The following is a 57,671-nucleotide window of genomic DNA, read 5'->3' as shown; positions in this document are numbered from 1 at the left end:
CCGGCGCCGACGTGCGGGCCACGCAGCTGTTCGACGAGCTGCAGCACGTGCGGACGCCGGAGGAGGAGGTCGCCTACCGCGGCGGGAACCGCTTCACCGACCGCTTCGAGCACCTCTCGCCCGCCGAGTTCGAGGCTTCCGTCGCGACCCCCGTGCGGGTGTCGGACGGGACCACGTTCGCGCTGGGCGTGCCCGCCGAACCCGGGATCGACGAGCTGCGGTACGCGGAGGTGACGCTGCCCGCTCTCGGCCCGCACGACGTCGCCATCCAGCCGACGGTGACCGGCCTGAACTTCCGCGACATCATGCTGACCCTCGGCGTACTGTCGGAGGGCGCGGCCTCAGGCGGTTTCTACGAGAAGAACCTCGGTGTGGAATGCGCCGGTGTCGTCGTGGGGACCGGGGCCGAGGTCGAGGGGTGGGCACCGGGTGACCGCGTGGTCGCCTTCGCCCGCGGTTGCTTCGGCTCCCGTGTGGTCACCGGCGAGCAGCACGTGTATCCCGCACCCCGCGGGCTGTCCGACGCTGACGCCGCGACGCTGCCGATGGCGTATCTGACCGCGTGGTACGCGCTGGTGGACGTCGGCCGGCTGCGCGCGGGCGAGCGGGTGCTGGTGCATGCCGCCGCCGGCGGTGTGGGCCTGGCCGCGGTTCACATAGCGCACCTGCTGGGTGCGACGGTCGTCGCGACCGCCGGCGGCCAGGAGAAGCGGGAGTACCTGCGGTCCCTGGGTGTGGAAGACGTCTTCGACTCCCGCTCGCTGACGTTCGCCGACGAGATCCGCCGGCGCTACGACGGCGTCGATGTCGTGCTCAATTCCCTCCAGGGCGAGACCATCGCGAAGAGCCTCCAGCTGCTCCGCCCGCACGGCCGCTTCGTCGAGATCGGGAAGAAGGACATCTACGACAACTACCAGCTGGGGCTGAGGCCGTTCGGCAACAACCTGAGCTACTCGGCTGTCGACATCGACCGCATGCTGCGCGAGGTCCCGGACCGCTGCCGGGAGGCCATGACCACGGTCCTGCAGCACGTGGACGCGGGGGCGCTGCCGCCGCTGCCGCACACCGAATTCGGCGCCGCGGAGGTGGCCTCGGCGTTCCGGTTCATGGCGGGCGCCAAACAGATCGGCAAGGTCGTCGTCGGATTCGACGCGGAGGCCGAGGTCCTGGTGTACCCGGGCGCGACCGGTGACGTGGCGATCGATCCCGAGGGCACCTACCTGATCACCGGCGGTTACACCGGGTTCGGTCTGCGGACCGCCGGCTGGCTCGCCGCCAAGGGGGCCCGGACCATCGTGCTGGTCGGACGCCGGGCACAGATCGACGCCGAGAACGAGCAGCCGATCGCGGCGCTGCGCGCGAAGGGCGTGGACGTCGTCCTGGAGCGTGCCGACGTCTCGGTCGAGGCGGAAGTCCGGAGTCTGATCGAGCGCATCTCGGCGCTGCCCCCGCTGCGCGGCGTCTACCACGCCGCCATGGTCATCGCGGATGGCCCGCTCGCCGCGATGACCGAGGAGCAATTCCTGCGAGCGGTGCGGCCGAAGGTGGACGGCGCCTGGCACCTGCACCACCACACTCGCGGACTCGACCTGGACGCGTTCGTGATGTTCTCGTCGATGAGCTGGAACGTCGGCACTCCCGGCCAGTCCAACTATGCGGCGGCGAACGGGTTCCTGGAGGCGCTGGCCCTGCATCGCCGGCAGACCGGCCTGCCCGCGCTGACGGTCAACTGGGGTGCCATCGCCGAGGTCGGGTTCGTCGCGCGCAACAAGCTCGACACCCTGTCCTGGCTCGGCTGGACGCCGATCTCGCCCGATCACGCACTCGACTTCATAGGCCGCTGCCTGGTCCAGGGTGTCAGCAGCGCCAGCGTCTTCGGCGTCAACTGGCCGAAGATGAATCAGGTCATGCCGATCATCCGGAGCTCGCCGCGGCTCGCCCACCTCGCGGCGCAGGACGCGGCTCACCCCGCGGCCGGGTTCGGCACCGAGGGTCTGCGGGCAGAACTCCTCGAACTGCCGGATGACGAGCGGATGCCGCGGCTGGCGAGCGCGCTGTCACAGCAGATATCACGGATCTTCGACATGCCGGTCGATCGGCTCCCCCAGGACGTCGGCCTGACCGACCTCGGAATGGATTCGCTGATGGCGGGCCAGATCCGGAACATCCTGGCGAAGCATCTGGAGATCGACTTCCCGACCATGGGCCTGATGCGGGGCCCGTCGATCACCGAACTCGCCGGTGAGGTGCTCGCTCAGGTCGTCGGTGAGTCCACCGGCGCGGCGCCGGTGCTGCCCGTCACCGGTCCGGAGCGCTGGATTCGCACGGTGATCGGCCGCTCCAACACCGCCTCGATGCGGTTGTTCGCGCTGCCGTTCGTCGGCGGCGGCGCCTCGGTCTTCACGCCGTGGGCCGATCAGCTGTCCGACTCCATCGAGGTGGTGGGCATCCAGCTCCCGGGCCGTGAGGAGCGGCTCGACGACATTCCGGTGGACAAGATGCCGGAGATGGTGGCGGAGCTGGCCGAGGCGATGCTGCCGCATCTCGACCGGACCTTCGTGGTCTACGGGCACAGTATGGGCGGGCTCCTCGCCTACGAGCTCACCAAGCACCTCGAACAGTACTACAACGAGGTGCCGATGAAACTCATCATCGGCGGCTGGCCCGCGCCGACGCTGGTCGAGGACTACGTGCGCAACCTCACGCACATCCGCGACGGCTTCGACCTGGACCGGGAACCCGACAGCAGGGTGTTCGCCGTGCTGCGGGACAACCACCTGCTCGACATCCCCGTCGAGGAGGAAGCCTCGATCCTGCACTGGATGCCGTCGATCCGGGCGGACCTGAAGATGCTCGGCGACTACCGCTTCGAGAGCGGCACCCCGCTGCGGGCTCCGATCTCCGTACTGCGCGGCGCCGCCGACCCGGTGTTCACGCTGGACCAGATGCGCGGGTGGGAAGCGCTGACCAGCGGCACCTTCTCCCTGACGACCGTGCCCGGCGGTCATCTGTTCATCCAGGGCGCGGACCCGGGAGTCATGCGGACGATCGCCCAGGAACTGTCCGCGGAGGACGCCTTCCCGAGTTTCACGAGCCTTGTGGACGGCCACTGAACCGGCCGCCGCGCACGGGCGATCCGAAGGAGAAGACTGATGAAACCGGCACATCGGTACGACGTCGTGATCTGCGGTGGCGGCCTCGCGGGGCTGACGCTGTCCAGGCAGCTCAAGCGGGCCATGCCCGATCTCACGGTGCTCGTGCTGGAACGCAGCGGGCGAGAGTTCCCCGACGGCGCCTACAAGGTGGGTGAGGCGACGGTCGAGGGTGGCGCGCACTACTTCAGTGAACAGCTGGGCCTCACCGGGTACATGAACCGACGGCACCTGCACAAGCTCGGCCTGCGGATGTTCTTCGGCGACTCGCAGGGGCCGCTCGAAGCGCGGCCCGAGCTGGGCGCGCGACGGTTCCCACGGGTGACGTCGTATCAGATCGACCGCGGCAGGTTCGAGCGGGACCTGCGCGAGGGGGTGGGCGAGCTCGGGGTCGATCTCGTCGAGCAGGCACAGGTGGTGGACATCGACCTGTCGACGGCCGATGACGACCACGTGGTGCACTTCGAGACCCCTGAGGGCGGTGCACAGAGGGCACTGGCGCGTTTCGTCGTCGACGCCTCCGGGCGCCGCCGGCTGCTGCAGCGCAAGCTGCGCCTCGGGGCCCCGAGCCCGCACAAGATCAACGCCGCGTGGTGGCGGTTCCGCGGCGAGTACGACGTCGAGAGGATGACGGATACCGCGGGCCCGACGTGGCGGCCGAAAACCCAGGAGCGTCGCTGGTTCTCGACCAACCACCTCATGGGCACCGGGTACTGGGTGTGGATGATCCCGCTGTCCTCGGGGAACACCAGCATCGGCATCGTCACCGACGACGCCATCCACCCGTTCCAGTCGTACTCCACGCAGGAGAGGGCGCGGGAGTGGATCAGCGAGCACGAGCCGACGCTGGCGTCGTTCATCGAGCGCGCGGAGCCGATCGACTTCCTGCGGGTGCGGAACGCCAGTTATGCTTCCGAGCAGATCTTCTCCCACCATCGGTGGGCCTGCGTCGGTGAGGCCGGCATCTTCCTGGACGCCTTCTACAGCCCGGGGTCGGACTACATCGCCTACACGAACACCATCGCCACGCGTCTTGTCGAACTGGACCGCAAGGGCCGCCTCACGGCGGAGGCCGCGCAGACCTACAACCGGCTGATGCTGGAGGACATGTGGCCGAACTATCTGGAGATGTACCACCAGAACTACGCGATCTTCGGAAGCGCGCCGGCCATGTTCACCAAGGTGATGTGGGACACGTCCTTCTACTGGGCGCTTCCCTCCCAACTGCTCTTCCGGGGCCTGATCGCGAACGAGGAAGCGGCAGCCGAGTTCCATCCGATCGCGACGAGGTTCAAGAGCATCCAGTCGCGGATGCAGGCGAATCTGCGTGCTTTCGGCGCCCAAGCGACGCAACCGGACAAGTACCTGTTCGTGGAGTACAGCAAGGTGCCCATCTGCGCACAGCTGCACCTGGATCTGCTCACCGAGAAGACGCCGGACCGGACATTCCGCGAGATGCGGCACAACGTCGACCGGCTGGAGGCGTGGGCGGATTCGTTCGAGCAGGAAGTCGCCAAGAGGTACGACCTCCCCGACCGGGAGCCGGTCGGCGCGTGACGCCGGCCGGAGAGCGAGAGGAGCGAGTATGACAGGGTTCGAAGGGCGCGTAGCGATCATCACCGGCGGCAGCCGGGGCATCGGCAAGGCACTCGCCCTCGCCTTGGCCGGGCAGGGGGCCAGTATCGCCATCGGTGCCAAGACGATGGAATCAGGCGGGCGGCTCCCGGGCAGCGTCCCGGATACGGTCCGGGAGATCGAGGCGCTGGGCGCAAAGGCCCTGGGGCTGCGCTGTGATGTGCGCGACGAAGCGGATCTGAAGAATCTCGTCGACCGGACGGTGGAACGCTTCGGCCGCGTGGACATCCTGGTCAACAATGCCGGAGCGATGTGGTTGCAGTCGGTCGAAGGCACCACGCGCAAACGCTATGACCTGGTGATGGCCATCAACGCCCGAGCGCCCTTCCTGCTCGCGCACCACTGCATTCCGCACATGCGCCGCGGCGGATGGGGCCATATCGTCAACCTGAGTCCGCCGCTGGACCTTGAGGGGATCCAGCACATGGGCGGCAAGGTGGCGTACATGTCCTCGAAGCTCAACGCGACGCTGCTGACCCTTGGCCTGGGCAAGGAGGTCGCGGCAGACGGCATCGCGTGCAACACGATATGGACGCGCACGCTGATCGGGACGCTGGCGACGCAGAATCTCGGCATCGGTAACCCGCGGGACTGGCGCACGGAGGACATCGTCGTCGATGCCATCATGGCCGTGCTGGAGCAGAATCCGGCGAAGTTCACCGGGAACGCCCTGATCGACGACGAGGTCCTCGCGAGCCTCAAGGGAATCGAGGACCTGACCCGGTACCGCTTCGTGCCGGACCACGAACCGACCCCGATGACATGGGAGTTGTGGGACGCTGTCGCCGAGGTCGCACAGCAGATGTACTTCGCCGCCATGACGGCGGCCGACGGCGCACAACCGGCTTCGCCGCCGGCCGGCAGCTAGAGAGGACCCTCCATGGGCACAGAAAGCGACAGCGTGATCGAAGGCCACGACCAGATCGTGGCGCACGTGATCGCGGCGTTCGACGACCTTCCCGTCCCACCCGGCATGCCCCTGCAGCTGCCTCCGCCGTCGACCACGACGCTGGCCCTGCAATACGAGAAGTTCGTACCGGGCCGGTCGATCTCGGCGACGGTGGAGATACCTCCGCAGTACGGCAATGTCATGGGCATACTCCAAGGCGGCTTCATCGCGGCGATGTTCGACGACCTCATGGCGCCGCTCAGCTATCTGACAGCGAAGAACCCCACGACCAGCATGGACCTGACGACGCATTTCCTGCGTCCGGTGTTCGTCGGCGAACGCGTGACCCTGACCGCCACGGTCCAGAAGGCCGGCCGGACAGCCATCTACCTGGCCGCGGAGGCGCACAACGAGAAGAACAAGCTGGTGGCGACGGCGGTCTCCACGCTTCAGGTAGTGGGGCTGCCGCAAACCTGAGCCGCGCATCCATCCCTGATCGTGCGGGGTGCCCCCGGCCTCCGCCGGGGAGGGAATGCATCCTTGGCCCGGAGCCGCGAAGCCGCGGAATTGGCTGCCCCCGCGTTCACGCGGGGGCAGGAGCCACGGCCACAAGGACTTGATGATCACGGGGGAATCCGTGCACTACGCTGCTCATCTGGCATCCGCTACCACCGACAAGAACCTGCAACTCGTCCTCAAGGTCCTGCCCGCGATCGCGGTCATCCTGGCCGGTTCGGCACTGTGCGGGCGGCTGGCCATCTGGCTCAGACAGCCGCGCGTCCTGGGTGAAATGGTCGCCGGCGTCCTGCTCGGCCCCACTCTGTTCGGGGCGCTCTTCCCGGATGCCCAAAGAGCCGTCTTCGCGCCCGAGGTCAAGCCGATCCTGTACGTGCTGAGCACCATCGGCCTGACGCTGTTCATGTTCCTGGTCGGTGCCGGCCTCGACCATGGCCCGGGCAAGGGCATCAAGGACATGAGGAACGCGGGCGTGCTGGCCCTCTCCGGGATCCTGCCCTCCCTGCTGCTCGGCGCCGCAGCCGCCTGCGTCCTGTACGGCAAGCTCTCCCGCCCCGGCGTCAGCACCTTCGAGTTCGCGCTGTTCCTCGGCGGCGCGCTGTCCATCACCGCGTTCCCGATGCTGGCCCGCATTCTGTACGAACGGAATCTGCAGAACACCCAGATCGGCCGGATGACCCTGCTCGGCGCCTCCGTCGACGACGCAGCGGCCTGGTGCTTCCTTGCCGTGCTCTCTGCCATGCACACCGGCTCCGGTGCCCCGCAGGCCCTGCGCACCATCGGCCTGACCGCTGCGTTCGCCGCCGTCATGCTCCTGGTTGTCAAGCCGCTGCTGCGCCCACTGGGCGAGCGGGTGGAGCGCACCGGCACGTTCAGCTTCGACCACATGTACCTCGTCGTCGGCATCGTGCTGCTGTCCGGCCTGTTCACCGATTACATCGGCATCTACTCCGTGTTCGGTGGCTTCATCGCGGGCCTGGCCATGCCCCGCAACCCGGCGTTCCGCGAGGCCCTGCACGGCCGCATGATGGACATCGTCTGTGTGCTGCTCCTGCCGATCTTCTTCGCCTTCTCCGGCCTCAACACCGAACTGGGCGGCATCACCAGCTGGACCGCGTTCGCGATCATCCTGGTCGCCGGCTTCATCGGCAAGTACGCCGGCTGCGCCGCCGCCATGCGTACCGTCGGATTCACCTGGCGCGAGGCCTGGGCCGTCGGCGGCCTCATGAACGCCCGCGGCCTGATGATCCTCATCTTCATCAACATCGGCCTCGCTCAGGGCATGATCACACCTCAGGTGTTCGCCATGCTGGTCCTGGTCGCGGTGATCACCACCGCGGGCGCCGTGCCTTTGTACCGCTGGGCCCTGCCCGAGCGGCTGGAAGCGCGGATGCTGCCCACCCCGGGGGAGTCCGGCCCCGCTGGGGCCGCGGTGCCGCAGGGCGAACGCGCACCCGCGTAAGCCTTCCGTGCCGACCGGACCGCGACACCGTGCCTCCGGTCGGCGTCGGTGAGGCGGTTCCTGCCCTACCGTGTCGCCTCACAGGGCAGTTGACGTCTGTCCGCCCGCGCGGCCCTACGCCGAACAGCTCATAGTCGTGCGCAACACCTGAATCCACCAGTCGATCAGCCGATCGGCTGCGGTCCCGTCGAGGCCGACGCTGCGGCGGAACTCGTCTCCGAACAGGGGCTCCATCACCATGGCCTGGTGCATCGCGGCCACTGTCACTTGGATGTCCTCGCGTGACGGCGCCCTGCGCCCGCTGGTCGCGGACTGCCGCCGGGCCTCGGTGTACAGCCGGTCGACGACCTCGTTGAGCATTCCGCTGCCCGTATCGCGCCAACCGGACCGGTGCAGGGCGAGCGCGAGTTCCGCGTAGCCTTCGGCGTACATCCGGTGGAGCGAACGGACCAGGCCGGCCGGGTCCGCCGGGCCGTGGTTCCACGTCTCCAGGACGGCGCGCAGTTCGGCCCTCAGCTTGGCTCCGCCGAATCGCAGCAGCGCTTCCAGTAGTTGGTCACGGGTGCCGAAGTGGTGGTTGATCGCGGCGTCCGACACGCCGATCGCGGCGCCCACGGCCCGTACCTGCACGGCGGACGGGCCGCCGGCGGCGAGCAGCTCGCTCGCCGCTTCCAGGATCAAACGCTTGGCGACATCCGGGTCGCGCCGTACTCGCGTGGTCACCCGCCCAGATTACCTTGACGGGCCAAGGCGGCCTTCCTTACATTGGGCACTCAAGGTACAGAGGCGTGTACAGATCAACTCTGACCGGAGGAGCCCCCCGTGGCCGAAGCCGACCCGACAGTTCACCCCGATCGACGCCGGTGGGCTGTGCTGGCGGTGATGTCGTTCTGCATGTTCATCGTGGTGATGGACAACACCATTCTCGTGGTGGCGTTGAAGTCGATTCAGCAGTCTCTCTCCGCGACCAATGCGCAGTTGCAGTGGACGATGGACGCGTACACCCTGACGTACGCGGCGCTGATGTTCACCACCGGCGTGCTCGGCGACCGTCTCGGCCACCGCAATGTACTGGTCTTCGGGATGCTCTTCTTCACCGTCGTCTCCACGTTCGGCGCGTGGTCCGGCGACACCGCACAGCTGACGCTGTGGCGCGCGCTGATGGGTGTCGGCGCGGCCGTGGTCCCCGGCTGCACCATGGCGGTGATCACCAATGCCTTCCCTCCGGCCGAGCGGGCCAAGGCCATCGGGCTGTGGTCCGTGTCGAACGGGCTCGGTATCGCCTGCGGCCCGGTGATCGGCGGGGCGCTGGTCAGCGAGTTCTGGTGGGGGTCGGCCCTGCTGGTGAACGTGCCGCTGGCAGGGCTGGCCATGCTGGCCATCGTGCTACTGGTCCCCAACACCAAGGCCCCGCACCCCGGGCGCCTGGACATCGCGGGTGTGGCCCTGTCGGCCTCCGGGGTCGGGCTGATCGTTTACGGCGTCATCGCGGGCGGCGAACCCGCGGGGTGGTTGCGCGCTCCGGTGTTCGGGCCGATCGCTGCCGGCGGCGTCCTGCTGGGGACGTTGGTATGGCATTCCCGACGCGCGGCGAATCCGGCGCTGGACCTGCCGTTGCTGCGTACCAGGGAGTTCGCGGCCGGGGCCGCCACCATGTCGCTGACCTTCCTCTTGGTCAATGGCGCCAGTTTCGTCCTGGTGTTTTATGTGCAGATCCTGCGAGGTTTCTCGCCGTTGCAGTCAGGTCTGCTGATGCTGCCGGTGGCGGTGGGGGCAGTCCTCACGGGACAACGCAGCGATGCGCTGATGGACCGGTTCGGCTCCGCGGCGGTGGTCGCGGTGGGCGCCATCACGTTGTGCGCCGGGTGCACCGGGTTCGCGCTGCTCGATCTCCACACCGGCATCTGGGTCTTCATTGTGCTGCAGTTCGTCTCCGGCCTGGGGTTCGGTGCGACTCTGGCGCCCTCGATGACGGCAGCGCTGTCGGTGGTGCCGAAGGCGCGGTCCGGCGCCGGATCGGCCCTCGCCAACACGTTCCGGCAGTTGGGAACGGCGCTCGGCGTGGCCGTGCTCGGGTCGTTGTTGGGGACGATATACCGGAACCAGTTGGGCGACCGTATCGAAATCCTGCCCCAGCAGGCGCGCGGCGAGGCCGGCAACTCCATCGGATCGACGCTGCTTGCGGTGGAGCGCGCACGCGCCGGAGGCGACGGGTCCGGTCCCGCTGAACTATCCCGGTTCGCGCGCCGGGCCGCGGAACTGGTCACCGCGGCACAGGACTCCTTCCTCGTCGCGATGCGGGTGACGATGGTGGTCAGCGCCGGTGTGGCGTTGCTGGCAGCGGCGGCCGCGATGCTGTGGCTGCCGAAGCGGGAACCGCGGGAACCCTCATCGGCCCGGAAGGCCGATGTGCCCGTGGGGTCGCGGTAGCACCGCCCGTGGCCACCCGACAGTCGACCGAGCCCGCCGTCTCGCGGTCCCACGCGCCGTTGTTCGTCCGGAAGGCGGGGGCGGGCACGCCCGTCGTGCTCGTGCACGGCGGACTTCCCGCTCGCCACGCCTGGGCCCGCCAGCAGGAACTCGCAGCCCGGTGGTCGCTGATGATCCCGAGCCGCCGGGGCTTTTCACCGAGTCCCCCTGCGCCGCGACAGGATTTCCTCGTGGATGCCGAAGACATGGCGGCGCTCGTCGCCGGCATTCCTGGTGGCGCGCATTTCGTCGGGTTCTCTTACGGCGGATTGGGGATGTGTGTGGCAGCCGGTCTGCAGCCGTCCCGGGTCCGGTCCTTGACGTTGATCGAGGTGCCGTTGTGGAGCGCCGCCGGCGCGGACGAATCGGTGCGGAGGCTGGCGGAGGTCGCCGATCGATTTGCCGAGGGGCATCGTGACGCGCCGACCGAACGCGAGTTCCTGGCCGTGGCCGGCATCGATCGTCAGTGTCTCGATACCCGGGACGACGACATGCGTCAGGCGATCGAGCTGGCGCGCAATTTTCGCTCCCCGGGCGAGGCGAGCCCGCGGTTCGGAAGGATCGTCGAGGCCGGCATACCTGTGCTCGTCGTCTCGGGCGGCCACGCACCGGCGATCGAGGTCGTGTGCGATGCCGTCGCCGCCCGGACCGGCGCGCAGCGGATCTGCGTCACCGGAGCCGGCCACGCGGTCCAGCGCGCGCCCGGCTTCAATCCGATGCTGGAGGCGTTTCTGACCGCGGCGGAACACCGCGCGTCCCACCTGTGAGGCCGGGGCCGGGCCGTCCGGCGGACCCGCCATCCGCGGCGCTCCTCAGCTCACGGGTGAGTCGCCTCCGTCGGCGCGGGTATCCGCGCCGAGCAGGCTCAGCGCCTTCGCCTCGCTGCCCGGCGAATTCGATCAGCGATTCCCCGTGGACTGGAGATGTTCCCAGTGATCCGTCAGCACGAGGAGACGCTGGAGAAGCTCGCAGAAAGTCGTCAGGTCGAGGCCGTCTGCGTCTTCGGAGCCGACGCCGTGGTGGAGCATGTTCATCAGCAGCTGGAGCTGGTCACCGAACCACTGCTGGGCGGTTTCTCCGCAGGAGAACGGATGAGGGCGAGCCAGGGTATCGGTGGCGTCCTCGGGCAGCAGGACATCGCTCACGAGCTGGAGCTGGCTGATCTCGTGCCGGAAGAGACGGTGCAGTGCCCTGCTCCAGAGCGCCATGTCGGTTGTATTGCGGGACAGCCCTTGGGCGTACTCGCGCAGTAGGGTGTGGAAGGCGTAGCGGCCCGGGGCAGGTGAGCTCAGCATATTGACGTCCACCAACGTCTCCAGGTCCTGGCTGACCCTCGACGCCGAGTCGCCGAGAACGATTCCCGCGGTGGTCAGCGTGAAGTCGTCGACGTCCAGGTTGGACAGCAGCTTGAAGAGGGTTTGCTGGCTCTCGGAGAGCATTGCGTAGCGCACGTCGAAGCTGCTCCGGACTTCGAGGCCGCTCAGGTGCCACTGGTCGACATCGGCCCGGTCCCGCTGAAGGCTGCTGATGAGATCCACCAGGCGCCAATGAGGACGGGCGGCCAGCTTCGCAGCGACCGATTGCAGGGCCAGGGGCAGCCCACCGCAGAAATCGATCAGTGCCGCAGCGGCCTTCGGTTCGGCCAGGAGGCGATCACGCCCGATGCTCTTGGCCACCAGAGCCAGACTCTCATCGGGAGGCAGCATGGCGAGTTCGACGTTGTACGCGCCGGGGAGGGCAGTGAGCCGGCCCCAGCTGGCGATGAGCACGGCGTTTCCCGGTTCCGCAGGGATCAGGTCCCGGACATCCATCGTGTCGGCCGGGTTGTCGAGCACCACCAGGCAATGCCGGCCCGCGAACAGCGATCGGCAAAGACGTTTTTGCAACGCAGGGTGCACCGGCAATTCGAGTCCCGCGGGCGCCAATGCCTGAAGGAAGGATTTCAGAGCCGCGTGTGTCCTGGACGCAGCGCCGCCCAGGTCGGCGTACAGAACACCGTCCTTGAACTCCTGGCTCAGCCGGTGCGTCACATGGGCCACAAGAGTACTCGCGCCGGCCCCTGGCGGGCCGGACACCGTGACCAGGGGAACGCCATGGCGATTGTCGGTCAACCTGCCGACGATGTCCTCGATCTGTGACGCCTGGCCCGTGAAGTGGGGAGGAGCCGGCGGCAACGGGTTCGGCGTGAATTCTCCGGCCGACTGCGTGTCGCCGCTCATGGCGGTGACCTGAGGCGAGCCCGGTATCTGTGGTTCGTCGTCGGTGGGCGGCGAGCTTCCCGGTGTCAGAATCTGATGGTAGAGACGCTGCAGGGGCGGGCTGGGATCGGATCCCAACTCGTCGGCCAGTGTCTCCCTGAGTCGCTGGTAGGCGTGGAGCGCCTCTGCCGAGCGTCCCGTCTCTGCCAGCGCGTTCATCAGGTGTTTCCAGGACTGTTCCCGCAGCGGGTGTTCCTCCGTCAGCCTTTGCAGCTCGGCGACGGCAACCGCTCCCTTGCCGATCCGGATGCAGGATTCCGCCCACAGCTCGATCGTCTGCAGCCGGGCCTCCTGGAGGCGATGGCACTCGCTGTGCCGCAAGAATTCCGACGGCACATCGGCCAGGGCTTCACCTCGCCACAAGCGCAAGGCATTCGTGAGGGTGTCGGATGCGAGCTCCCAGTTCTCGTGAGCCGCTGCCTGACGGCCTGCGGCGCTGAGCGTGAGGAATCTTCGGAGGTCGATTTCGTCGTCGGCCGCCGAAATCAGGTAGCCGGTGGGCAGCGTCCGGATTCTCTTGGCCGAGTCCGGGCCGAGTTTCTTTCGCAGCCGCATGACGTAGCTCGACAGCGTGGCGCGGGCCTTGGCCGCGGGCCGGCCGTCCCACACGGTCTCCAGGAGGTCTGTCGCGGGGACCAAAGTGTTGTGCTTGAGGAGCAGGCTCGCAAGCAGTATGCGAAGTCGCGTGCTCGAAATGATCAGTTCCTCTCCCCGGTCGTCGCGAACGAGTAAAGGGCCGAGAATTCCGAACTCCATGATGGACTTCCCCCGTATTAATATGTGCTTGTGACTCCGATGGGATCAGCTTGGGTTGCATCGACGAGGTTGCCTGACGTTGGCCGTGACGCGCCGGATCTGCGCCGGAATCTCGCCGGCGGTCGCGGCTCAAGGGGAGGGGATGGCGTCGGTGTTCCACGAGTCGGTGCGGTCGCGCGGGGCGCGGCACCACATCGACTGCGTGGTCTGGATGCCGAAGCGGACCTCAGTCGGATTGAGCCAGGGCGAGTCGACGGGGTGCGGCGCACGTACGTGTCCTACGCCGACCATTCCTTCGCCTCCGGTGCGGTATGCGTGGACCAGTTTTCCCTTCACGTGAAGCCTGGCCGGTACGCGGCTTCATCGCCTTCTCCGGGAATGCCAAGGAGTTCGCCCTGTTCCGGTTTGGCTTACGTTGCCCGATCACTTCGCCGTTGCCGACGTTGACAGCGGCGCACAGGTTCGCGGTCCGAAGGGTGGTGCCGGGCCATACCTCTCGACTGCCCGCCACCTTGGTGATTCAGCCATCTTTTCAAGGAATCGATCTCCAGACCGGCGAGCCACACCGCAAAAGCTGACGTCAATGGGTCAGGACGTGCTAGAGCCCCGGTACGGCCAACGGCACGTCATGACATCGAATCTTCGACAAAGTAGCACGCGTGATCCGGGGCTTTCAACGGCGATGCGGACGGGCACATGACGGGCCGGCGGCTCTCGCCGGAGGGGATCTGAAGAACAAGCTGCCCTGGAGGCAAGAGTTTTTTTGGCCGTTTATGCGGCGCGGTGAGGTCGGATACCGAGCGGGAAACCACGGGCCCCACGAGCCGCTGTGCGCCGCAGGAAACCTCCCTCTCTCTCGTGTGGCGGTGAGCCAACGATCATTTTCCGCGGTCTTGCCGATCATCTGGTACTCCAGCTGTAGATCGCGATATCCGGCGCCATCGCGTTGAGCGGACGCCGCCGAAGTCTGACCGCAGGGCGGCTCGTGTTATCGAAGTTTGATTTCCGCTGGTCACAGCCGCTGCTGAGCGCCCGTTTGAGAGGATCGGGGCATGGTGGACTCATCTATGCAGATCAATGCCCTCATCGTTGATGCCACAGACCCCGAGCGGCTCGCTGCTTTCTGGTCCGAGCTGCTCGGGGGTCCCTTCGAGCCCGACGACGAGGGGCGCGCGAACTGAAGATCGCGATCTACAGCTGGAGTACTAACTTGATCTTCAACGTCCGACGTCGAATGGTGCGTCGAACTTGATCACTCGGTCCGGTATTCGTCGTACACGGAAGCGGCCGTCGTCTGAACGTGTGCTCCGACCAAGGAACCCACATCTTCAGAACGAAGGCCGTGGGAATGAGTCTGCTGCATCGCGACACACGCCGAGACGCTTTGGAGCAACTGTCATGCTTCCGGGGCGAGTTCTACTCCTGTCTCACCGCTCGTTCGGATGCGTTGTCCGAGCTGGCTGATGCTGTCCTGTGCGGCGACGGGCGGGTGAGGTCACTGCCCGAGCTGTCACTGGTCGGCGAACACCGCCGAGGCCATGGCGGACTCTACTCAGCCGTCGCCCGCGGCCGGGTCGATGCCGACCGGCTGCGGCGGGTCCTGGCCTCGGTGCCACTGCCACGGGCAGTCGACGGCCGGCTGGTCCTGGCCGTCGACATCACCTGCTGGCTGCGCCCCAACGCCCACACCTCACCGCAACGGATCCTGTGTCACACCTACGGCCGAGGCAAAGACCAGCACATTCCGGTTCCCGGCTGGCCGTACTCGATCATCTGCGCACTCGAGCCCGGCCGCAGCTCTTGGACCGCTCCGCCGGACGCATTGCGCCTGGCGCCCGGGGACGACAGCGCCACCATCACCGCCCGCCAACTGCGCGAACTGCTCGAGACGCTGATCAGGGCAGGCCAATGGCAGGAAGGCGACCCGAATATCCTCATCATCGCTGACGCCGGCTACGACGCACCCCGTCTCGCGTTCCTGCTCGGAGACCTGCCGGTCCAGGTGCCGGCCCGTATGCGCTCGGAGCGTGTCCTGCGGCGGCCCGTCCCGCCCCTGCAGCCTCACACCCAGGGCCGGCCGCCCCGGCATGGCAGCGAGTTCGTCTTCGGCCAGCCCGACACCTGGGGCACCCCGGACACCGAGACTGTCACCGGCACACGTCTTTACGGCACCGCCGGAGCCCGCTCCTGGAACCGGCTGCACCCCAGCTCACGCGCCGCTCTTCCTGGTCAATCGCCGACGGCACCCTCCCCGTCGTCGAGGGGACGGCGATCCGCCTGGACATCGACCACCTGCCCAGCGGAGCAACACCGAAGCCGGTCTGGCTGTGGTGGTCGGGCACCGACGCCACTGCGACGGACGCCGACGCCGACCGACTCTGGCAGGCATACCTGCGACGCTTCGACATCGAACACACCTTCCGGCTGTTCAAACAGACCTTCGGCTGGACCGCCCCGAAGATCCGCACACCCGAGGCCGCCGACCGCTGGACCTGGCTGATCCTCGCTGCCTACACCCAACTGCGTCTGGCCCGCACACTCGCAGCCGACCGGCGTCACCCCTGGGAGAAACCCAGCCCTCCGGACAGGCTCACTCCCGCCCGCGTCCGCCGCGACTTCCGACACATCCGCCCACCGCCGTCTCCCCGGCCAGAGCACCGAAACCCACCCTCCCCGGTCCCGGCCGGTCACCAGGCCGGAAAAACACCCGTCTCACACCCCGCCACGACGTGCACACACCCAAGAAGACACAGCCAGCAAGACGACCAGAGAAGAAGACAACCACCCCGAAACCCCGCCGCACGGGTCAACAGGCCATCTCATTTGGCTGAGTAGGCTGTCGATCGTGGTGGGGATCGTTGAACGGCTGGTGCCGGACGAGTTGTGGGAACTGTTCCAGCGGGTCGTGCCGGAGGCACTGTCGCGGTCTCAAGGTGGCGGCCGGCGCCGGCACGGCGACCGTGAGGTGCTGGCAGCGATCGTGTTCGTGGCGACGTCGGGCTGCACGTGGCAGCAACCGCCGAAGTCGTCGTTCGGACCGTCTGGGGCTCCCACCTGCGGCGATGGTTATTCCAGCGGGGCATCCGGCACCGCGTAGCCCGCAAGGGAGTCGAGACCTCGCAGCCGCTCGGCCGGCACCGCTGGACCATCGAACGCACGATGGCCTGGCTTGCCGGATGCCGTCGCCTCCATCGCCGCCACGAGCGCAAAGCCGAGCACTTCCTCGCCTTCGCCAGCATCGCCTGCCACCCTCATCTGCTACCGCAGACTCACCAAATGAGACGACGTCTGAAGATCAAGCTGGACAGTGTCCGATTGGTCATCGAAGTGCGTGGTCGTCAACGCAGCGTGCGGCGATGATGTGCGGGTGTTCTACGAGGATCTCAGCGAGTACACCTACCGCAACGAGGACGCGTTCGGTGACAGGGAGTCGTTCAACGAGCTCTGGTACCGCCCTGAGTACATCCGTCTGAATGTCGGATGGCTGGAGGCCGGCAAGCCATACTCGACAGGGCCTGTTCCCGCAGGCTTCGTGGAGAAGCTGCAGGCCATCCAGCAGGTCCAGTGGATGAACGTATGCCTCGGTTTCCACGAATGCGACCTGTGTCCTGAGGCCGAGGCTCTGGAAGGGAACGGGGAGGTACGGATCCCGGGTGAGGTCGGCATCGCCTACGCCGCCCCGTTCCTGGTCACCCACTACATCACCGTTCACGGCTACCAACCGCCTGAGGTTTTCATCGACGCCGTACTCGCCGTCGATCTCGACGTGTGGGCTGCCGCCCGGTGGCCTGACGTGCCCTTCCCATGGGTCCCGGAAGACGCCGAACGCCTGGCGGAGTAGGTGCAAACGATCCTCACTGATGATGAAGGACAGCGGACGAAGTCCGCCCTCGCCAATCAGATGGATCTTGCAGGTCAGCCCGCCCCCTTGATCGACCCAGGGCCTCGTCCGGCCTGCCTGACCGGCGTCCTTCGCCGACCAGGCACTCGTGGCGGGCGCGAGCGAGCGCCTGCCGCATGCTGATGGGCCCGGCATGAGGTGGAGTCCACGCTGACCATGCTCCAGTCGATCCGTCCCTCAGCATCGGCGCCGGCCTGGACGGCTCGCAGGATTCTCTCCCACGTACCGTCTGCGGACCATCTGCGGCAATGGCTGATCGCGAAGGATTCCAGCCAGTGCCAGGTCAGTGACTGGCCATAGCCGTCGAGTTCACCGTTCGACAGCGACAGACTCACGTACAGTCGTCGGACCTGTGGGGCGATGTTGGGGGAGCGGCGTACATGACCGGGGCGGGGCGGCCTTATCCCGTCGAGGAGCTTCTGACGGCGGTGCGCGCCGAGATCCTCGCCGAACTCCGGAACGACGCCGAGGGCGCCATGAAGGTCGCCCTTTCCAAGGGGCGGCTTCTCTCGCAATCTGGAGGGACACGCGAGTATCTCTTCGAGTGCCGTACCTGGCACGACAGCCTGGACAGTGTTCCGGTTCTCGCCCGGCCGTCACGTTCCCGCAAGGCGTGGGACCCGGCCGAGGCGTCTCGCGCTCCGGACGGGACCGTACGGCTCGTGACGAAGGCCGATCCCGGGGCGGCGCGGGAGATATCGGGAGTAAGGGTGTTTTTCGGCTCGCTGCTTAGATGTGCTCCGAGAAGGGCGCCTGCCAGGTATCTCCCTGGTCAGGCGCCCTATGCCGGCGTCTAGAAGAAGCCCAGCTTCTTCGGTGAGTACGACACGAGGAGGTTCTTCGTCTCCTTGTGGTACCCCGCCTCTGACCTGCGGCAATGGATGGAATCGCCCGATGCGAAGCCGAGTTGGTCCGTCCCTGGTCCGGATCACTGAGGCCCCCGGGTAGATGCTTGGGAAACCTCGGCGTGCCTCAGCGGCGAGGTCCGCTCCTCGATCCTGCTGCGGCATCTGCGAACGCCTCGAGTGCCCGCAGCGGGCGGCGCCGCCGCTGGGCCACCCGTTGCGGGTCGGCCCGAACGGGCGGCGCGTTGGTGCCCCGCCCCGTGGCGCCCATAGCCGTCTGCAGGGGAATGCGGCTCCGGAGTCTTCCACCTGGTCGGACAGCTACAGCCACGACCCCGCTCATAGCGGCTGTCCTGACACGAGTCCGGTTGCGGCGGATCAGCAGCCGGTGGCTGCCAGGCCGGGGTCCAGCCAGGCCGATGACAGCTCAGTCACATCAACGGTGCTTCTCGGCGCCGACCCCTGCAACCCTGGACGAGCTGATCCCGCTCACCTGCCACGGGATCCAGCGACTGCTGACGACGCTGGTCGACCGGCCCGTGCACACTGCAGTAACTCTGATCCCGGTATCGTGCTTGGGTTGCCTGATATTACGGGGAGGGGCAGCGGTGCCCGAGGTGCAGCGGGAGCAGTACATAGCCGTCGTCGAACGGCTCGCCGGTCGTTGGCTCCCCACCACTGAGCAAGTCCTGCCTGCCGGGCTGCGGGCTCGCCTGATCGGCGAGCGCGCCCTCGACGCCTATGAGGAGGGGGCGGACGACGGCGCCTTGATCGACGCTGTCGCAGCTCTCAGCGCCGCCGATGCCTTAGGCTCCGCAACGCCGGAGCTGCGCGAACGGCTCAGCCATTTCACAGCACCGCCGGTGGGGATCAGCCGATACGAGACCGTCGCGTCACCGGCCCCTGGTGAACCCGACCCGGACCGCCTTGGTGAGCTGCTCGACCTTGTCGACGCCCGTACGGGCGAGAGCCGGACTCTGGCCCCCATGCCACCCCCTGCAGCCTTGGAGGCTACAAACGGTTACACGGGGGAGGTCTCGGCGTATGAGCTGCTGGCCAGCATCTTGGCGATGCGCGACACCCTCGACTCTACGGAGGTTTGGGCCGACAGTGAGGAGGAGGCTTGGAGGGTGCCCCTACGGTTGGGCCGGACCCACCTCATGCGGTACGCCGACACCCGCAATGTTGACGCATTGAACCAGGCCATCGGCGTTCTCCAGGCGGCTGCGGCGTCGGGCGAAGACGATTCCGTCCGGCAGGGGCATATTCTGCTCGGCGATCTGGCGTTGGCACAGCTCATGCGTTACGACGCTGCTGGGCACGCGGATGATCTCAACGAGGCCCTGCACCGAGCCAGGACGGCACAGGGAGCTGCGGTCTCAGAGTGGGCGGGGGCCCGCTACCCTGCTTTGTGGCATAGCGTGTTGGGCGCCGCGCTCTGGTTGCGACACGAGGCCGACGGGGACCCCGCCGACCTCGAAGCCTCGGCCGACGCGTTGTGGGTCGCCGCGCAGCGATGGACCCATGTCACGTCGGTTTCATGGCTGCGTCTGACCGGGGCGATCCAACGGCAGCAGTACGCGCTGTCGCGGCAGGCCGCTTACCTGGAAAGGGCGTTGGTCCAACACCGCCGCATCGCCACGGCGCAGATGCTCGTACACGATGCGACGGTGCTGCGCGAGGCATGGGCAAGCGTGGGCTACACCCATCTTGCTGAGTACGAACGGTCCCGCGAGCCGGACGAGCTGGACCGCGCCGTGCAACACCTCACCCGCGCACTGGAGACCGGCGAGCTCCAGGAGCGCGACTCCGCTGCTCGGCTTGAGTGGACCCGCGTGCTCGTCTCAGGGCAGCGTCTGCGCGTCGAGTACAGCGCTGACCGTGACGCCTTGGAAGACCTCGTCGCCACCCTCGCGGGGGTGGTGGCAAATGAGCCCGCGAACTCTCCAGAGCGTGCTGTATGGCTCGGTGCCCTTGGTGAGGCTCTCTTGCGGAGATATGAACTGGCGGGTGAGGCAGACGACTTGCGGACCGCTCGTAGTCTCCTGGAGCGCGCCGAGGACCGCTCGGCACTAGCCACCGTCTGCCATCTCCTGTACCAGCACAGCAGCGACTTGCATGCGCTGGACGACGCCGTGCGCATGGGAGCGGAAGAGGTGCGCAGGACGGCTGGCCCCGAGGGAGCGCACGTGAGGGCGGCGGCCGGGCTCGGTCTGGCCCTGCTGTCCCGCGCCGAGGTGTTGCGCGTTCCGATGGATGCAATGGCTGCTGCGCGTCTCCTGGATCACTGCCTGCAGTGGGTTGATCAGTCCGCGGTGCGTCTAGCCTCACTGCGGGCCGAGTTCGGGTGCGCTCTGCTGAATCTGCTTGAGCTGCGGGTCGCCGGCGTCGGGGCCGTGCCCGGCTACGAGGGCGATCCTCTGGAGGATGCAGCCGTGGCCCTGGTGGACGCGCTGGACGTCGTCCGGAACCACGAGGGGGACTGCTCGCGTATCTACGATCTTCTCACTCGGGCGAACACGGCGGCGAGTTTGGTCATCGCACGTGAGGAGAGGCTGGGCGAGGGCCCCGGCCGGCAGCGCGGGGAACGGCCGGTCTGGACGCGTGTGCGCGCGGCGCTTGACGAGTGGGCCGTCGAGTCGGGACGCTCTCGGCTTCCGAGAAGCGGCGACTGGCGCGACGCCCTGCGTGAGGAGCCAGTCACCATGCGGGGGGCGCTGCGTGAGCGCATCGTCGACACCCTCATCCGCCACCTTGGTGACCGATCTGCCGAACAGGTTCGCCGGGTCGTGGGCGAAGCGGACGTGCTCGCCAGGGCCTGTCTGGAGGCCGGGGACGCCGAGGCCGCACTTGAACTGGTCGAATCGGGCCGGACCCTGGCCGAGGAGGTGGCGTCCGGCGCAGCCACCGTCATCGGTTCGACGCTGGAGGAGCACCGGCGCATGCGGAGGGCGCGACGGCTGGAGATCACCGGGCCGACCGGCACCCGGCTGCCACAGCTCATGACCGGCCCGGCAACGACGCGGTCGGCGGACTCCCTGCGGGCCTCCTTGCTTGACGCCCTGTCGAGCACCACGGAGTTGCTCGCGCACGGCTGGCCCGCACATCTGTGCCGGACGCTGGGCGTGGACGCCGTGGTGTACCTCCTGGCCGGCCGTCACCACGGATGGGCCCTCGTGCTGCACTCGACCGGACGACTCCATGCGCTGCGGCTTCCGCAACTGCGCTCCGATGCGCCGGACCTGGTCAACTTCACCGCCGCGCACGACCAGCAACTTCGGGGTGTCGCGAACACGGCGCCGGGTGATGCGTGGCGCGGGGCGCTGCGCAAGGTCTGCGACTGGGCTTGGCGAGCAGCGGTCAAGCAGCTCTTCGAGCATTTTTCGGCCTCGGGGTCCCAGACAACGCCACGGATCGTCCTGATCCCGTCCGGGACACTGGGCCTGGTGCCCTGGCACGCGGCACGGCACCGGGTGCGCCGGAATGACGGCAGCTCGATGCACCGCTTCGCAATCGAGGCCATGTCCGTCAGCTACGCGTCCTCGATGGCGATGTTGACCCGGTTCGCCACCCGTTCCTTGGCACCGCTCGCGGGGAGTGGGCTCGTGGTCTTCGACCCCACGGGCGATCTGCCCCATGCCCGCCAGGAGGGCGAAGACGTCTACCGCTGGTTCTATGCCAAGGGGCAGCGGCTCGGCGGCTCCGGCGAGAGCGCGGCGCCCGCCACGCCCGCCGCTGTCCTCACCGCGCTACAGGGCCATGCGGCCGAACGCGGCCATCCAGTGGCTCACTTCGCCTGCCACGCGCGCAATGGCATCCCCGCGATGGACTCGTACTTGATGCTGGCCGGCGGGCAGCGGCTGCGGGCCGGTCGCCTTCTTGGTCTGGCCCACGGCAACAGCGCCGCACGGAGCACGCAGGCCCTGGTGGTCCTGTCCGCCTGCGCGACGGCGGTGCCGGGAGCGCACTACGACGGCGCTCTGAGCCTGTCGACGGCATTCGTCGCGGCGGGGGCAGCCGCCGTGGTGGGGTCGTTGTGGCAGGTGGAAGATGCCAGGACCGCCGCGTTGATGCGGGACTTCCACACTCTGCTCAACCTCGACGGAATGCCGCCCGCCGAAGCGCTGCGCACCGCCCAGCTGCGGCTGCTGCGCGAGGCCCGCGCCCGGACCCGAGGACAGAGCACCAAGGCCAGGACTTCGGCGGAGGACCCCTTCTTCTGGGCCGCATTCGTCCATCAGGGCCGGGGGCATCCGACGGCGCCACCCGCTGACGGAGCCTCGTCGGCGATCGCTGAGCTCCCCGACAACCCCACGGATGGTGGCGGCTCGTCCGGTGGCTCCGGGTTCAGACTGCCGATCTTCCCGAGTCTGCCGGGGCCAGGATCGGCTGAGATCGTATGGACCTGCCCGGTGACCGACTGTGTCGAGGAGGCGATCGGCGACGATGACTCGCCCTACGCCGCCGATTGTTGTCCCGCGCATCCCGATAGCGCCTTCGTCAACTCGGCGTAGGTGGTTGCTGTGGGCGGACTCGTCAAGGGATTCCTGGAGCCGATCGCAAAGCGCTGGAGCGCTGCGATGGGCGGTCCGCTGCTGCTGTTCTGGCTTGCGGGCACGTTGATCGTGCTGTGGCGCCGCGATGACGGCGCCCATCCATGCCGCACCACCGAGGCATGGACCCGCGCGTATTGCGGCATCGCCGCGCAGCAACCGGTGGGTCCCCTCGTGCTGTCCGCGGCCGCACTCGCACTCGTGGTGGTGTCCGCCTGGGCGGCCTCGGCGTCGGCTCCCTTTGTGCTCGAAGTCTTGGCGGGCCGCTGGGGCACGTCCCGGCCTGCGCTCGCGTACACCCGGCGCCGCATCGCGCGGCACCGTGCCCGGCGCGCCGCATTCGCACGACGTTCGGAGCCGCCGGCGGGGCTGAGCGGGGACGCCCTCGCCGCCTGGCAGGTGCAGACCGGCTGGCATGCCGCGCGTAGTCGGGCGGCATCCGCGCGCTATCCGCGGCCGCGCGACCCGGAACGGCTGTTGCCCACGGCACTAGGCAACGCGCTGATCTCGGTGTCCGCCGAGACGCGCCGCAAGTATGGTCTCGAACTGAGCGTCTGCTGGGACCCGTTCGTCAAAGCACTGGAGGCCCCCGACCGCGATGACCTGACGGCAGCGGCGACCCGTGTCTTCGCCCGGGTGCAGGCACTGATGTGCTCGGCGGCCACCACACTCTGGGCGGTGCTCCTGCCCGGCTGGTGGCCGCGCCTGTTCTGGATCACGGTGTGCGTCCTGTTGGTCAGGGCGGCGCACCGGGCGCTGCGCGCGGGCGTGGACGCCTACTGCCGACATGTCGGGGACATCTTCGCCCTCCACCGGGTCCGGCTCTATCGGGCGCTCGGGATCACCCCGCCGGCTTCGAGTGCGCAAGAGGTGCCCTCCGGCGAGATCCTGAGCGCCGCCTTGTCCCTGTCCCTCAGCACGCTGCCGAACGGCTCGACTCCTATTCCTTACGACTGGTCCCTCTAGCAACACACTGAGCGTTTCCCCGGACGCAGTCGGCTGTCCAGTCCGAGTAGGTCCGGATGCTGGACGAGGCGGCGGCACTGACGCTGGGTGTGCGTAGTCCGACTATGACTTCACAGAACAGCTAGGCGAGCTGGTGGTCCGTGCCGCTGTGCATGTGGACGCGGCGTCCAGTGAGCCTGCAAGTGACAATTTTGAAGTGGGTTTTCGGACACCAGCTTTCTATGCTGGCGTACTCGGGAGAACGGGGGTCAATGTGGGCAAGGGCCGGAAGAAGACGGGACGGACAGCTCCTCAAGGGTTGGGCCGACGACTCGCAGGTATGGACATGGCCAGCATGCAGGCTCTGCTCACTGCGGCGGGCGCCAGCCCCGGAACACGGCACAGATGGGCGTCGGTCGGGTACCTCCTTCAGCAGTTGCTGACTGCGCCGCCAACCGGGCGTTCTTCCGCCAAGGCTGTGACCGTGGGCGGGCTACTGGACGCATGCCGCCGGGAAGCGCCCTGGCTGGCTGGACTGGAGGATTTCGTTCCGTCCGATCCCCGTCAGGTCGTGCTCACGCGGCTCGGTGATGAGGTGCTGCGGCTGGCTCCCGGTCAGGTGGAGAGGCCACTGGCCGACGTCACGCGCTGGAAGACGGTGGCTCAGGCGACGGATTCGGTACTGGTGCCCGAGCTGGGGTTCGGGATCTCCGAATACGTCGAGGTGGGATTGCGGTACGCCGATCTTGCCATTCGGGCATTGGCCTCATCGTGGCCCGATGGGGACGTGCCGACAGAGGGTCCCGCAAGGTTGACCGACCAGGAACTGGCGGCGGCAGAGGTCCTTCTGAGCATGCCGGTGGAGGCGATGGTCGCCCCCTCCGAAACACTGCGGGCCGCGCTCAACTGGGCTACCGCACAACAGGCGGAGCCGATTTACGATCCCCGTTCCCCGCAGAGCACTTTCGGCAGGTACTTGGCCGTTTCCCATCAGCAATCCGACGATGACGCAGCGAGGTTCTGGCTACCGTTGGGCTTCCTGCCCGAAAGCCTGGGACAGGGCGTCGTTGATCTCGCTCGCCACGCCGCCTCGTCGGAAGCGAACGTCAGCCTGCGCTTTGCCCAGCTCGCGGCTGAACGTGCACGCCGAGCTCTGTGGCGGTTCTCGGACAAGATTCTCGGCCCTCCTGATACAAGCAGCGGCCCGGCTGTCTCCCCTCGCGACGTTGTGCAGTGGGTGGTGATGTTCGGCCCTGCCAGGGCGTTGCTGGTACAGCTCTTCGCGCGCCCTCATCTGCAAGACGCTCAGTTGCGGGAGGAACCAGCAGCGCTGCGGATCAGCAAGCATGCCCGCGCCCATCCGGACGAAGAGGTTCGTGTCCCGCTGCCCGGCGGGTCCTTGACCCTTCCCGCGGGGACGGAGATCGTTCCGCTTCTCCTCGTCGCATCTGCAGGCCATCTTGTTGCGCCCCAGCGACCGGGCCTTGCCGCTATGTCCCTTGAGGATCTGCTCTGGGCCTCGACCACCGCCGACAGCGACACGGATCTCTATACCTTTTGCCGTGAACTTGCCGCACCGAACAGACCCCACATGATTGTCTGGGAAGCAATTGACCTATGGGAGTGGTGGCGCGGCAACAACAAGACCTTCTTCAGTGGCGGCAGGGCCCCGGACTTGATGATGGTCAGCCCTCACCACAGCGCCGCCGAGTGGGAACGCGGCGAGCGCTTGCAGGAGCTGGAGCAGACGCTGGCCCTGCTCGCCCTGCCGGGCATCGACTCCTGGGACGCCTTGGACCCTATCGGGCAGGGCCCATACGGGATCTACGAGTGGTGCCGAGCGCATGTGGATGAGCAGTCGGACGAGGTAACCCGATCGCCGGAGCATGACCGTCCTGACCTGTACGGATGGCGGGTCCGGGTCGGCACGCCAGCTGTGGCCGTACGCTCCGCGCACCCGGCTTGGGGCGACGACCATCACCAACTTCTCCACGACCTCGCAGGCTCGTACGTTTTCGGCTTCGAGCAGTTGAATGATGCGTGGAACGCGGTGCATGACGAAGCCTCGCCGGTCGGCTACGTCCTCGAAATGCGGCCCGTCACGCCGGACGAACGTGATCGCGCCGGATCCATCCGGGTCGGATCTGTCGAAGCACAATCCAGTGCATACGGCCTGGTGATCCATGCCGAGTTCCTCATCGACTGTGAGTTGCTCGCGGAGCAGACCGACCGTGACGTCGCAACTACGCGGGAGGTCATGGCGCAGACGATCAGGTCTCTTCTGGAGCAGAGTGATCTGCCGCCGAGCACGGTCGACACGGTTGCAACGGCCTGGCGCGTCGCTCCGCCCACACTTGCGATCCGCATCATGACGGCGCCGGTGAGCCGTCCACACCTTGCCCGTCCGTGGGCGGTAGATGCCCATCTGGTGGGCATGGTGGACCAGGAGGTGGCCCGTGCTGTGCAGGCTGCAGGCGTCGCACCCGGAACGCACGTGGGCCCACAGGCCAAAGAACTTGACCGTGATGTGCTGGCTCCAGCCGCGTTGGACGCTCTGAACCGTCGTCTCGCCCAACACTCCTCCGACGACCTTGTCACCGTCGGGATGCGACAGATCGAACGCACCTTGGCGACGAAGAACCAGCAATTCCGTGATCTCGAACAGTCCTCCCGCCTTCTCTCGGTGGCCTGGGACCCACTGGAGCGCCAGACAGAACTCGAGCAAGAACATCTGTGGCTGAGGCGGAGCAACGAAATCGCGATCGAAGCAGCCCTGCGCGCTCAACCCACTGGAAACCGCCGCGTGGACCAGTACGCATGGATGGAGATCACCGCTGCGGCCTCCGCCTATCTGGCAGCGACGATGCGGAGCGAAGCGATCCATCATCAAGTTCGTCCCACCGGACTGAGAATCAGCGACGCATATGAGATCACCGTGGTGACCGACTTGGCCGATGCCGATGCCGATGCCGATGCCGATGCCGGGTCGGGGAGCGCGGGCTCCCGGGTATTCGATCTGGACCTCAGCGCGTTCAGACGGGCCCGAGCGGCTCACATGCTCGCGGCTCCGGCGAGGCTCGGCAGTCACGAGCAGACTGACGAGGTTGACGCAGCAGCCGAAGTCGTTGACGAGGAACAGATCGACGAACTCGTCGATCCAGATGTTGACGCTGCCATGCTCGCTGCATACGGAGCATCAGTGAGCGATATCTTGCAAGTTCTGTTCGCTATGGCCCACTGGCCGCTGGAGCCTGACGATCCGGATGCGGTGGCCGTCCCCGCAGATACCGTACGGCAACACCTGCTCGACACGTTGCGTCTCGCGGATGAACCTGACGGACATGCCCGTATCGCTGCTGCTCAGGGGCTCCTCACCAGTACATCCGCCGCGCTGCAGACTGCCGACTGGAAGCCGTGGCATGCACGCAGCAGACAGAAAAGACTCGTCGTCCAGCCCCTGGCCGAACTTTCCGATGGGCGGCTCGTGGTCGGCCCGCAGCTCTGCTACGCGAGTGCAGGTATCTACGGCAACTTCGTGGCTCAAGGAATCCTGCCTTGGACACAGCCTCCGCCTCCGCGCCGGGTGACAGACGCTCTGGAGGCGGTTCGCGACCGCAAGAACAGAGCCCTCGAGACCGAGGTAGCACAAACACTTCGGGCAGCTGGCTACATGGTCGAGGAGCGTATCCGGGAGCAGGATCCGCAGTGCCTGGGGGTCCCGTCCCTCCAGACCGAGATCGATGTAGTCGCTGGGCGCGCGGCTGACTCGGTTATCTGGCTGATCGAGGTGAAGGACCCAGCCGACGTGCACGTGACACCGGAGATCCGACGCCATCTGGACCGTTTCTACGTCGACCACCGAAAGCCGTGTTATGCGACACAGCTCCAGAGGAAACTCGACGACCTTGCACCCCGCGCCAACGAGGTGGCGGCGGCCCTCGGTTTGCCGACGTCAGCTGAGCCGCGTGTGGTCAGGGCGATCTTTGTCACCCGTGCGCCGGTGCCGGCGGGATTCGTCGGGGGCCCCTTCACATTCCACACGTTGAGGGATCTGGCGGCTGCTCTGGACGGCGCCACCAGCCAGCCGCCGGAAGTAACTGTTTCCGGCGGGACCAGCTCCCCTAGCCGGGACCGGCGATGATCACGAAGCGGCCCGCAGCGAGTAAGTACCGAACGACGGCGAAGCGAAGGCAGCAGACGGGTGATCGGCTACACAAAGATGAGTAACACCACCGCTACCGGCCTCAAAAGAGCCGGTAGCTGGTTACACGCATACAGGTGCTACTCGTCTCGGAAAGGCGGGCTCTGACGCATGGCCAGCACCGTGCCGTCCCGGCACGGTGTCCCGCCCGCTCCCGGCCTGCGGACGGACCCCGCAACCGCCGCGACCACCGCACGGCCGGCTGCAGGACCAGCCCACCTCGACACTCCACACTCCGGCACCCGGAGCTGACCGGCATGACCGTCCCCGAAATGGAAATTGTGCTTGACGACTCGATCCCTGCACTGGCCGAACAACGCGAGCGGCTCCGCCACGAGCGACGGGGCGGCGAACGCCGCCGGCACGCGGCGCGGGCGCCAAGGACAAGCTCTCCGACGCCGATCGGCTCCTGGCCACCGTGCTCTACCTGCACAAAATCGGTACTACGACCTGCTCGCCCAGCTCTTCGGCGTCACCGGAAGCACCCTCACCCGCGCTATCCAGGAAGTACGGCCCCTCCTTGCCGAGTCTGGCCCCACGATCCCGCCGTCAACGGCCAGATTCCGCACACCCGCAGACGTCGCTGCCCACCTCGACAGGTACGGCAATCAGCCGCCAAGGAAGATCAAACCAGCATGTTAATTCTCTGCGCGCCCTTAGATAGCGGTTGGTCCCGGAAGACGCAATCCCGTGCGGAGTGTGTACTCCCCACACCCGCTCGGCCCTCAACGCCCAGGCCGGCCACATGCGGCCACGTTCAGGCCGTACCCGAGAGGGATGAACATCAGGCGGGCGGTGAGCTCCACCATCGTGGGCCCCGGAGAAATCAGGCCACCGGGGGCGTAGTCGTTCACGCGTCGGGCCTCTGCTCCGGCGCCGGCACACCGGTGGTGTCCTCCTCCGGCATGGTCGTCGGCGCGGTCTCGGCACTGGCGCGGCGGACGCGCCTCTTCTCGTGGACCACGGCTCCGATGACGCCGAGGCCGGTGGCGGCGGCGCCGATGATGACGCCCTCCGTTCGGCCCTTCCATCGGCCGAGAGCGACGCCCTCCGCAAAGCCCTCCAGCCGACCGCGGGCGACGCCCTGTGCTACGCCCTGCAACCGGTAGAAGGCGCGTAGAGCGGCGGGGCCGCCACGGCGTCCGGCTTCCTTCGTGAGTTCCGTGTAAACGCTGGTCATGCTCTGCCTCGCTATGTGTCGCTCGCTCTAGGGACGGGCCGATGATCGCAGAAACGTCCCTGGCGGGTGGGCAGTTCGGGAACTTCTGGGCTGACGTTGCGGCGCGCTTGGCGTACGCGCTGGCCCACCCCCTGGGCCAGCCCCTCCCGTATGACCTGGCCGCCTTCCGTCCACCCGGTGCGGTGGCCCGCGGCCATGACCCTCCGCCCCACTGCCCACCGGCCGGACAGTTCCACGTCATCCACCGACGCACAGGGCGGAACGTGAGGTCCGCTGGCAGGTTGCCATGGACGTAGCAAGGAAAAAACGGGACAGCCAATCCCATCGGGGACATCTATGTGATCACGGATAACCTGTCCTCGCACAACAGCGTGTCCACCCGCACCTGGCTCGAGGACCACCCCCTAATCCGGCACGTCTTCATCCCCGTCGGCGCCTGCTGGCTCAACCTTCAGGAGAGCTGGTGGCGCATCTTCCGTAAAGCCGCCCTCGCCGGGCAATCCTTCGCGGGCCACCCGAGATCGAGCACGCCACCCGCCTGGCAACATCGCAGCTCAACACCCGAGCTTGGCCCTGGGTATGGGAACGACCCTCACCACCAACCCGCGTCCTACGGCGACGATATGTGTACACCGTTTGAGAGATCCAGCACTAGGTGGCGAGGTCCCAAACCGTCGCTCTGAGCCTCATCGTGTGCCCACCCGGTGCGGCCGACACGACACGCACGAACGCAATACGCTCTTCGGTGGTCTGAAAGCCCCGGAGAGGCTGGCTCGTGAAAGCCCGAGGTTAGGTGCCCTGTCGCGCTTTCCGGCGGACCGATCCGGCGGCAACACGACCCAGCTCTCACCCGGCGCGATCAAGATGCGATGGCACGGCCTCGCGTCCGTCCGGACGGGGCAGGGCGCCGGCGGACCGGTAGGCGAGCCAAAACCCTCGGCCGGGACTCGAAATTGTGTTCGGGGATCGTCGCAAGGGCGAGAAGCGGGAACGATCCAGATCCGGATGTATCCGGCCTCTTGCCTGCCGTTTTCCCTCCCCGAGGCAGCCTGGCCTATCCCGTCATCGGCTCGGGCCGAGTCCCGTTGTCAGTGGTGGCCTCTACGGTTCCTTGTGGCCGGCGCGGAATGCCCATGCGCGGCTGTGCGGGCATGAGTGCCGATCGAGTGGGGCGTCCATTTTCGCTGTTGGCGGGAAATGCGGTCGTACTTGCTGGGGTAGTGAGAGGGCAGGATGTATGGAGTTGGACTACGACCGCCTGGTCGCCCTGCGGAAGCAGAGCGCTGCTTGGAGGCTGCTGAAGGCCGACAATGCGGCACTGATGTTGAGCTTCTTCAACAAGGTGTTCGTCGAGCAGGGAGCGCGCTCGATTGCCGGTGCGGAGCTTGTCGAACGTCTGGACGATGAGTTGTTCGCCCTCAATGACCGGCTCGGGCAGGGCACGTTTCCCAAGTCCGCGAAGGCGTATCTGGATGTCTGGTCGGCACCGGGGAACGGCTGGCTGCGCAAGTATTACCCGGCGGATTCGGACGAGCCGCACTACGACGCCACGGCCGCGGTCGAGAAGGCGATCGCGTGGGTTCGGTCGCTGGAAGAGCGTTCGTTCGTCGGTACGGAGTCGCGCCTGAATACGATCTTCGATCTGCTGCGGCAGATGACGTTCGGCACCGAAACGGACCCCGAGGCGCGACTGGCCGAGCTCTCCCGGCGACGGCATGAAATCGACCAGGAAATCGAGCGTGTTGGGGCTGGCCAGGTAGACGTTCTGGACAGCGCGGCGCTGCGGGACCGCTACCAGCAGGTGACAACGACGGCGCATGGGCTGCTGGCCGACTTCCGCGAGGTTGAGGCGAACTTCCGGGACTTGGACCGGGACCTGCGGAGCAAGATCGCCGCGTGGGACGGGGCCAAGGGCGAACTCCTGGATGAGGTGCTGAGCAGCCGCGAGAGCATCGCTGAGTCGGATCAGGGACGGACCTTCCAGGCGTTCTACGACTTCCTGCTCGCCCCGAGCCGTCAGGACGAACTCAAGACGCTGCTGGCCGAGGTTGAGGCCATGGAAGCCATCGACGAGCCTGACCCGCGCATGCGTCGCATGCCCCGGGACTGGCTGGAGGCCGCCGAACGCACCCAGGCCACGGTGCGGCAGCTGTCGGATCAGCTCCGCCGATTCCTGGACGACCAGGTGCGCTCGGAAGACCGCCGTGTCCTGGAACTGGTGCGCGCGATCGAGACGCAGGCCCTGGCCCTGCACGACGTGCCGGGCGTGAATCTGGTCGCCGAGATCGATGCGGCAGCCCCGGCCATCGCCCTGCCGATGGAGCGGCCCTTGTATACGCCGGTGGTCAAGGCACCGATCGACAGTACCGGCATCGAGGCGGGGGACGATGAGTTCACCGCCGACGCCTTGTTCGAGGCGGTGTATGTGGATCCCGCCCGGCTCACGGCCGCGGTGCACCACGCCCTGGGCTTGCGCACGCAGGTGTCCTTGGCCGAGACGCTGCGCGAGCACCCTCTGGAGCAGGGGCTTGCCGAACTGGTCGCCTACTTCGCGCTACCGGACGACGGGTTCACCACCGTGTTCGACGACGACCGCCAAGAAGAGATCACGTGGATCGGCGAGGACGACGTCCAGCAGGTCGCCACCGTGCCCGTGGTCACCTTTGCTCGCACCAGCCCCGGCATCGCCTGGGTATCCAGCCCGAAGGAGGGGCGATGACCACACCTGCCACCCCCACCCCGCAGCAGCCGTACGCCCTCTCGCTGCCGGTCAACCAGCTACTCAAGGGCCCGGTCTTCCGCGACCAGCACGAGCGGGCCTGGGACGCGCTGCTGCACCACAGTGCCGGCGTGAAGGACTACGTCGACGTCATGGGGCTGCGCGTGGTGATCGACGAGATGGAGGGCTACGCCTTCCTCCAGTCGAAACCCGACGACGAGGACGATGACCGCGATCCCCGCATGGCGCCGCCGCGGCTGATGCCCCGCCGCTCGCTGTCCTACCCCGTCAGTCTGCTGGTCGTGCTGCTGCGCAAGAGGCTTGCCGAGTTCGACGCGGGCGCCGACGGCACCCGCCTGATGATCACCCGGGACGAGATCGTCGAGATGATCCGCATGTTTCTCCCGGCCGGCAGCAACGAGGCACGTCTGGTCGACCAGATCGACGGCCACATCAACAAGGTGGTGGACCTACAGTTCCTGCGCCGCGCTCGCGGGCAGGAGCAGCTGTTCGAGGTGCAGCGGATCATCAAAGCCTTCGTCGACGGGCAGTGGCTCGCCGACTTCGACACGAACCTGGCCCAGTACGCCGCCACCCACACCCCCCAGGAGAAGTAGCAATGATCCCCGCCCAGCCCGGCCCCGCCGACACGAGTGCCTCCACCGACCTGGCTGCGGCAGGCTTCCGACTGGAGCGTATGGAGGTCTACAACTGGGGCACGTTCGACAAGCACGTGTGGTCGTTCGATCTCGGCGGCGCCAACGCCCTGCTGACCGGTGACATCGGTTCCGGCAAGTCCACCCTGGTGGATGCGATCACCACGCTGTTCATGCCCGCCCGCAAGATCGCCTACAACAAGGCAGCCGGTGCGGAGAGCGGCGAGCGCAGCCTGCGCTCCTACGTGCTGGGCCACTACAAGTCCGAACGCAACGAGACCACCGGGACGACCAAGCCAGTAGCGCTGCGAAAGCCGGGCAGCTACTCCGTCATCTTGGGCGTGTTCACGAACCCGGCGATGGCTGCGACCGTCACGCTGGGGCAGGTGTTCTGGCTGGCCGACGGGAACGCCACCAGCCCCGAGCGGCTGTTCCTCGTCGCCGACCGGACGCTGTCGGTCGCCGGGGACTTCGCCGACTTCGGCACCGAGGTGCGGGCGCTGAAGAAGCGTCTCGAAGCGGGCGATGTCCGCGTCCACAAGACGTTCCCGCCATACAGCAAGGATTTCCGGCGCCGGATGGGCATCGAGTCCGAACAGGCGCTGGAGCTCTTCCATCAGACGGTGTCGATGAAGTCGGTGGGCAGCCTGGACGAGTTCGTGCGCAGTCACATGCTCGAACCGTTCGATGCGGCGGCGATGACGGACAACATCGTGAGCCACTTCGACGCTCTGACTACCACCTACAACTCCGTTCAGCGGGCCCGTGCCCAGATCGAGGCTCTCAACCCGCTGCTTGAGGACTGCGACGCCTACGAGGGCCTGGCCGCACGCATCGAGGAGGCCGACGCCCAGCAGGCCGCCCTGCGGTACTTCATCGCCCAGCGCACGTCGATGCTGCACGAAGCCCAGCGCGCCGAGGCGGAGCGGATGCTCGCCCGCCTGGAGGGCGAGAAGAAGACCGCGAAGGACGAGCTGGAGCGGCTGCGGGACCAGGAACGCCGGTGGGAAATGCAGCGTGAGGGCCTGGGCGGCGGGCGCCTGGGCGAACTGGAGCGCCAGATCGAGGAGACGGAGCGGCAGCGCGCCGCTCAGGAGAAGCGCGCCCGCCAGCACGCAACCCTGCTGGAGCAGGCAGAGCTGGCCCCGGTCACCGATCAGGCGCAGTTCACCGACCGCCTTGAGGAGATCGCCCGGGCCCAGCACGACGTCGCCGCGACGACACAGGAGACGCGCACGGCCCTGGAGACGCTCGCAGTCGAGGCCGCACAGCTGAAGCAGCGGGCCGAAGACCTCAACGCAGACCTGATCAGTCTGCGCTCGCGCCGCAGCAACATCCCCCGCAAGCAACTGGAGGTACGCGCCCGCCTGAGCCGCGAACTCGGCATCGAGGACAGTGCCCTGCCCTTCGCCGGCGAACTCATTCAGGTCCGAGACGAGGAACAGGCGTGGGCCGGAGCCGCCGAGCGGCTGCTGCGCGGCTTCGCCGTGTCCCTCCTGGTCCCCGGAGATCAGTACGCTCGCGTCTCCGACTGGATCAACGACCACCACCTGGGGACGAAGCTGGTCTACTTCCGCGTCCCGGACAAGCTCCCGCCGCGGCGCCTGCCCACCGGTGCGTCCACGGCGCTGTTCACCAAGCTCGAAGTGCGCGAGGACTCGCCGTTCGCCCCGTGGCTGGCCGGCGAGCTCGAACGCCGTGCCTCCCACGCCTGCGTGCCGACGATGGAGGATTTTCTGCACGCCGAACTAGCCATCACCGCACAGGGGTTGATCAAGGGGGTGCGGGGCCGCCACGAGAAGAACGACACCACCCGCATCGACGACCGCAGCACGTATGTGCTCGGCTGGACGAACCAGGCGAAGATCGATGCCCTCCTGGATCAGGCGGGACGGGTCCACGGCGCCCAGCGTGAGATGGAGAAGAAGAAACGCGGGCTGGGAGCCGCCTACGAGGACGCCATCAGCCGTGACAAGGTCCTCGACCGGCTGACGGCGATGCTGGACTACAGCGAGATCGACTGGCCGTCCGCGGTACGGCGCATCACAGAGCTGACCGCGGAGAAGCAGCGCCTGCAAGCCGCCTCCGACGACCTGGACGAACTCACCCGCCGCCTCACCGAGATCGCCGACGAAATCACCGAACAGGGAGCCGCCTACGAGAAGGCCAGCCAGAGCTGGGGACGGGTCGACGGCGAGCGCGACGCCGCTGAACGCGCCCGCGACGAGGCCCGCGCGGTACTCGACGAACCGGCCGCCGGCGCTGCACAGGCGCACTTTCCGGCCCTCGAACATCGCTTGACCACCGCCCGTCTGGCGTGCAGGACCGCGCAGGAGTGCGTGCAAACCGAAACCCGGCTGCGTGAGGAGATGACGGCGCACAAGCACCGCTGGGCCAAGGAGCAGACCCGCCTCGCCCAGACGATCGCCGCCCAGATGAGCTCCTTCCGCACCACCTATCAGGTCGAGACCAGCGAACTCGACGCCTCCGTTGCCTCCGCCCCTGGCTACCGTGCCCTGCACCAGCAGCTCGTCGCCGACGACCTGCCGCGCTTCCAGGACCAGTTCCGCACCTACTTGAAGACCAACGTGATCCGCGAAATCGCCGGATTCCAAGCGCAGTTGAACATCTGGGCCGACGAGATCGGCGACCGCATCAACACCATCAACGAGTCGCTGGCCGGCATTGACTACAACCCGGGCCGCTACATCATGCTCAAGCCCGAGCAGACGCCCAACACCGAGATCCGCGAGTTCACCGCGGAACTGCGCGCCTGTACCGACGACGTCCTATCCGGCGACGACTCCGACCTGTACTCCGAGGAGAAGTTCCACCAGGTCCAGCACCTAATCGAACGCTTCAAGGGCCGCGAAGGCCACGCGGACAGCGACCGCGGCTGGACCAAGCGCGTCACCGACGTGCGGTACTGGTTCGTCTTCAGCGCTAGCGAACGACGCCGCGAGGACGACTCCGAGTACGAGGTGTACTCCGACTCCGGCGGCAAGTCCGGCGGACAGAAGGAGAAGCTCGCGTACACCATCCTGGCCGCCTCTCTCGCCTACCAGTTCAAGCTCGACACCACCCACAGCAGGAGCCGTACCTTCCGCTTCGTGGTCATCGATGAAGCCTTCGGACGCGGCTCGGAGGAATCCGCCCGCTTCGCCCTGGACCTCTTCAAACGCCTGGGCCTGCAACTCCTCATCGTCACCCCACTGCAGAAGATCCACGTCATCGAGCCCTACGTGTCCGCAGTCGGCTTCGTCGACAACCCCAGCGGACACCACTCCCGCCTACGCACCCTGACCATCGCCCAGTACCGCCATGAACGCCTCGCCCACACCCTGGCCGGCCTGCAGCCCGCCGCCGGGCAGGGAGACTGAGATGACGACGCATCAAAGCTCCAACTGGACTACGCCGCAGGCCGTCCTCGAACGCCTCCGCAAACGCTGGAACACGGGTACCTACCTCACCCAAATCGCCGACGGGGCACCCTGGGAACCCGTCGAGATCCCCCTACGCGGCCCCAAAGCCGGCGACATCACCCGCCACTACGACGACGTCCTCGCCTGGACCGAATCGTGGGCGCCCAGCGCACACCGGCACCTGCGCATCGAATACCGCCGGCTCGGCGGACGCCTGGCCGGCGTGAACTACATCCCCGACCGCGTCTGGGTCGACGACCGCGACGACCTCTGGCGCATACTCGGCGTCACCCCCACGGTCGCCCGCTACCAAGCCCTGCTGGCCTCCACCCAGGAAAGGCTGCCCGCTCTCATCGACTGGATGGTTGCCCACCCCATGCAGGTCCTCCAGCGGGAGGCCGACTGGCACCGCCTGGAGGGCACGATCCGCTGGATCACCGACTACCGTGGCCCAGCCGTCTACCTACGCCAGCTCGACGTACCTGGGGTGGACACCAAGTTCATCGAACGCCACCGCGCTATCCTGACCACCCTGCTCGAACAGTGCCTTCCCGACGACCGCATCGACGCTGAGGCCGCGCGCACTGACTTCGCCGCCCGCTTCCGTTTCCTGCGCAAGCCCGCCTACCTGCGATTTCGGCTGCTCGGCGGCGAGTCGCTGGGGGGCTTCAGCGAACTCACGCTCCGCGCGGATGAGTTCACCGCGCCGCCGCCCGGCATCACGACCGTGTTCGTCATCGAGAACGAAACCACCTACCTCGCTTTCCCCGACCAGCCCCACAGCATCGTGATCCACGGCGGCGGCTACGCCGTCACCCAACTGTCCGCCCTGACCTGGCTGCACGATGTACGCCTTGTGTACTGGGGCGACCTGGACACTCACGGTTTCACCATCCTCGACCGGCTGCATCGGGCCTTCCCGCACACGCAGTCCATCCTGATGGACCGGAGCACTCTCCTGGAGCACCGCGGCCAATGGGTGAAGGAGGACGCCCCCACCCACCAGCCTCTCGGCACGCTCACCCCGGACGAAGCCGACGTCTACGCCAGCCTCGCGAACGGTGAGTTCGGCCCCAACGTGCGACTCGAACAAGAACGCGTGCGCTATCACCTGCTCGAAGTCGCCCTCAACGACCTTCGCCAAGGGCCGCGGTGACTAACCCTCGTGCCTGTCTGGCAGTCGGAAACCGGGAACTGCGGCGTCGCTGCCGTTCTGTCGCGCCCCGGGGGTGCAGGCGCAGCGTCGGAGCAGAACGGTCCGATCTGCAGACCAAGTACCCAGAGCGGCATGGGCCCCACGACCGATGGGCAGCGCCGCAATCGCCGGGGCTACATGGGTTGAGGCACACCCCTTTTTCGGAATGGACGTTCGAAAGGAATGATGCTCCGGCGGGGGGTCCTGCGTAGACGGGGACCTGATACGACGACGCCCCGCCGGCTTGCTGCGGCGGGGCCTCGTCGTGCAGCCAGCGCGCTACGCGCGGCCCCGCCGTTCTTGTCTTGTGTCCCCAGAACCAGTCAGCCCTCAGCCCACGCCGGGGCAACTAAGGATGCGAGCTCTCGATGCCTTTTCGGGAGCCATGGGCCCGGGCTGACCGGGGCGCAGTGATGCTGACTAGCCGGGTGCCGATTCGCTGCGCCAGGTGCTAGATGAGCGCCAACCCGGGGCGGTGCAGGCATCGGACCGCGGCGCATCGAGCACACACCTGGTCACCAACTTCTTCGCCGGGCTGCCGACTACTGACCGGATGCCCGCGCGGCGGGGCCCTCCAGCCAGCTCCTGATGCGCCGGGACCACTCCTGAATCTCGAACACAGCCCGCGACCGTTCGTCTCCGTACTGGTCCAGCACGGCGAAGCTCGCGTCAACCACACTCAGGGCGTCGTCGTGACGTCCCTCGTCGCCGAGCAGGACGGCGAAATTGATCAGGCTCATGGCGTGGTCCGTCCAGACGCGCCGCGCCTCCTCCGGAGGCAGGGCGCCGTAGATCTGGGTAGCCTCGGCGACGGCCGTCCGAGCCTCGCCCTGCCGTCCCAGGTCGCCCAGGCGGCTGCCCAGGTTCGTGAGACTCCTCGCCAGATCGCCCCCAACCGCCGGCTCACCCAGCTCGGCCCTTCGACGCCCGATGAGAACAGCCTCCTCAATAGCCTGGAGTGCCTCACGGTACCGACCTGCCTCCGCCAAGCGGTTGGACTGGTTGTTCAGGGTCATGGCGTGGCCCGCGCCGAAGACGCCGAAGTCCCGGTGACTCAGCTCCCGGTACAGCGTCTCCGCTTCGGAGACCGCGTCGAGACTCTCCCCCGCCCGGCTGGCTTCGCCCAGTCGCACGGAAAGATTACTGAGGGCCTCGGCGAGACCAGACGAGAAGGGGACGGAGGCGGAGTTACCCCCTACCGACAGCAGCTCTCGGTACACCTCCACGCTCTCCAGGGCCGCAGCGAGCGACTCCTCCCGCTGCCCCACGGAGGCCAGTTGGTTCGAGAACGTCAGGAGAAGACGGGCGAATTCCAGCCCGTAGGTGCCGATGTCCCGCCCCGCCAGATCCCGAACCCGCCGGACGTCCTCAGCGACGACCTCCTCCGACGCTCGGTCGGCCGTCGGGCCTCCGGACGCAAGGGCGAACGCCTCGGCCAGGGCGGCGGCGGAGGGTCTGCGGACGGGGTCATGCTCCAAGCAACGCCAAAGAGTCCGCAGGAGCACCGGGATGATCCCGGGGTTGGTCAAGGGACCATGTCCCGAGTTGTCGGCCCTGGGGTCGCTCCACCGTCCCGAGAGGAAGGCCAGCAGCAGTGCACCGACGGCGTACACATCGCTCTGCGGCGTGAGCGAGCGCTCGTCGTCGTCCGCCTCTAGGTAGGTGTCGCTGAGGGGCAGCACGTCGCGGTGAGCACTGTCGACTCCGTCGATCGTCGCGGTCGCCCAGCTGACCAGCCGGACGTCGCGGTCGGTCACGAGAACGGCCAGGGGTGAGAGCGAGCCGTGCACGAGCCCCCGAGAGTGGGCGAAGGCAACGGCCTCCGTCAGGCCCAGCCCGATCCGCAAGAAAAGCTCCTCCGGGACCGTTCCCCCGTGTTCGTCGAGGACGGCGCGCAGGTTCGGTGCGGGCGGTGAGGACGGGGCGTCTGCGCTGCGGTGGACGCAGCTCGCCGCGACCCATGGCAGCTCCCCTGTGGTGGGCACCGCCACACCGAGGAGTGCGGGGGCATGCGTGCCCTGCATCCGCGTCAGGCACTCGGCTTCCGTCCGGACGAGGTCCCGCGCGGTTCCCGGGTCGCGGGTATGCAGCATGACCGGCGCCCGGACCGTGGCGACGGTGCCGTCATCGTCCTCGGCCAGGTACATCGTCAGGTGAGGCCAACCGTGGGCACTGCGTGCACGGAGACGGAATCGACCGAGCCGTACCGGGTCCTCCGGCAGGAGCTCCACCCAGCCGGCTGGCAGGGTCTCACCCGGCGCGTCGTCGTACGCCTCATCAGTCCCGGCGGCTGCGGAGTCCCGGGGCTCGGTGGAATCCCCGGTCTCGCCCACGGGGACAGGGGTTTTCGGCATGGGCGCCACCGGCCTTGCGTCGGCGGACGGGATGCCGAGCCGCGTTAGCGCCTGCTCCCGTAGCCAGCCGAAGGAGCGCCCGGTGTCGTCGATGACGGCCGCGCCGTCCGGGTGCCCGACCCACGCCGGGAAGACCGGGGCGCGGCCGACGGCGGCCTCAATGCGCTGCGTCACAGCCTCGGCGGTGCGCAGCAATTCCCTCGGGGAGACGGCGCTGAGGAGAACGCGCCGGGCGCCGTCTGTGAAGTCGTACCGTCGGTGGTGCGGCAGCCGGTCCGCACCGTCGGCGTCGAGCTCGTGCATCAAGCCCCCTAGGAACACCTCCATGAGGTGTCCGATGTCTGTCGGCGGCCCGAGGGCGGCCTGTACCAGGCGCATCACGGGCGGCGTGACGGGGGCGACGGCCGCCACGTGGGCCGCGAGCCGATACGCCTCGGCAGACGCGGCCTCCCTGAAGCGGAGTACCGCTTCGGCGGCGTCGCCGTCCCGGGCGTCGGCTACGGTCCGGCTGGAGCCGGGACGGCCGGCGTCCCACAGCGGGAGGAGCGCTGTGCCGCCGGGTGAGGCGACGAGCGACGCCCAGTCGGCGACGGCCGCAGGGGTCGGCGCGAGGACCGGGACGGGTACGGAGTCGAAGCGGACCAGGTCCGGCGGCAGGTCAGGGTCGGCGACGTGCCAGGCGCGGGTGGGGCCGCCGCGGCGATGGGTGGTGACCTGCCAGCGCCGTGCGCCGATGCCGGTGCTCGCCCAGAGCCGGGACGGCAGTGCCTGGACGATCGCGATGGGACCGCAACGTCCCCAGCGGTCCGTCACCCGGCGCATCCCGCCGTCCCGCCAGGCTTCGCCCACACCGTCGCTGACGACCAGGACGAGGGTGTTGCCGGTTAGGTCGCACAGGACCCTCGGCGATAAGAGCCGGCCGCGGTGGCGGTAGGGGGTGGTCCGCAGAGACGGAGTGTCGCTGCGCGTGTCGAGTCCGTACACACGCACGTCTCGGAAGGCGCCGGCACGTTCCATCAGTACCCGGACGTCGGCGGCGAGCCGCTGCCAGAGGACCATGGAGACGCCGTCGTCAACCACGAGGGCCAGGGACAGCCAGCGGGTGCGCACCGCACGGGCGACGGTCTCGGGCACGCCCGTCTCGGCGATGGCAGCGACGGTTCGTGTGACGTCGAGTTCCTGCTGGCGCCGGTCGGGGAAGCGCTGCCGCAGCGGCCGGAGGGACTTGCCGAGCCGGAGCTGCCCGGCGCCGAGGGTGCTGCTGTCCGGGGTGCGGACTGCGAACGCCGGTGACAGGCCCGCGAGCGCTGGCGCGTCTTCGTCGGGACTGGGCTGCGTCGAGGCCAGAAGCGGGCGCGCGGACCGCTTCTTCGTGGACTCCGCAGCGGTCGGCTCTGGTGCAGGCTCCGCGGTCTCCGGCGCCGCCACCGTCAACCCGTCGTGGTGGGGCTCGCCGTGCCGCTCCGAGCTCGCAGCGGCCACGCCGAGGGAGCGCACCAGGGGCCCGGAGTCCCGAGGCAGCTTCCCGGCGAGCCACATGGCGTCGAGGAGTTCCTCCAGAGAGAGCTCCACCCCGCTCTCGGCCAGGACCTTCGTCACGCGCGAGATCACGGCGTCACACGGCTCCGCCGAGACGGTGCAGGACGCCCTGGAGGAGGGAGGCCGCGTCGAGGTTCACGCCACCCTTGCGGAGGAAGACGGCGTTGAGCAGCTGATCGGTGGCCAGTTCGCCCTCGGCGCGGCGTTCGAGGAACTCCCGCAGCAGGTCGTCGGTGTCGTCCAGGGCGTCGGGACCGAGGTGCGCGGCGACGATCTCCCGAAGCCGCCGCTCGTTGGGCTCGGGGAGATCGAGGCGAACGCAGCGCCGCAGGAAGGCGGGCGGGAATTCCCGTTCGCCGTTGCTGGTGATGACTACAACCGGGAACTCACGGCAGCGGACGCGGCCGCGCGTGACCGGGGCGGTCTCATCCAGGTCGTCGGTTCGAACGTGTACCGGTGCGTGGCTCGCGGGCAGCCGGGTGAGTTCGGAGATGGCGAACTCTCCCTCCTCGAAGACGGTCAGCAGGTCGTTGGGTAGGTCGACGTCACCCTTGTCCAGCTCGTCGATGAGTAGCACGCGGGGGCGCTCCCGGGGCACAAGCGCGTTGCCCAGAGGGCCGAGCCGGATGTACTGGCCGATGTCCGGTTCGGTGCCGTCCGCGTCGCGCCGCAGGGTCGCCTCGCGCAGCCGGCCGACGGCGTCATAGAGGTAAAGGGCATCCTGAAGAGTTGAGCGGCTGTTCACCGGCCACTGCAGGACACGGCCGAGCGCGAGTTCGTGAGCGATGGCGTGGGCCAACGAGGACTTGCCCGTGCCGGGCTGCCCGGTCACCAGGAGGGGCCGGCGCAGGTGGAGTGCCGCGTTCACCACCTCCACCTCGTCGGGGCCGATGAGGTAGGGCCGCGGGTACGGAACCCTGTCACCGGTCACGGTCTCCTGCCGGTCGAACCGGCGCCACGGGGGTGCAGCGGGGAACGGTACCTCACGGCGCTCGCCGTCTCCGCGGAACAGCCACCAGTCGTCGCCTCCGCCGTCGGAGGATGAAAGCCGAGGGCTTGTACCGGCCAGGGGCTCTGAGGTGGTCATGACGCGTGCGATCCTCTCCAAGGGTCACTCAGTTGAAGCGACTCAGTCTGCGGGAGACGACCTTCCGGTTCCCACACGAGGGAGGGCCGTGCCCGCCGCTCCGCCGGGCAAGCTGCCGAGTCGCTCCGGAAGCCCCGGACCCGCTCGGGAAGTCCCTCCAGGTCGCCGGCGGGAGCCAGGATCTCCAGTCTCCCTGCGTCCTCGTAGCCAATGGCCTCACGGTCCCACAGCACGACCGGGACGCCCAGGACGAGACATTTCAGTAACCAGGACCGACGCTCGTTGGCGGGGCCGTGGAGAACGACCCGCGCGGTATCACGATGCTCAGTCTTCAGCAGATTCACGAGCTGCCTGGCGTCGCCGGACGTCCGGCCGGTGACGAGCACCGACGCGCGTCCGTTCTTCCACCGGCGCTCCTGGTCGCCTTCGCGTTCCGGCCTCTGGTCACTGAGTTCCGGGCAGCTCAGGGAGACGCGGTAGTCCGCTCCGATTGGCCACGCCGGAAGAATGTCGTCGAGCGCTCCGGGCTCCCATTCGTCGACGGCCAAGTCGAGCCCCGCCCGGTCGACCACGACGGTCACCCACGGCACATGGTCGCCTTGCCCCGGCTCCTGGGCCGCGGCGAAGACCGCCTTGCTCAGGGTGCTCGCCGCCTCCCGCGGGGTCTTGGGCTCCGACTCCGCCTCCTTGAGCACACGGTACGAACCGTCGTCGCGGACGAGCAGAATCCGGACCCGGTACCGGTCGTCTCCCGCGGCGGGGTCGTGTGCCAAATCCATCACGACCCGCGACACCGGCGACGCTGCGCGCTTCGCCCACTGGGCGGCGTCCGCACGCCGCTCGCCCAAGGCCCCGGCGTGGATTCCGAGCCGCCGGGCGGTCTTCCCCGACCACGCGCGCAGGTCGTCGCCCAGCCCGTCGCCCGCGGCCGCCGCCACGTACTCGACGAGCCGCAGTAGCGCCGGCACCGGCGGGGCATCCTCGGGACCGCTCACACCGTCGGACAGATCCTCCAAGCTCTCGACCACGCCGCAGACATCGTCCGCGCTGAGCTGCGGACGGGTGAGGATCTCCGGAAGTACGACGTATCGCAGCGCCTCACCGGCTGTTCGGGGCAGCAGCGCCGGCTGCTTCTCGCAGAGCCGGCGCAGCAGGCCGGTCAGGGCGTCGTACTCGTTCACGGAGAGCAGCGACCCGCAGTCGAGTCCCCTGGCCCACGAGAACAGACGAGTCAGAGCGGCGCGGGCCGTCCCTTGCGCGCTGCTCGCGAGGGCTTCGCCGAGAGACGCGAGTGCTCGGGGATGGGCCATGAGGAGCGCCACGAGGTCGGCAGCAGTGGGCTCATACCCCTGGGCCTCGTAGCCCAGTTCGCGCGCCAGGGCCCGGGCGTGGTCGCCACGGACGCCGGGGTGCGAGAACAACGGCGCAAGCAGCGTCTCCAGTTCGCGCTCAGCGGGCGTGCGCTCGGCGGCGGGCACGGCCTCGGGCAGGGACGCGCCGATCGCACTCAGCTCGGGAGACCGACCGGTTTGTTCCTCGACGTGGGACACGAAGCCGCCGTCCCCGGCGAAGGAGGACACCGGCAGGGCGATCAGCCGACGGGCTCCGTAGGCGTGGTCCTCCTCGGTCACGACGCCGACGAGGTGGCCGCCGCAGAAGATCGCCGTGCCCGAGGCCCCGCCCCAGGCGTTCCCGCCGTCGGTACGGGCGGTGGGGGCCGGTCCCTGGTCGAGGACGTAGCGGTCCTTGCCTCCGGAGAGGACCGGCAGGACACCGCGCAGGTGCTCCGGGGCCCGGGTCTCCCCTTTGGCAGCCCAGGGATAGCCGAGGCCCTCGTACGGCAGCGGCGCGGTGCCCGCTGGGCAGCCCCAGCGGACGGAGCCGGGCGGATCGATCTTGCGGTCGATGCGCAGCAGTGCGACGTCCAGTCCGTCCGGGTGGGCCCAGAGCAGCTCCGCGTCCGCGCGCGTCGTCTCGCCGTCGAGGTGGTGGCCTACGCGTACGGTGATGACCGGCCACAGCGTTCCCGTGTCGCGGTCCTCCAGCACATGGCGGGCGGTCAGTACGAGCCGCGGGGCGATCAGATAGCCGGAGCCGACGGTGAGGCGACCCTCACCGGTGCCCCCGCTGCGGATCAGAGCCAGTCTGCGGCGATCCACGTCACTCCTCGTCCAGCGACCCGAACTCGTCGTCGCCGATCTCGGGGCGCGCGCCTCCGAGGGCCCGGTCCTTGACCGACAGCTTCAGCACCAGCTTGTGGGTACGGACGGTGGTTTGCTCGCCCCCCGCGCCGACGACAACTACGCCGAAGGAAAGCTTGCCGTCCCCTTTGGCAGACTTGCGCAGCTCCAGCTGCAGCTCCAGCTCGGCCTCCTCGACGCCGAAGGCGAACTGCTGGTTGATGCCAAGCTGCTGCGCCTCGTACAGCTCTTGGCGCAGCTCCTCGATGGCTGCGGCCAGTCCGATAGTCGACACCTTCGCCCCGCCCCCGGTTCAAGACAATGAGAAAAACAGTAGGTCGCCGTACGGTACAACGCTCGTGAGACACCACAAACCTCGGTCATGGACAATGACTTGTGGAAGGAGCCGTCCACCGCATGCCACCGCGCGAGAAGAAGTCCACCGAGCAGGAGGAAACTTGAGCGCCTCCACCCCCGAGGAGATCCAGGCGACCCTCTGGAAGGCAGCCGACAAGCTGCGCGGCTCCGTCGACTCCGCCCAGTACAAGGAGTTCATACTCGGGCTGATCTTCCTAAAGTTCGTCTCCGACGCGTTCGACGAGCACCGGAACAGGCTCGCCAAGGAGCTTGCCGAGGACGGCGTCTCGGACGACCGAATCGGTGTCTTCCTGGAGGACCGCGACGAGTACACCGGCGCCCACGTCTTCTGGGTACCGGAGACCGCCCGTTGGTCCTGGATCGCCGCGAACGCTAAGAGCCAGGGTGTGGGCAAGCTCCTCGACGAGGCGATGGACACGGTCATGCGGGAGAACGCCTCTCTGGCGGGCGCTCTCCCCAAAGTCTTCAACCGCGATGACGCCGGCCAACAGCGCGTGGCTGAACTCTTCGACCTCATCACCGACGCGCGCTTCGGCAGCACCGAGGACAAGCCGGCCCAGGTCGTACTGGGCGACGTGTACGAGTACTTCCTCAACAACTTCGCGCGCGCGGAGGGCAAGAAGGGTGGCGAGTTCTACACCCCTCAATCAGTGGTCCGGCTGATCGTGGAGATTCTGGAGCCGTACAACGGGCGCGTGTACGACCCGGCGTGCGGCACAGGCGGCATGCTCGTACAGGCGAGCAAGTTCATCGAGGCACACGGGGGCCGCGGCCACAAGGCCGACATCGCGGTCTACGGCCAAGAGGTCAACGAGCGCACCTGGCGCCTGGCCAAGATGAACCTCGCCATCCACGGCATCGACGCCAACCTGGCCGCCCGTTGGGGCGATACCTTGGCCGACGACAAGCACCCGGACCTCAAGGCCGACTTTGTGATGGCCAACCCGCCGTTCAACATGAGGGACTGGGAGCGGGACGAGAGCGACGTCCGTTGGCAGTACGGGGTTCCTCCGAGGAACAACGCCAACTTCGCGTGGCTCCAGCACGCCGTCTCGAAACTGTCCGACCGCGGGACGGCCGCCGTCGTCCTCGCCAACGGCTCACACTCCTCGCCCAGAGTCGAGGCTGAGATCCGCCAGGCGATGGTGGAAGCTGACCTGGTCGCCTGCATGGTTGCATTGCCGCCCCAACTCTTCCGGACGACCCAGATCCCGGCGTGCCTGTGGTTCCTGACCAAAGACAAGTCCCCGCAGGGCGCGAAACGCCTGGACGACCGGCGCGGCACAACCCTTTTCATCGACGCCCGCGGAATGGGCGAGATGGTTGACCGGACCGAGCGGAATCTGACAGAAGCCGACCTCGCAAAAATCGCTGGCACGTACCACGCCTGGCGAGGCACGGCATCAGCGCAGGAAGCAAACCTGGCCTACCAAGACGAGTCCGGCTTCTGCTTCTCGGCGGATGTGGCGACTGTGCGCGAGCATGAGTACGCGCTGGCCCCGGCACGTTATGTCGGCGTGGGCCTGCCAGCCGCCGTGGAGCCGCAAGCGGTCCCGCGGAGCGGTCCCGCGGCCCTGATGAAGGACCTGTACGCAATCTTCGACTGAGAACCGCCAGCGAGAGCCGCCGGCTGGGCGGGGTGCCTGAGGCGGGTGAAGCGAGAACGCTGGGCACACGCCGTCTGGCCCCACACGTTCACGACTGCACTAATCCACCTGGGACGGCCGCGCCCCTCGACGGTGCTGTCCTGCCCACGACGGCACCGTGGAACCTGTTATTGGTCGGGACCCGGAACATAGGCACGAGCACAGGCTGCCGCCGACAGGGCCGTTGGATAAACGCGGCCGTGCGGGCATCGGCCCGCGAAGGGAGGGAAAGCGTGCACGTCAGCGGACCGTATGGCGCACCTTGACCGGGTCATGGTGCGCTTCAGCCCCGTCAAGTGCGCTCGGGGAAGCCGGGGAAGTTCTCGACCTCGGTTGTGGTGGTGAGCGCACCGCCGACGAAGATGGCGCCGCCGAAGACGAGCGGCTTGAGCTCTGGCGCGGGCAGTGTAGAGGGCGGCGGTGAATCCGGCGCGGCCGGAGTTACTGAGCGCTGGAGCAGCCACCACACGGGCACTTGGAAGAACCATCTACGACCGTGACTTGCGTAGTGAGGCGAACAAGGCACCAGGTCCGCTTCCTGCATGTTCGTGAAGATCTCACCCGTGGTTTCTGGGGCTCCTGATTACCTGGTGCCGCCATCTACCTTGCCCGCGCGCACCCAACTCTCGCCCAGCCCTGGCCACGCTGCATACTCGTCTCGGGCCTGGTTCAGTGGCCCGTCAACAGGAATGTGACGTATTTCCGGACACCGAGGTTGCGGCGGGTCTCCGACCGTGCGGTGCTGAGTTCGCCCGTCACCCTCGCTCGCTCCACCTCGGCGCCGCCGAGCTGCTTCTGACGTTGCAACAGGTCAGCACGTTTGCGCTGGGTCTCCATAGCGCGCTGCTGGCGGTCGGCCGTGAGCCGCTGCCGTTCGTCGGTGATCTGCTTTTGGAGGACGTCCCTGTCCTGCTGGGCCTTGCTCTCCGCCTGCTTTACCTCCCGGTCGTACTGCGCCCGCAGCGTGGCGATCTCCGCGCGGATCCTCGTCAGGGCGGGCCCGGGCAGCTTGGCGGGTGCGGAGGCCCTGGCCCGTTGCTCCAGGGACCGCCGCCATGCGTCGAGGGCACTCGCCCGCGCTTCGCCCACGCCGGACACGCGGACGTGGTGGCCGCCTGGGCGGACGAAGTAGGCGACACGGCTCCCGGAACCCTGGCTCTGGGAGTAGGACACCCCCGTGAAGTCGGCCGCCGTGCGGATACCGGCCTGCACCAGAGCCCCGACCGTCTTGGCGCCCATGTTCGGCAGTGACCGCGCTTCCTGGATCGAGGTGGCGCGGAGCTTCGCCTCGACGTGCTGGCGCACCGCGGGTTCCAGCGCGGCGGCGATCATGCTCTGCTCTCTGGCGGGCAGTTCCGCCTTGCGCTTGCGGGACTGGTCGGTGCGGCGGTTCAGGTCCATAGTGATGCGGGCCAGTCCGTCGCGCAGGTCGGTCTGGATGGTCTGGATGCGCTTGTCGGTGGCCGCGCCGTCCTTGGCCGTGGCGGCGTCCAGCTTCTGGATCTCCTGCTCCAGCCGCCGGTGGGCGCCGGCCGGATCCTTGAGTTCGCGGGCCCGGCGACGTAGTCCCCGGACCCGTTGGCGGGCGGTGCGGTACTCCGGCCTGAGCCGCCGGCCTACGCCGATCAGGGCGGTCGAGGCGAGTAGGGCGGCCCCCTGCGCGGCAGGCAGGTAGCCCTCCGGCTGTCCGACAGTGACTGCGAGCACGGCGGGGGCGGCGGTGCTCAGTACGGCAGTGGCCGCGGCCGCCAGGTCGCGAGGGCGGCGCCCGGTGAAGCCCGCGGAGGCGGGGGCCGGCGCGCTAGTCGGCACTGCTCTGGCGGGGGCGGACGCCACGCGATCCACCAGCCAGGCTGGGATGCCACCGGAAGGTGCATTTGCCGGGGCGGCGGCACCAATCGAACCGCCGGTCGCCGTCGGAGCCGCGGCGCCGCCCTTTCGCTTGCGGGGTGGGGCGGGGAGCGTGAGCGCGTCGGCGGTCAGGCGGGGCAGCGTAGAGCAGGGTTGCCCGAGGAAGCCCCGGACGCGGTCCGCCTCCGCGCGGAGCCGTTGGTCGGAGTGGCCGAGGAGCAGGGGCCAGGCCAGGGAGGTCGCCGGGTCCTTGAAGTCGGACTCGGAAAGGATCAGGTACTCGCCCTGGGTGTCGTGGAGCTGGGTCCACAGGCCGGGGTCGGTGGCGACGGCGAGCAGGGAGAGGTGGATGAGCCAGGCCGAGAAGCGGTCCATGGCGGGCCCGAAGTCGGTAGCGCCGCGTTGCGGCGACTGGTAGTTGCGGTGGCCGTTCTCCGTCGCCGGCTCGCCCTTGAGGGCGGGTACGTACATGCCGTCGTAGTCGACGAGCCGGAGGGTGTTGTCGTCCGCCACGAGGATGTTGCCGTGCTGCAGGTCGCCGTGGGCGATGCCGTGGTCCTCCAGGTCGCCCGCCAGCTCGAAGAAGCGGTCGGCGAGGGCGTGGACGGCAGCCGAGTCGTGGCGGTGGCGGTCGATCCACGAGATGAGGTCAGTGCCCTGCACCCACGCCATCCGCACCACCGGGAACCAGTCGCCGAGAGCCAGCACGCCCTGCTCCAGGAACTCGAAGCGCACAGGCCACGGCTGGGAGAGGCCACCGGTGTCGAGGGCGCGCAGGGCAGCGCTGATCGCGGTGTAACGGACGCCGATGGCGGAGGTGTCCCGAGTGAAGCACTTGAGCGCGTAGCGCTGCCCGTCCCGCGCGGTGACGGAGAAGACGCTGGCGAAGTTGCCAGAGATCGCCTTGGGTCCGAGGACGGGGCTCTGCTGGACGGTTCCGTGCCGGAGATCGGGATCGCGGAAGCAGAGTTCGGGGTGCTGCAGGGCCTCCGCGTAGTTCGCGCCCGTGGGGAACTTCCGGACCGCATCGGTTCCGGTGGCTTGGCGACCGCCGCGGGACACAGCCATCACGCCTCCGTTCTCACCCGGATCCGGATCAGGGTCACGTCGTCGTTGCGCATGAGCCCGCGCGCCCGCTGGTCCTCCACCCACTCCGTGAAGGGCTCATCGCCCACCTCGGCAAGCGTGGCCAGCACGGTGCCGGGCGCCCGGTGCCCGTGGTGCGGGGACAGCAGCCAGGCGGCCAGCGCGTCGCTGGCCAGCAGCACCTCGTCGCCCGGCGCCAGGGTGCCGTGGGCGAGCCGCAGCCGCTCGGCCACCAGGGCCGTGTCGTGGTTACGGCTGCCGAGGAGCTGGGGGGTGATGCCGAAGCCCTCGACGTCCTCGACGGGGAAGGCCCGCCGGACGACACCGTCCCGCAGGTGGAACAGGCAGCTGTCGCCCAGGGCGAAGGCGTGCCAGGACCAGTCGGCCCTACCGTCACCGGACACGGTGGCTCGGACCTCCGCCCCCAGGACGGTCGCGAACGCGCCCTTCTCCAGGCCGGGTTGCTCGTACCAGGTGATGGGCCGGCCACGGGCGTCGCGCTCCGCCCGGTACCACTCGAGGTACGCTTCCCAGCGAGGCGCGGACCGTTCCATGAGGTCGACGACGAACGTGTCCACGTCGTTCCACCAGTCACGGCCGAGGGACATCGACTCGACGGCGTCCGCGACGAGACGTTCTGCCCAGGCGCCCGCAAGCAGGCTCTCCGAGGCGCCGTCGGACACCGCCGCGTACAGCGGGAGGACGGTACGGCCCTGGTCGTCGGCCCGGGCGTCCCCGACCCAGGACCGCCCGGCGTCCTCGCACTCCTTGAGCGTGTTGCCCGCCTTGGGTACCCGCAGCAGCTGGCATTCCGGCAGGGCCGAAACGTCCTCCATGGTCAGCGCAGCTCCGTCTCGGTGGTCAGCGCAGCTCGGTGGCGCGGGTGCCGATGTCCAGGAACTCCACGATGGAGGTGATGTCCGCGTTGTAGACGAAGCCCCGGGTGGTCTCGCTGACGCGGTGCCCCTGCGAGGCCGCGTAGGAGCGCATGTGGCTGGGCAGCACGCTGGACATCTGGAACAGCAGCCGGGCGTACGTGTCCGGCAGCCCCTCCTCGCTGTCCGGGAAGGTGACCGGTGTGCCGCCGCTGCCGGACACGTGGAGGTTGAACAGGAGGACCGCGCCATCGGCGGTGGCGTGCGAGGCCAGCGCGATGGCGGCGCTGGTGGGGTCGCCGTCGGTGGACTCGCCGTCGGTGAGGTTGAGCACGATCGGCGGGAAGCCGCTCGGGTGCGCCTCGACCCAGTTCGCCACGAGGCTGTCCGCGTAGCCGAGGGCGCGTGTCATGGGCGTACCGCCGTTGGTCACCGGGTCCATCCACACCGGGAACTGCACCGAGGTCTCGACCAGGCCGCCGGCGCCGTCCGGCACCTTCTTGGTACGGCTCTCCACCCGCGCCGGGTTGTTGGCGACCTCGCTCAGCGGAACGAGGTCGCGCCCGGCCAGCGCCCCTTGGAACGCAGAGCCCACGTGGTTGTGTCCGTACCCGATCACGGCCACGTGGAAGTAGTCCCGTACGCCTTCCTCTTTGGCACACTTGACGGACAGTTCGGTCAGCAGCCGGTTGATCGCGTCGGAGACGACCTCGGCCCTCTGCCGCGTGACCTCACCGGCGCCCATGGGATCGCTCATGGAGGCGGACTGGTCCACGAGGAAGATGAAGCAACCCGGATTGGTTCGGCTGATCTCTGCGGTGTACGGCACTGCGCCCCCCCTTGCTGTGAAGGGGATCACCATATCGAATGACCAGTGCTTTCACGCTGCCTTCACAGTCTCGATGTCGGGGAAGTGATCGACACTCACATGCCGTTCCACCGGCCGCCGGCATGAGCCCCCGACGGTCTGCTCGACGACGTTTGGATCCAAGTGCTGCTCGGCGTCGTGGAGGAGGTTTTCGATGTCTCCGGAATCGAGGCTAGTGCCTTCACCCAGGGCAGATTCCCATCAGGGCAGATTCCCATGATCAATGACATGCGAGGCAGTCTGCTGGTTACGCCTCGTGTGGCCACTGGGGCTGCGCGGCGTTCGGAGTGATGAACACCGCAAGGCAGCGGAACTCGCCACTTGAATTCTCCAGTTGGGTGTACTGACGCCAGGCGAGCGTGTAGGCGCCGCGCAGCACTCGGGTGTTGTCCGGGAAGGAACCGCCGGCCCACAGCAAGGTGCCGCTCAGTTGGCGCCCGTGGTGGATGCGGAACTCCTCGTCCCTGGTGGGCGTTCTGCGTTGCCTGGGGCGCCACAGGGCCGCCTCGTTTGTGATGAGCAGGGCCAGCCCGTTCTGGTCCTCGCGGTCGCAGAAGCGTTCCAGCCTTGCTACGTCCCGCAGGAAGTCCCTACGTGCGACGTCTGGGGCGTTGTGTCCGCGCAAGGCGTACTCCTCGGGAGGCGTACCTGCTGTACCCGACCATTGTCGGGTCACGTACTTGAACTCGATTGCCGTACGGCTCGCCGGCCCCAGGCACAGTAGGTCCAGGTACTCCGAGGCGTTGCTTCCGCGTACCGGGATCTCGAGACGGCACCTGACATCCGGTGCGACCTCGCCTACAGCGAGGGCGAAACTGTGCTGGAGATCGGCTTCGGAGTGGAACACCGGCCGCCGCGCGCGTAGACACTCCAGGACTTCGTCCAGCGTGGCGCTACCCGCGATCGTCTCCAGATTGGCGGGCGGAGGCGGGGGTGTTGGCATCGGCGTGGCCATGACGCCATTGAAGACTGTGCGGCCTGCCCATGTCAGCTGACGTCGACTACCGTCGACAGGACGTCGGCCACATCGCTGGACGCCGAGGCGCTCATGATCCGCCGAACGCATCTTCAAAGGGGCCGATACCGAGGATGCCGTCGGGCAGCAGCGATCTCCTAAAGAAGGTTGGTACGACGGAACCCGGGCTTGCTCGACTACTGGGTGCAGCGGCGGGGTGCATCGTGACCGACGGTTATCGAGTCGCGCCTCGGGAGCACGTTCCGCACGCGGTACGGCCTCCTCTGAGGCTGGTCAGGGTGAGGGTGATGGCCGTGCTGCACCTGCAGCGGCAGCGCCACCGGTCGGTGGTCTTCCCCGGATAGGGCTCCAACGGCTCGAACCCGGCGGCGCGTGCCTCCGCGGCGGCTGTCGCGGGATCGGTTCGGCCACCGGATCGGGGGCACTTCTTGCAGCCGGTGGTGCCCGACCGGATGGAGGACAGGCGCGTCGCTACTTCGTTTCCACAGGAACAGCGGCAGCGCCAATGGTCCGTGGTGCGGCCGGGGTACGGCTCCAGCGGCTCGAACCCGGCCGCTCGCACTTCGGCGGACGCACGCTCGTCGGTTGCCGAGTTGAGGGCACAGAACCGGCAGCCCTTCGAACCGCTGTTGACGTTGGAGTAGGTGGGGCTGGTTTCGCGACCGCATGTGGTGCAGCGGCACCGCCACGGCGTTTGGCTGCCCGGATAGGGTTCCAGCGGTTCGAGTCCGGCGGTGCGCATGGTTTCTCGGGCCTTCGGCGCGTTCGTGGCGGCGCGTTTCGCCTGGGTCTCCTTTGCCCGGCAGACGCGACAGCGCTGGCCCGCGTTACGGACGGCGTTGAACGTAGGACGCCCCTCGTGCCCGCAGGTCGTGCAGCGCGAGGGCCAAGTCGCGTTGGTGCGGCCGGGATATGGCACGAGTGGCTCGTATCCGCAAGCCCGCATCTCAGCGGCTGCGGCCTCCGCGTCGATGAGGACCGCAGCACGTGGTCGGCCGCCAACTCGGGGCGCATAGGGTTTTTCTGCGCTCCGTGTTTCCTCATCGACCATGGCCCAGACCTCGGCCGCCGTGATGCGGGCTGCGGAGCAGGTCTCGGTCCAGCCGTTCGGCATGACGTCGCTCGTGAGGAAAGGAACGAGTCCGGCCTGACGCAGGCGGCCCAGCACGGCCTGCTCGACGTCGTAGGCGGCTGCGCCGGTGGTGTATTCACGGGCCTGATGCAGTTGCCAACCCTGGCGTTCGTGTTGGATGAGGCGAGAGGTGTAGCCGGTGCAGGCGCCGATCCCGATCTTGACGGCTTTCCACTCCTGGTGGGTGATCACGTAGACCTTCGACGGTCCTGCCAGGTCGATGCCGTGGGTGGCACAGAACTTGCATCCTCCACCAGCACGGATCTTCATGAGCGTCGGGGAGACCTCGTTGCCGCAGGTTGTGCAACGGCACCGCCACGCAGTCACCGAGGTGGCATAGGGCTCCAGCGGCTCCAGCCCGGCCGCGCGCATGGCAGCCACCGCGCTGTCTGGGTCGGTCTTTCTACCCGCTGCCGCCCTCACGTCGGCGCAGTGCCGACAGCCGCCTTGGCCCGCCAGAATGCCGCCCAGACTCGGTGACGTCTCTCGCCCACAGCCGTTGCAGCGACACCGCCACGCCTTGTCACGACGCCCGGCGTACGGTTCGAGCGGGTCCAGGTCGGCGGCACGCATGAGGGCCTCGGCTTCGTCCGCGGGCCAGCGGCGTCGGCCACCCGGGGAGGGAGGGCAGTATGGGCATGCCCGAAGGCCGCGCCTGAGGTTGCTCAACCTGATCTCGACGTCTCGGCCGCACGGGAGGTGGCGGCAGTGCCACAGCCCGCTCGGTCCCGGGTAGGACTCCAGCGGCTCGAGGTCGAAGTCCTTCGCCTCAATTGCGGCCCGGTCGCCGTCCGCGCGGGGCAGTGCGCGGCGACGCGACCATGCCCGGCTGATGCCCTGCCCGGCGTTCTTGCGCCCGCACGGGCCGCAGCCCCCTTGTCCGCCCTTGACCGACCCATGAGTGGGTGTCCCGATCGTGCCGCATGTTGTACAGCGGCACCGCCAGGGCATGTCGGTCCCGGGATACGGCTCCAACGGTTCCAGACCCGCCGACCTCATGAGCGCGGCGGCCTGGTCCGGATCGACCGGCGCGTTCGGCGCGCACCATCGGCACGGTCCCCCTCCGCGTTTGATGTACGAGTAGCGCGGCTTGACCTCCCGACCGCACGGCACGTGCCGGCAGCGCCAAGGGGGTGTCGCCCCGGGATACGGCTCCAGCGGTTCCAGGCCGACCGAGCGCATCAACGCCACCGCCGCCTCCGGCGGAATCGATGCCGTGCCTGAGCAGTATCCGCAGCCGCCCTGCCGGCCCGCGGCAATGTTGCCCAGCCGCGGTGACACTTCTCTCCCGCACGCTTCATGGCGGCAGCGCCAGGGCTTATCACTTCCTGGATAGGGCTCCAGTGGTTCGAGCCCGGCAGCCCGCATAATCAGCACCGGATCGCGTGGATCCTTCCGCGGACGTCCCGTCGCCACCCGGCCTCCTTCTGAAGTGCCCGCTTCCGGGGTGAGGATCGCACGCGGCACTGACAATGGCCTTGTTCACGTCAGGAGCTTGGGGCGGTTCGGCGAGGTGGGCGACTCACTGGGCGGCGGTGGCGAACGCGACACGGTGTCCGGCCTGACAGGCCCTGATCCCCAGGCCGATGGCGAGGTGGGTCTTGCGATCTCCCGGAACCCGCCAGCCTCAACGCGGTACTCCAGGAGCTGCTGTCGATCCTCCAGTGACGGCGGACGGTCAACTCGGGTCTCCCCGCTTCTCGCAGGGCGGCCATAGAGGTCGAAAATGTCGGGCGCGTCAGGTAGTCGGGCCATCACCATGGCTCCATGGACCATGAGCTTGTGGATGACGTAGACGCCCCGATGGATGACCCTAACGATCTGACTCGACTGCCTCAGCGCCGGTCGGAATGGGACAGCATCGCTGTTCTCGGAGGTGCTGAAGAAGACGATCTCGATCTGGCTCTCGGTTACCTGGAGGCCGGCGCCATCCTGGCGAGCCACTGGATCCGGACCGGGGCGAACGACGCTCTGCCTGTGCCGATCTACTACCAGTACCGGCACGCCATCGAACTCGCCTTGAAGTGGAACATCCGGTTGGCTGCGGCTTGTCTGCGTCGAGACGGCGTGTCGGTGCCGCCCGAGGAACTCGACAGCTTTCTAACGACGTCCCATGCGATCGCGCATCTGGCGGACCGATTCAACCAGTACCTCGGCCGGTTGATGCCGCCCCCGAACGACCGGATCGATCCGACCACTCAAGGCACCCTGGACTGGCTGCACCAGCTCGACGAGAAGGGGCAGACCTTCCGATACAGCACGGTGAAGGGTGGCAAGGGACAGGGGTTGGTGCGGGCGCGGCCGAACCAGCAGCGGGTCGACTTCGACGCGGACGTCCGGCGTCTGCATGATGCCGCTTGGATGCTGTACGCAGGCTGTTCCGGTGTCCTCGACGCGCACGCGGAGAACCAAGCCGAGTACTACGCGGAGTACAACGCCGAGTACGACGTCGAGATGCCGTCCGCCATGGACTACTGAAAGCCCCGCGGCGGTGGCCCTGCGCCGTCTGCGAGGATGCAGCCATGATGAACGAGTGGAGCGCCATCAGGGAGTTCCGCCTCTTCGAGGATGAGGACCCGGACGCGCGGCGAGACCCGGGTCCGTCGCCCCCCACGGAGCCGCCAAGGACACTTGGCGCTGAAGACCTTCCCCCGCCTGGGCAGGTTGCCTGCCGGTACTGCCGCGCCGCGTACGACCCGGGCAACGCGGACGAGGTGAAGTTGCACACCGATCCCGTGAAATGCGGGCAGTCGTGCCGGTGCGTCGGGCGTCCACGCTGTTACACCTGCGGCGGCTCGTTCTGCATGTGCGCCGCACACTGAACGTCCGGCGAGAGGACTGCTTATGCCCGAACGCGTGGACGTCGAGGGGATCAGTTAGGAAATTCTGGACGTAGCCCCGTGGTCGGAGTGGGTTCACTTGGTCGGCGCGGAAGTGCCGCAGATGCCGGGCGTCTACCTCGCCAAGCGGGGCGCGGCTGGCCCGCTCGTCTACGTCGGTATGGCAGGTGAACGCCAGGGAGAGGGTCTGCGCGGGCGGCTGCGGCGTTACACCAGCGGCAAGGCGCTGGCCTCCGGGCTCGGAGAGGCGGTCTTCGACCGGGCACTGGTCGACCCCCAGTGGCGTCGCGAGCGGCTGGCGGAGGCTGAAACCGGGCGGTCCAGGCGGGCGACCCGGTGAATCCTTCGCTGTTCCCGGCTTCGCCTGCTTCGTGCTCCGGGAACGGAAACACGTTGAGGGTGCCCGATTTTTTGTTTCATTGCTCCAGCTCGTGGGCGGCCAACAACAGTCCATCAAGCAGGTAGTCCGGGATCGTCACCCGCAGAGTTAGCTCCTCGTGGGGCCGGCTGTAGCGAACCTCCAGCCCGAAGGCACCGTAGAGCCGTCGTTGGATCTCCTCTGGGACCAGGGCGAGGTCAACATCGAGGTGCGGGAGCGCATCCAGCAGAGCCGCGTTGTCGGCGGCGCGCACAGCCTGCTTCGGCGCGCGCAGGTGAGCTAGCTGCTCGGCGAGCTGTTCACGCTGGGCGCCCAGCACGGCGTGCTCGCGTTGGATCGCGTCACGCAACTGCTTCTCCTGATCCGGGTGGAGATCGCTGGCCTCGTGGCCGCCAGGGCCGTCTGCGAGGGTGCGGATGAGACGGGCCTGGCGCTGGCCGATGGCACTGATAGTGCGCCCCAGCGCGGCCCGCTCCTTGGCGATGCGGTCGCCGGCACCGTCCGCGGACCGAGCGCCTTTGGGGGCGGCTCTGAGATGACTACGCCGATCGAGTACGAAGATCCTGGTGGCGAAGAAGCGGGAGATGGAAGCGATCAGGATTTGCTCGCGGATCCACAAGCTCTTGGGGTGATCAGGAAACCACGGCTGATCACGATGTTCGTTGGGGTCGGGCTGGCAGGCGTAGTAAGAGATCTGGTGGCGCGACTTGCCGAACATGCGGCGATCACAAGTGTCGCAGTAGACGTACGATCGCAGGACGTAGGAGCGCTTGGTGGCCGGGTGCGCGTTGGCTCCGTGGGTGGTGCGGGATCCCTGGCGCTTGCGGCCCACGGTGGAGACGGCGTCAAACAGTTCCTTGGTGACAAGAGGCTCATGGACGGGCCGGGGTGACCACACCCAGTCCTTCGGGTCGTTGTAGCGACCACCCTTCTTCATCGCCCGGCGGTTCCAGACCTGGTAGCCCGTGTACTTTGGATTGCGCAGGATCTCTCGCACGGCGGAACCGCTCCAGCACCCCAGGGCCACATCGGGGCGGGTCGGCTCCGGAGGTGGGTAAGCTGCTAGGTCCAGGTTCAGACGGTCGGCGATGGCGTCGTAACCGAGCTTATCCAGCCCGCGAAGCTGGAAGATAAAGGTGACCGCTGAGGCCCGCGGAGGGTCGGGGATGAGCCGGTGCTTGGTACGGCCCTCAGCTCGGCGAGCCGGAACGGGGTGAGGCACCTTCTCCGCCAGGTAGCCGTAGGGAGGCTTCCCCACGTTCCAGCCCTGGGAGATGTGCTCGATGAAGCCGTCCCAGGACAGCTCGAGCATCTGGAGCACGTACCACTCGGAGACGGCCTGCTTGATGCGCCGGGTGAGGGTCGGTGTGGCGAGTTTGGCCCTGGGACCGGTGACGATCGGCTCGTCAGCGGCGCACAGGGCGATTCCAGCTTGCTCCAGCTCGTACTCGATCTTCGTGCCGAAGTAAGTGCGGCGGGCGATGCGTTCGATCGACTCGCAAATAACGGCAGCGAAGCGGCGATTGGGGCGTTGGGCCTCTTTGAGGAGGTCGGTGACGCTGCCGTCGCGTGGGATCGGGATCTTGAAGTTCTCGTGGGCTAAGCGATGTCCCGTAATTGACCTTGGATCTGCTTGCTGACCTGTGGCGTTCGTCGCTCAACCTGCGAGGGTGAGGTTGTGGAGGCGGGAGATGCCGAGCATGGCGTGGTGAACGCCGTCGCCCTT

Annotated in this window: 32 protein-coding genes and 6 pseudogenes (1 of these 38 running past the window's edge); 23 read left to right on the top strand and 15 right to left on the bottom strand. The window is 67.9% G+C overall.

Annotated features, from left to right (window positions below; genetic code table 11):
- From QSK45_RS18980 to QSK45_RS18960, 5 genes are all read left to right on the top strand, one after another.
- Positions 1-3,113, top strand: partial view of an SDR family NAD(P)-dependent oxidoreductase gene (locus QSK45_RS18980; protein ID WP_490993587.1) — the 3' portion only. It extends 5,326 nt beyond the left edge of the window; only the last 3,113 of its 8,439 coding nucleotides appear in the window; its start codon lies off the left edge, out of view; the stop codon is at positions 3,111-3,113.
- Between the two features lie 39 nt (positions 3,114-3,152).
- Positions 3,153-4,709, top strand: a complete 1,557-nt coding sequence (locus QSK45_RS18975; RefSeq protein WP_285558367.1) for an NAD(P)/FAD-dependent oxidoreductase — start codon at positions 3,153-3,155, stop codon at positions 4,707-4,709.
- Positions 4,710-4,737: 28 nt separating this feature from the next.
- The gene (locus QSK45_RS18970) at positions 4,738-5,655 is read left to right on the top strand and encodes an SDR family oxidoreductase (RefSeq protein ID WP_285558366.1); all 918 of its coding nucleotides are present in this window, start codon (positions 4,738-4,740) and stop codon (positions 5,653-5,655) included.
- Between the two features lie 12 nt (positions 5,656-5,667).
- The gene (locus QSK45_RS18965; protein ID WP_285558364.1) at positions 5,668-6,153 is read left to right on the top strand and encodes a PaaI family thioesterase; all 486 of its coding nucleotides are present in this window, start codon (positions 5,668-5,670) and stop codon (positions 6,151-6,153) included.
- A 142-nt stretch (positions 6,154-6,295) separates the two neighbouring features.
- On the top strand, positions 6,296-7,654 hold the full coding sequence (locus QSK45_RS18960; protein ID WP_285558362.1) for a cation:proton antiporter: 1,359 nt from the start codon (positions 6,296-6,298) through the stop codon (positions 7,652-7,654).
- Positions 7,655-7,768: 114 nt separating this feature from the next.
- Here QSK45_RS18960 and QSK45_RS18955 read toward each other — a convergent pair whose 3' ends face one another.
- Positions 7,769-8,377, bottom strand: coding sequence for a TetR/AcrR family transcriptional regulator (locus QSK45_RS18955; RefSeq protein WP_285558359.1), 609 nt, complete (start codon positions 8,375-8,377; stop codon positions 7,769-7,771).
- Between the two features lie 99 nt (positions 8,378-8,476).
- Between QSK45_RS18955 and QSK45_RS18950 the strand changes: the two genes are divergently transcribed.
- Together QSK45_RS18950 and QSK45_RS18945 are read left to right on the top strand one after the other, a co-directional pair.
- On the top strand, positions 8,477-10,084 hold the full coding sequence (locus QSK45_RS18950) for an MFS transporter (RefSeq protein WP_285558357.1): 1,608 nt from the start codon (positions 8,477-8,479) through the stop codon (positions 10,082-10,084).
- Positions 10,012-10,890 carry an alpha/beta fold hydrolase gene (locus QSK45_RS18945; RefSeq protein WP_490993586.1) on the top strand — a complete coding sequence of 293 codons (879 nt, stop codon included), beginning with the start codon at positions 10,012-10,014 and terminating at the stop codon, positions 10,888-10,890. Before QSK45_RS18950 ends, QSK45_RS18945 begins: the two co-directional genes overlap by 73 nt.
- A gap of 132 nt (positions 10,891-11,022) precedes the next feature.
- Here the strand turns inward: QSK45_RS18945 and QSK45_RS18940 are convergent, their stop codons facing one another.
- Entirely contained in the window at positions 11,023-13,137 is a 2,115-nt protein-coding gene (locus QSK45_RS18940; protein ID WP_285558355.1) for an AfsR/SARP family transcriptional regulator, read from the bottom strand.
- A 1,052-nt stretch (positions 13,138-14,189) separates the two neighbouring features.
- On the opposite strand from QSK45_RS18940, the pseudogene QSK45_RS18935 reads away from it, so the two are divergent.
- From QSK45_RS18935 to QSK45_RS18920, 4 genes and pseudogenes are all read left to right on the top strand, one after another.
- A pseudogene (locus QSK45_RS18935) lies at positions 14,190-14,306 on the top strand (VOC family protein); the annotation flags it as partial.
- Between the two features lie 179 nt (positions 14,307-14,485).
- Positions 14,486-15,968 (top strand): annotated as a pseudogene (locus tag QSK45_RS18930) (NF041680 family putative transposase).
- A gap of 11 nt (positions 15,969-15,979) precedes the next feature.
- Positions 15,980-16,417: pseudogene (locus QSK45_RS18925) on the top strand (transposase).
- A gap of 87 nt (positions 16,418-16,504) precedes the next feature.
- Positions 16,505-16,978 carry a DUF7919 family protein gene (locus tag QSK45_RS18920; RefSeq protein WP_285558351.1) on the top strand — a complete coding sequence of 158 codons (474 nt, stop codon included), beginning with the start codon at positions 16,505-16,507 and terminating at the stop codon, positions 16,976-16,978.
- A gap of 17 nt (positions 16,979-16,995) precedes the next feature.
- Here the strand turns inward: QSK45_RS18920 and QSK45_RS18915 are convergent.
- Positions 16,996-17,283: pseudogene (locus QSK45_RS18915) on the bottom strand (IS5/IS1182 family transposase); the annotation flags it as partial.
- Between the two features lie 1,208 nt (positions 17,284-18,491).
- Between QSK45_RS18915 and QSK45_RS18910 the strand changes: the two are divergent.
- From QSK45_RS18910 to QSK45_RS18895, 4 genes and pseudogenes are all read left to right on the top strand, one after another.
- A complete protein-coding gene (locus QSK45_RS18910) occupies positions 18,492-22,397 on the top strand; it encodes a CHAT domain-containing protein (protein WP_285558349.1) in 3,906 nt (1,301 codons plus the stop codon).
- Positions 22,398-22,406: 9 nt separating this feature from the next.
- On the top strand, positions 22,407-23,402 hold the full coding sequence (locus QSK45_RS18905; protein WP_285558347.1) for a hypothetical protein: 996 nt from the start codon (positions 22,407-22,409) through the stop codon (positions 23,400-23,402).
- A gap of 325 nt (positions 23,403-23,727) precedes the next feature.
- The gene (locus QSK45_RS18900) at positions 23,728-27,522 is read left to right on the top strand and encodes a hypothetical protein (RefSeq protein ID WP_285558345.1); all 3,795 of its coding nucleotides are present in this window, start codon (positions 23,728-23,730) and stop codon (positions 27,520-27,522) included.
- Positions 27,523-27,708: 186 nt separating this feature from the next.
- Positions 27,709-28,224 (top strand): annotated as a pseudogene (locus QSK45_RS18895) (helix-turn-helix domain-containing protein); the annotation flags it as partial.
- Positions 28,225-28,432: 208 nt separating this feature from the next.
- Here QSK45_RS18895 and QSK45_RS18890 read toward each other — a convergent pair.
- Entirely contained in the window at positions 28,433-28,762 is a 330-nt protein-coding gene (locus QSK45_RS18890) for a hypothetical protein (RefSeq protein WP_285558343.1), read from the bottom strand.
- 338 nt (positions 28,763-29,100) lie between these two features.
- On the opposite strand from QSK45_RS18890, the gene QSK45_RS18885 reads away from it, so the two are divergent.
- From QSK45_RS18885 to QSK45_RS18865, 5 genes are all read left to right on the top strand, one after another.
- Entirely contained in the window at positions 29,101-29,445 is a 345-nt protein-coding gene (locus QSK45_RS18885; RefSeq protein ID WP_490993585.1) for a hypothetical protein, read from the top strand.
- Positions 29,446-29,999: 554 nt separating this feature from the next.
- Positions 30,000-31,481 carry a DUF3375 domain-containing protein gene (locus QSK45_RS18880; RefSeq protein WP_285558341.1) on the top strand — a complete coding sequence of 494 codons (1,482 nt, stop codon included), beginning with the start codon at positions 30,000-30,002 and terminating at the stop codon, positions 31,479-31,481.
- Entirely contained in the window at positions 31,478-32,098 is a 621-nt protein-coding gene (locus QSK45_RS18875) for a DUF4194 domain-containing protein (protein WP_100572681.1), read from the top strand. Before QSK45_RS18880 ends, QSK45_RS18875 begins: the two co-directional genes overlap by 4 nt.
- 2 nt (positions 32,099-32,100) lie before the next feature.
- Complete coding sequence (locus QSK45_RS18870) at positions 32,101-35,517, top strand: ATP-binding protein (RefSeq protein WP_285558338.1); 3,417 nt, start codon at positions 32,101-32,103, stop codon at positions 35,515-35,517.
- A gap of 1 nt (position 35,518) precedes the next feature.
- Positions 35,519-36,715: a Wadjet anti-phage system protein JetD domain-containing protein gene (locus tag QSK45_RS18865; RefSeq protein ID WP_285558337.1), complete on the top strand. Its 1,197-nt coding sequence runs from the start codon at positions 35,519-35,521 to the stop codon at positions 36,713-36,715.
- Positions 36,716-37,296: 581 nt separating this feature from the next.
- Here QSK45_RS18865 and QSK45_RS18860 read toward each other — a convergent pair.
- Genes QSK45_RS18860 through QSK45_RS18845 form a run of 4 tightly spaced genes read right to left on the bottom strand, consistent with a single transcriptional unit; the run spans position 37,297 to position 44,209 of the window.
- On the bottom strand, positions 37,297-40,707 hold the full coding sequence (locus tag QSK45_RS18860) for a tetratricopeptide repeat-containing protein kinase family protein (protein ID WP_285558336.1): 3,411 nt from the start codon (positions 40,705-40,707) through the stop codon (positions 37,297-37,299).
- 16 nt (positions 40,708-40,723) lie between these two features.
- Entirely contained in the window at positions 40,724-41,734 is a 1,011-nt protein-coding gene (locus QSK45_RS18855) for an AAA family ATPase (RefSeq protein WP_100572677.1), read from the bottom strand.
- A complete protein-coding gene (locus QSK45_RS18850) occupies positions 41,731-43,893 on the bottom strand; it encodes a VMAP-C domain-containing protein (protein ID WP_285558335.1) in 2,163 nt (720 codons plus the stop codon). The genes QSK45_RS18855 and QSK45_RS18850 overlap by 4 nt, the downstream gene beginning before the upstream one ends.
- Position 43,894: 1 nt before the next feature.
- Positions 43,895-44,209 (bottom strand): trypco2 family protein, encoded by a 315-nt coding sequence (locus QSK45_RS18845; RefSeq protein WP_100572675.1) that lies wholly within the window; start codon positions 44,207-44,209, stop codon positions 43,895-43,897.
- A gap of 163 nt (positions 44,210-44,372) precedes the next feature.
- Here QSK45_RS18845 and QSK45_RS18840 point away from each other — a divergent pair, with 163 nt between their 5' ends.
- Positions 44,373-45,899 carry a class I SAM-dependent DNA methyltransferase gene (locus tag QSK45_RS18840; protein ID WP_285558329.1) on the top strand — a complete coding sequence of 509 codons (1,527 nt, stop codon included), beginning with the start codon at positions 44,373-44,375 and terminating at the stop codon, positions 45,897-45,899.
- A gap of 340 nt (positions 45,900-46,239) precedes the next feature.
- Here QSK45_RS18840 and QSK45_RS18835 read toward each other — a convergent pair.
- The 6 genes and pseudogenes from QSK45_RS18835 to QSK45_RS18810 all read right to left on the bottom strand — a co-directional run.
- Positions 46,240-46,426, bottom strand: a pseudogene (locus QSK45_RS18835) (thioredoxin-disulfide reductase); the annotation flags it as partial.
- A gap of 181 nt (positions 46,427-46,607) precedes the next feature.
- A complete protein-coding gene (locus QSK45_RS18830) occupies positions 46,608-48,857 on the bottom strand; it encodes a hypothetical protein (RefSeq protein WP_285558327.1) in 2,250 nt (749 codons plus the stop codon).
- Positions 48,857-49,711, bottom strand: coding sequence for a hypothetical protein (locus QSK45_RS18825; RefSeq protein WP_285558326.1), 855 nt, complete (start codon positions 49,709-49,711; stop codon positions 48,857-48,859). The genes QSK45_RS18830 and QSK45_RS18825 overlap by 1 nt, the downstream gene beginning before the upstream one ends.
- Positions 49,712-49,736: 25 nt before the next feature.
- Complete coding sequence (locus QSK45_RS18820; RefSeq protein WP_285558324.1) at positions 49,737-50,579, bottom strand: vWA domain-containing protein; 843 nt, start codon at positions 50,577-50,579, stop codon at positions 49,737-49,739.
- Between the two features lie 286 nt (positions 50,580-50,865).
- Positions 50,866-51,243, bottom strand: coding sequence for a hypothetical protein (locus QSK45_RS18815; RefSeq protein WP_285558322.1), 378 nt, complete (start codon positions 51,241-51,243; stop codon positions 50,866-50,868).
- A gap of 565 nt (positions 51,244-51,808) precedes the next feature.
- A complete protein-coding gene (locus QSK45_RS18810; RefSeq protein ID WP_285558320.1) occupies positions 51,809-53,107 on the bottom strand; it encodes a hypothetical protein in 1,299 nt (432 codons plus the stop codon).
- 1,386 nt (positions 53,108-54,493) lie between these two features.
- On the opposite strand from QSK45_RS18810, the gene QSK45_RS18800 reads away from it, so the two are divergent.
- Positions 54,494-55,204, top strand: a complete 711-nt coding sequence (locus QSK45_RS18800; protein WP_285558318.1) for a hypothetical protein — start codon at positions 54,494-54,496, stop codon at positions 55,202-55,204.
- A 441-nt stretch (positions 55,205-55,645) separates the two neighbouring features.
- On the top strand, positions 55,646-55,906 hold the full coding sequence (locus tag QSK45_RS18795; protein WP_285558316.1) for a hypothetical protein: 261 nt from the start codon (positions 55,646-55,648) through the stop codon (positions 55,904-55,906).
- Positions 55,907-55,982: 76 nt separating this feature from the next.
- On the opposite strand, the gene QSK45_RS18790 is transcribed toward QSK45_RS18795, so the two are convergent.
- Positions 55,983-57,257: a recombinase family protein gene (locus QSK45_RS18790; protein ID WP_285558314.1), complete on the bottom strand. Its 1,275-nt coding sequence runs from the start codon at positions 57,255-57,257 to the stop codon at positions 55,983-55,985.
- Positions 57,258-57,671 lie beyond the last annotated feature (414 nt).

The sequence above is a fragment of the Streptomyces hygroscopicus subsp. hygroscopicus genome (assembly GCF_030269125.1).
In the GTDB taxonomy this organism is placed as follows: Bacteria; Actinomycetota; Actinomycetes; order Streptomycetales; family Streptomycetaceae; genus Streptomyces; species Streptomyces hygroscopicus_C.
The sequence above is the reverse complement of the archived record's forward strand: the minus strand, read 5'-3'. Positions and strand labels throughout refer to the sequence as shown.

Excerpts from the sequence above, each read along its gene's own strand:
- QSK45_RS18975 (WP_285558367.1), top strand. The coding sequence starts at position 3,153 with ATGAAACCGGCACATCGGTACGACGTCGTGATCTGCGGTGGCGGCCTC.
- QSK45_RS18970 (WP_285558366.1), top strand. The coding sequence starts at position 4,738 with ATGACAGGGTTCGAAGGGCGCGTAGCGATCATCACCGGCGGCAGCCGG.
- QSK45_RS18965 (WP_285558364.1), top strand. The coding sequence starts at position 5,668 with ATGGGCACAGAAAGCGACAGCGTGATCGAAGGCCACGACCAGATCGTG.
- QSK45_RS18960 (WP_285558362.1), top strand. The coding sequence starts at position 6,296 with ATGATCACGGGGGAATCCGTGCACTACGCTGCTCATCTGGCATCCGCT.
- QSK45_RS18940 (WP_285558355.1), bottom strand. The coding sequence starts at position 13,137 with ATGGAGTTCGGAATTCTCGGCCCTTTACTCGTTCGCGACGACCGGGGA.
- QSK45_RS18900 (WP_285558345.1), top strand. The coding sequence starts at position 23,728 with ATGGCCAGCATGCAGGCTCTGCTCACTGCGGCGGGCGCCAGCCCCGGA.
- QSK45_RS18890 (WP_285558343.1), bottom strand. The coding sequence starts at position 28,762 with ATGACCAGCGTTTACACGGAACTCACGAAGGAAGCCGGACGCCGTGGC.
- QSK45_RS18880 (WP_285558341.1), top strand. The coding sequence starts at position 30,000 with ATGGAGTTGGACTACGACCGCCTGGTCGCCCTGCGGAAGCAGAGCGCT.
- QSK45_RS18875 (WP_100572681.1), top strand. The coding sequence starts at position 31,478 with ATGACCACACCTGCCACCCCCACCCCGCAGCAGCCGTACGCCCTCTCG.
- QSK45_RS18870 (WP_285558338.1), top strand. The coding sequence starts at position 32,101 with ATGATCCCCGCCCAGCCCGGCCCCGCCGACACGAGTGCCTCCACCGAC.
- QSK45_RS18865 (WP_285558337.1), top strand. The coding sequence starts at position 35,519 with ATGACGACGCATCAAAGCTCCAACTGGACTACGCCGCAGGCCGTCCTC.
- QSK45_RS18855 (WP_100572677.1), bottom strand. The coding sequence starts at position 41,734 with ATGACCACCTCAGAGCCCCTGGCCGGTACAAGCCCTCGGCTTTCATCC.
- QSK45_RS18830 (WP_285558327.1), bottom strand. The coding sequence starts at position 48,857 with ATGGCTGTGTCCCGCGGCGGTCGCCAAGCCACCGGAACCGATGCGGTC.
- QSK45_RS18825 (WP_285558326.1), bottom strand. The coding sequence starts at position 49,711 with ATGGAGGACGTTTCGGCCCTGCCGGAATGCCAGCTGCTGCGGGTACCC.
- QSK45_RS18800 (WP_285558318.1), top strand. The coding sequence starts at position 54,494 with ATGGACCATGAGCTTGTGGATGACGTAGACGCCCCGATGGATGACCCT.
- QSK45_RS18790 (WP_285558314.1), bottom strand. The coding sequence starts at position 57,257 with ATGCTCGAGCTGTCCTGGGACGGCTTCATCGAGCACATCTCCCAGGGC.